General features: G+C 61.2%; 49 protein-coding genes, 1 tRNA gene and 1 pseudogene (1 of these 51 running past the window's edge). 31 read left to right on the plus strand and 20 right to left on the minus strand.

The features are described from left to right. Positions 1–455 (plus strand): annotated as a pseudogene (locus Q7S58_RS12065) (alcohol dehydrogenase); the annotation flags it as partial. A 47-nt stretch (positions 456–502) separates the two neighbouring features. On the opposite strand, the gene Q7S58_RS12070 reads toward Q7S58_RS12065, so the two are convergent. From Q7S58_RS12070 to Q7S58_RS12080, 3 genes are all read right to left on the minus strand, one after another. Continuing rightward, positions 503–907 (minus strand): hypothetical protein, encoded by a 405-nt coding sequence (locus tag Q7S58_RS12070; RefSeq protein ID WP_304825605.1) that lies wholly within the window; start codon positions 905–907, stop codon positions 503–505. A 75-nt stretch (positions 908–982) separates the two neighbouring features. After that, positions 983–1,735: a hypothetical protein gene (locus Q7S58_RS12075; RefSeq protein ID WP_304825608.1), complete on the minus strand. Its 753-nt coding sequence runs from the start codon at positions 1,733–1,735 to the stop codon at positions 983–985. Positions 1,736–1,757: 22 nt separating this feature from the next. Continuing rightward, complete coding sequence (locus Q7S58_RS12080; RefSeq protein ID WP_304825611.1) at positions 1,758–2,408, minus strand: FecR family protein; 651 nt, start codon at positions 2,406–2,408, stop codon at positions 1,758–1,760. Positions 2,409–2,611: 203 nt separating this feature from the next. On the opposite strand from Q7S58_RS12080, the gene Q7S58_RS12085 reads away from it, so the two are divergent. The 7 genes from Q7S58_RS12085 to Q7S58_RS12115 all read left to right on the plus strand — a co-directional run bounded on the left by Q7S58_RS12085 (position 2,612) and on the right by Q7S58_RS12115 (position 10,938). Next, positions 2,612–3,148 (plus strand): NADH-quinone oxidoreductase subunit B, encoded by a 537-nt coding sequence (locus tag Q7S58_RS12085; RefSeq protein WP_304825614.1) that lies wholly within the window; start codon positions 2,612–2,614, stop codon positions 3,146–3,148. Positions 3,149–3,172: 24 nt separating this feature from the next. Beyond that, the gene (gene nuoF / locus Q7S58_RS12090; protein ID WP_370655510.1) at positions 3,173–4,471 is read left to right on the plus strand and encodes an NADH-quinone oxidoreductase subunit NuoF; all 1,299 of its coding nucleotides are present in this window, start codon (positions 3,173–3,175) and stop codon (positions 4,469–4,471) included. Between the two features lie 34 nt (positions 4,472–4,505). Next, positions 4,506–6,092: a 2Fe-2S iron-sulfur cluster-binding protein gene (locus Q7S58_RS12095; protein ID WP_304825620.1), complete on the plus strand. Its 1,587-nt coding sequence runs from the start codon at positions 4,506–4,508 to the stop codon at positions 6,090–6,092. 489 nt (positions 6,093–6,581) lie between these two features. Further along, a complete protein-coding gene (locus Q7S58_RS12100; protein WP_304825623.1) occupies positions 6,582–7,727 on the plus strand; it encodes an acyl-CoA dehydrogenase in 1,146 nt (381 codons plus the stop codon). An 8-nt stretch (positions 7,728–7,735) separates the two neighbouring features. Further along, entirely contained in the window at positions 7,736–9,367 is a 1,632-nt protein-coding gene (locus tag Q7S58_RS12105) for a methylmalonyl-CoA mutase (RefSeq protein WP_304825626.1), read from the plus strand. Next, positions 9,367–9,771: a cobalamin B12-binding domain-containing protein gene (locus Q7S58_RS12110; RefSeq protein ID WP_304825629.1), complete on the plus strand. Its 405-nt coding sequence runs from the start codon at positions 9,367–9,369 to the stop codon at positions 9,769–9,771. Before Q7S58_RS12105 ends, Q7S58_RS12110 begins: the two co-directional genes overlap by 1 nt. A 9-nt stretch (positions 9,772–9,780) precedes the next feature. After that, positions 9,781–10,938 carry an acyl-CoA dehydrogenase family protein gene (locus Q7S58_RS12115; protein WP_304825632.1) on the plus strand — a complete coding sequence of 386 codons (1,158 nt, stop codon included), beginning with the start codon at positions 9,781–9,783 and terminating at the stop codon, positions 10,936–10,938. 25 nt (positions 10,939–10,963) lie between these two features. On the opposite strand, the gene Q7S58_RS12120 is transcribed toward Q7S58_RS12115, so the two are convergent. Further along, on the minus strand, positions 10,964–11,683 hold the full coding sequence (locus Q7S58_RS12120; RefSeq protein WP_304825635.1) for a tyrosine-protein phosphatase: 720 nt from the start codon (positions 11,681–11,683) through the stop codon (positions 10,964–10,966). A 132-nt stretch (positions 11,684–11,815) separates the two neighbouring features. On the opposite strand from Q7S58_RS12120, the gene Q7S58_RS12125 reads away from it, so the two are divergent. Beyond that, the gene (locus tag Q7S58_RS12125; protein WP_304825637.1) at positions 11,816–12,463 is read left to right on the plus strand and encodes a TetR/AcrR family transcriptional regulator; all 648 of its coding nucleotides are present in this window, start codon (positions 11,816–11,818) and stop codon (positions 12,461–12,463) included. A gap of 20 nt (positions 12,464–12,483) precedes the next feature. After that, positions 12,484–13,899, plus strand: a complete 1,416-nt coding sequence (locus Q7S58_RS12130; protein ID WP_304825639.1) for an NAD(P)/FAD-dependent oxidoreductase — start codon at positions 12,484–12,486, stop codon at positions 13,897–13,899. 32 nt (positions 13,900–13,931) lie between these two features. Here the strand turns inward: Q7S58_RS12130 and Q7S58_RS12135 are convergent, their stop codons facing one another. Then, on the minus strand, positions 13,932–14,768 hold the full coding sequence (locus tag Q7S58_RS12135; protein WP_304825642.1) for a TIGR03619 family F420-dependent LLM class oxidoreductase: 837 nt from the start codon (positions 14,766–14,768) through the stop codon (positions 13,932–13,934). Positions 14,769–14,859: 91 nt separating this feature from the next. Here Q7S58_RS12135 and Q7S58_RS12140 point away from each other — a divergent pair, with 91 nt between their 5' ends. The 3 genes from Q7S58_RS12140 to Q7S58_RS12150 all read left to right on the plus strand — a co-directional run bounded on the left by Q7S58_RS12140 (position 14,860) and on the right by Q7S58_RS12150 (position 17,372). Continuing rightward, positions 14,860–15,447, plus strand: a complete 588-nt coding sequence (locus Q7S58_RS12140) for a TetR/AcrR family transcriptional regulator (RefSeq protein ID WP_304825645.1) — start codon at positions 14,860–14,862, stop codon at positions 15,445–15,447. 88 nt (positions 15,448–15,535) lie between these two features. Then, positions 15,536–16,558 carry a hypothetical protein gene (locus tag Q7S58_RS12145; protein ID WP_304825647.1) on the plus strand — a complete coding sequence of 341 codons (1,023 nt, stop codon included), beginning with the start codon at positions 15,536–15,538 and terminating at the stop codon, positions 16,556–16,558. A gap of 40 nt (positions 16,559–16,598) precedes the next feature. Continuing rightward, the gene (locus Q7S58_RS12150) at positions 16,599–17,372 is read left to right on the plus strand and encodes an enoyl-CoA hydratase/isomerase family protein (protein WP_304825649.1); all 774 of its coding nucleotides are present in this window, start codon (positions 16,599–16,601) and stop codon (positions 17,370–17,372) included. Here the strand turns inward: Q7S58_RS12150 and Q7S58_RS12155 are convergent, their stop codons facing one another. Genes Q7S58_RS12155 through Q7S58_RS12175 form a run of 5 tightly spaced genes read right to left on the minus strand, consistent with a single transcriptional unit; the run spans position 17,373 to position 25,684 of the window. Then, positions 17,373–18,224 (minus strand): S1/P1 nuclease, encoded by an 852-nt coding sequence (locus Q7S58_RS12155; protein ID WP_304825651.1) that lies wholly within the window; start codon positions 18,222–18,224, stop codon positions 17,373–17,375. Between the two features lie 24 nt (positions 18,225–18,248). After that, on the minus strand, positions 18,249–22,604 hold the full coding sequence (locus Q7S58_RS12160; protein WP_304825654.1) for an AMP-binding protein: 4,356 nt from the start codon (positions 22,602–22,604) through the stop codon (positions 18,249–18,251). Beyond that, entirely contained in the window at positions 22,594–24,234 is a 1,641-nt protein-coding gene (locus Q7S58_RS12165; RefSeq protein WP_304825657.1) for a lactate racemase domain-containing protein, read from the minus strand. The genes Q7S58_RS12160 and Q7S58_RS12165 overlap by 11 nt, the downstream gene beginning before the upstream one ends. After that, positions 24,221–25,027, minus strand: coding sequence for an HAD family phosphatase (locus Q7S58_RS12170; RefSeq protein WP_304825660.1), 807 nt, complete (start codon positions 25,025–25,027; stop codon positions 24,221–24,223). The genes Q7S58_RS12165 and Q7S58_RS12170 overlap by 14 nt, the downstream gene beginning before the upstream one ends. Positions 25,028–25,033: 6 nt before the next feature. After that, a complete protein-coding gene (locus Q7S58_RS12175) occupies positions 25,034–25,684 on the minus strand; it encodes a TetR/AcrR family transcriptional regulator (protein ID WP_304825664.1) in 651 nt (216 codons plus the stop codon). A 149-nt stretch (positions 25,685–25,833) separates the two neighbouring features. Here Q7S58_RS12175 and Q7S58_RS12180 point away from each other — a divergent pair, with 149 nt between their 5' ends. Continuing rightward, on the plus strand, positions 25,834–26,286 hold the full coding sequence (locus Q7S58_RS12180) for a pyridoxamine 5'-phosphate oxidase family protein (RefSeq protein ID WP_304825667.1): 453 nt from the start codon (positions 25,834–25,836) through the stop codon (positions 26,284–26,286). Between the two features lie 542 nt (positions 26,287–26,828). Here the strand turns inward: Q7S58_RS12180 and Q7S58_RS12185 are convergent. Both Q7S58_RS12185 and Q7S58_RS12190 read right to left on the minus strand, forming a co-directional pair. Continuing rightward, positions 26,829–27,329 (minus strand): 4Fe-4S dicluster domain-containing protein, encoded by a 501-nt coding sequence (locus Q7S58_RS12185; protein ID WP_304825670.1) that lies wholly within the window; start codon positions 27,327–27,329, stop codon positions 26,829–26,831. Positions 27,330–27,408: 79 nt separating this feature from the next. Beyond that, a complete protein-coding gene (locus Q7S58_RS12190; RefSeq protein ID WP_304825673.1) occupies positions 27,409–28,956 on the minus strand; it encodes a PQQ-binding-like beta-propeller repeat protein in 1,548 nt (515 codons plus the stop codon). Between the two features lie 413 nt (positions 28,957–29,369). Between Q7S58_RS12190 and Q7S58_RS12195 the strand changes: the two genes are divergently transcribed. Beyond that, on the plus strand, positions 29,370–30,377 hold the full coding sequence (locus tag Q7S58_RS12195) for an aldo/keto reductase (protein WP_304825675.1): 1,008 nt from the start codon (positions 29,370–29,372) through the stop codon (positions 30,375–30,377). Between the two features lie 208 nt (positions 30,378–30,585). On the opposite strand, the gene Q7S58_RS12200 is transcribed toward Q7S58_RS12195, so the two are convergent. Both Q7S58_RS12200 and Q7S58_RS12205 read right to left on the minus strand, forming a co-directional pair. Further along, entirely contained in the window at positions 30,586–31,428 is an 843-nt protein-coding gene (locus Q7S58_RS12200) for an SDR family NAD(P)-dependent oxidoreductase (protein ID WP_304825676.1), read from the minus strand. 78 nt (positions 31,429–31,506) lie between these two features. Further along, entirely contained in the window at positions 31,507–32,331 is an 825-nt protein-coding gene (locus Q7S58_RS12205; RefSeq protein WP_304825678.1) for an SDR family NAD(P)-dependent oxidoreductase, read from the minus strand. A gap of 153 nt (positions 32,332–32,484) precedes the next feature. Between Q7S58_RS12205 and uvrC the strand changes: the two genes are divergently transcribed. The 9 genes from uvrC to Q7S58_RS12250 all read left to right on the plus strand — a co-directional run bounded on the left by uvrC (position 32,485) and on the right by Q7S58_RS12250 (position 44,189). Beyond that, on the plus strand, positions 32,485–34,659 hold the full coding sequence (gene uvrC / locus Q7S58_RS12210) for an excinuclease ABC subunit UvrC (protein WP_304825682.1): 2,175 nt from the start codon (positions 32,485–32,487) through the stop codon (positions 34,657–34,659). A gap of 69 nt (positions 34,660–34,728) precedes the next feature. Then, positions 34,729–35,097 (plus strand): type II toxin-antitoxin system RelE/ParE family toxin, encoded by a 369-nt coding sequence (locus tag Q7S58_RS12215; RefSeq protein ID WP_304825685.1) that lies wholly within the window; start codon positions 34,729–34,731, stop codon positions 35,095–35,097. A gap of 14 nt (positions 35,098–35,111) precedes the next feature. Continuing rightward, a complete protein-coding gene (locus Q7S58_RS12220; protein WP_304825688.1) occupies positions 35,112–35,420 on the plus strand; it encodes a helix-turn-helix domain-containing protein in 309 nt (102 codons plus the stop codon). A gap of 290 nt (positions 35,421–35,710) precedes the next feature. Then, positions 35,711–38,212, plus strand: a complete 2,502-nt coding sequence (locus Q7S58_RS12225) for a DNA internalization-related competence protein ComEC/Rec2 (protein WP_304825691.1) — start codon at positions 35,711–35,713, stop codon at positions 38,210–38,212. A gap of 166 nt (positions 38,213–38,378) precedes the next feature. Further along, on the plus strand, positions 38,379–38,819 hold the full coding sequence (locus Q7S58_RS12230) for a Zn-ribbon domain-containing OB-fold protein (RefSeq protein WP_304825694.1): 441 nt from the start codon (positions 38,379–38,381) through the stop codon (positions 38,817–38,819). Positions 38,820–38,917: 98 nt separating this feature from the next. After that, positions 38,918–40,078, plus strand: a complete 1,161-nt coding sequence (locus tag Q7S58_RS12235) for a thiolase family protein (RefSeq protein WP_304825697.1) — start codon at positions 38,918–38,920, stop codon at positions 40,076–40,078. A gap of 155 nt (positions 40,079–40,233) precedes the next feature. Further along, positions 40,234–41,544 carry a histidine--tRNA ligase gene (gene hisS / locus Q7S58_RS12240; protein ID WP_304825700.1) on the plus strand — a complete coding sequence of 437 codons (1,311 nt, stop codon included), beginning with the start codon at positions 40,234–40,236 and terminating at the stop codon, positions 41,542–41,544. A 69-nt stretch (positions 41,545–41,613) separates the two neighbouring features. Continuing rightward, on the plus strand, positions 41,614–43,407 hold the full coding sequence (aspS, locus tag Q7S58_RS12245; protein WP_304825703.1) for an aspartate--tRNA ligase: 1,794 nt from the start codon (positions 41,614–41,616) through the stop codon (positions 43,405–43,407). Beyond that, on the plus strand, positions 43,404–44,189 hold the full coding sequence (locus tag Q7S58_RS12250; protein ID WP_304825706.1) for a GNA1162 family protein: 786 nt from the start codon (positions 43,404–43,406) through the stop codon (positions 44,187–44,189). The genes aspS and Q7S58_RS12250 overlap by 4 nt, the downstream gene beginning before the upstream one ends. 9 nt (positions 44,190–44,198) lie before the next feature. On the opposite strand, the gene ald is transcribed toward Q7S58_RS12250, so the two are convergent. Continuing rightward, a complete protein-coding gene (gene ald, locus Q7S58_RS12255) occupies positions 44,199–45,305 on the minus strand; it encodes an alanine dehydrogenase (RefSeq protein ID WP_304825709.1) in 1,107 nt (368 codons plus the stop codon). A 295-nt stretch (positions 45,306–45,600) separates the two neighbouring features. On the opposite strand from ald, the gene gcvH reads away from it, so the two are divergent. After that, the gene (gene gcvH / locus Q7S58_RS12260; RefSeq protein ID WP_304825712.1) at positions 45,601–45,990 is read left to right on the plus strand and encodes a glycine cleavage system protein GcvH; all 390 of its coding nucleotides are present in this window, start codon (positions 45,601–45,603) and stop codon (positions 45,988–45,990) included. A 3-nt stretch (positions 45,991–45,993) separates the two neighbouring features. Here gcvH and Q7S58_RS12265 read toward each other — a convergent pair whose 3' ends face one another. Beyond that, positions 45,994–47,283: a zinc-ribbon domain-containing protein gene (locus Q7S58_RS12265; protein ID WP_304825716.1), complete on the minus strand. Its 1,290-nt coding sequence runs from the start codon at positions 47,281–47,283 to the stop codon at positions 45,994–45,996. Between the two features lie 107 nt (positions 47,284–47,390). Here Q7S58_RS12265 and Q7S58_RS12270 point away from each other — a divergent pair, with 107 nt between their 5' ends. Beyond that, positions 47,391–48,518, plus strand: coding sequence for a glycosyltransferase family 4 protein (locus tag Q7S58_RS12270; RefSeq protein ID WP_304825719.1), 1,128 nt, complete (start codon positions 47,391–47,393; stop codon positions 48,516–48,518). A gap of 3 nt (positions 48,519–48,521) precedes the next feature. Here Q7S58_RS12270 and Q7S58_RS12275 read toward each other — a convergent pair whose 3' ends face one another. Further along, positions 48,522–49,376, minus strand: a complete 855-nt coding sequence (locus Q7S58_RS12275) for a glycosyltransferase family 2 protein (RefSeq protein WP_304825721.1) — start codon at positions 49,374–49,376, stop codon at positions 48,522–48,524. A 20-nt stretch (positions 49,377–49,396) separates the two neighbouring features. Then, entirely contained in the window at positions 49,397–50,119 is a 723-nt protein-coding gene (locus Q7S58_RS12280; RefSeq protein WP_304825723.1) for a class I SAM-dependent methyltransferase, read from the minus strand. Between the two features lie 117 nt (positions 50,120–50,236). On the opposite strand from Q7S58_RS12280, the gene Q7S58_RS12285 reads away from it, so the two are divergent. Beyond that, positions 50,237–50,322, plus strand: a tRNA-Leu gene (locus Q7S58_RS12285). 17 nt (positions 50,323–50,339) lie between these two features. Here Q7S58_RS12285 and Q7S58_RS12290 read toward each other — a convergent pair. Then, positions 50,340–50,597 carry a hypothetical protein gene (locus tag Q7S58_RS12290; RefSeq protein WP_304825726.1) on the minus strand — a complete coding sequence of 86 codons (258 nt, stop codon included), beginning with the start codon at positions 50,595–50,597 and terminating at the stop codon, positions 50,340–50,342. A 115-nt stretch (positions 50,598–50,712) separates the two neighbouring features. Continuing rightward, positions 50,713–52,092, minus strand: a complete 1,380-nt coding sequence (locus Q7S58_RS12295) for a tetratricopeptide repeat protein (RefSeq protein ID WP_304825729.1) — start codon at positions 52,090–52,092, stop codon at positions 50,713–50,715. 180 nt (positions 52,093–52,272) lie between these two features. Between Q7S58_RS12295 and Q7S58_RS12300 the strand changes: the two genes are divergently transcribed. The 4 genes from Q7S58_RS12300 to fusA all read left to right on the plus strand — a co-directional run. Beyond that, on the plus strand, positions 52,273–54,942 hold the full coding sequence (locus tag Q7S58_RS12300) for a valine--tRNA ligase (RefSeq protein WP_304825732.1): 2,670 nt from the start codon (positions 52,273–52,275) through the stop codon (positions 54,940–54,942). Between the two features lie 138 nt (positions 54,943–55,080). Further along, complete coding sequence (gene nadC / locus Q7S58_RS12305; protein ID WP_304825735.1) at positions 55,081–55,929, plus strand: carboxylating nicotinate-nucleotide diphosphorylase; 849 nt, start codon at positions 55,081–55,083, stop codon at positions 55,927–55,929. Positions 55,930–55,974: 45 nt separating this feature from the next. Beyond that, entirely contained in the window at positions 55,975–56,778 is an 804-nt protein-coding gene (locus Q7S58_RS12310; RefSeq protein ID WP_304825738.1) for a biotin--[acetyl-CoA-carboxylase] ligase, read from the plus strand. Positions 56,779–56,863: 85 nt separating this feature from the next. Continuing rightward, positions 56,864–57,671 carry the beginning of an elongation factor G gene (gene fusA, locus Q7S58_RS12315; protein WP_304825742.1) on the plus strand. It continues 1,304 nt past the right edge of the window, so only the first 808 of its 2,112 coding nucleotides appear in the window; it begins with the start codon at positions 56,864–56,866; the stop codon falls past the right edge of the window.

A 57,671-nucleotide genomic window follows, 5' to 3' on the forward strand; every position in this document is an offset into this window, starting at 1 on the left:
CGATGCAGGTGCTCAAATACTGGGGATGCCGCGTGTTCGTGATGAGTCGCGGCGGGGCGCACCAGGGACTCGCGCGCGAACTCGGCGCCGAATGGATCGGCAAGGCGGACGAGCGGCCGCCCGCGCCGCTCGACGCGGCGATACTGTTCGCACCGGCGGGCGAGTTGGTATTGCCGGCGCTCGAGGCGCTCGATCGCGGCGGCATCCTCGCCGTCGCCGGCATCTACTTAAGTCCGGTACCGACGCTCGATTACGAAAAGCATCTATTCTATGAGAAGGAACTTCGCAGCGTGACGGCGAACACGCGCGCCGACGGCGAGGAGTTCCTGAAGATCGCCGGCGAGATACCGATCCGCTCGAGCACGATAGCCTTCGGGCTCGGCGAGGCGAACGTCGCACTCCAGATGCTCAAGCACGACCAGATCAAAGGCGCCGCCGTGCTACGAATCTCGTGAGATTCGCTGCGCGGAAAAATTGCGAGGCTCGATGCGATTGCGATCTGCTAGGTCAAATCGGCTTTGCGGCGCGAGAGCAGGATCGCCGTTCCCCAAGTCAGAACCAACGCGAGGATCGAATAAACAATCCCGAAAATCTGTTCGCCGCGCGTCGGCGGCGTCGGATACTTCATCGTGTACAGCGCGAGGTTGATCGTGACGTAGATCGCATAGATGTACGCGATAGTGATCGCGGAGCGGCGCATCTGCCAGATCGACGATGCGTAGATCAGGAGAAAGACGCCGAGCAGCGGCCCCAGGATTGCGTTCGGCGTATCGCTGAGACGGGTGCCGAAAAAAACCAGGCCGGTGGTCGGACCTTCGAGCCGAAGCGGTTTCAGGATGTCCTCGATTCCGAGCAACACCAGCAGCACCGCCATCGTCGTCAGAATCGCGCCGCGCTTGGAGTTCATGCAACGTACCCCCGTGGGCACTGAACATCACGAAGCCGCGCTTGCGTCAATCTCAATCGCGCCGACGTCTGGCCGCTATTCGTCCCAGCCGAAGCGGCGCGTGACCGCGATCGTGCCGTAGCCGTGGCTGTTGCCGTAGCCCGCTTGAAAATCGACGCTGGTCTTCCATTCCCTGAACACCACGCCGAAGTCGGGACCGAACTCCTTCTGCACGCCTGGTACCGAGCCGCCGGCCCAGATCTGTCCACCCGCGCCGACTAGCCACATCAGTTCGCGCGAGGACGCCACCACGACGCGCAGATCGACCATGCCGCTGCTAAGGCCGTTGTTGTAAAAGTGATCGCCACTGAACGAAAAGTTGATTGGATGGCGGCTGTGCAAGAAAATCCAGCTCGAAAAATCGCCTTCGATTCGCGCGCCACTGCTATCGCCGACGTCCCGGCCGCCGAGAATCGTAAGCGAGGTACCCTGGAACGGCATCACGTCGATCCCGCCCATAAATACTCCGAAGTTGCGTGGCCGAGTGTTCGGCGTCGCAGTCAGCGGATTGTCCCATCCGCCGCCCTGATAGATCTGATAGCCCGCGACGCGCCCGACTACTCCGATGTAAGGATTCAACGTCTGCTCGAGTTGAAAGCCTTCGTGGCTGGCGGCGTAAAGGCTCTCCGCGCCGATGCCGCTCGCGAAGATCGTCAGGCTCAGATGCTGCGGATTCGCCGCGGTGAAAAAGTCGGAGTACGGCCACGCGGCGGCGAGCGAGGCGCTCGCGAGAATCAACGCCAGCAGCACAATCGATGCGAACAGCCGCCTGATGGAAGGCATATGCACGGCCGTCAATCCTCGCGGCCCGTCAGTGATATCCCGGCGATCCCATCTCGCCCATGCCGAGCGGCGCGGGCGGGGTGGCCGGCGATTCGCACGCGACCGTCGTTTCGTAGCCCTCGTTCACCTGAACCGTCGCCGCTGGATCTGCAGTGTTGGCGACGTTGACCAGGCCTTTGAATACTTCGACCGTCGTGTAGCGCATGCAGCTTCGATCCTCGGGGCAAGGGCGATCGGCGATGTACGCGGTTTCGAATTCAGTTCCTCGCACCGCTGCGACCGCATTAGGAGTGCGGACCTCGAAGTTCGGAGCACCGCCGAGTCCCACGTTAACGATCGCGCGCAGATGATTCGCCCAAAGACCAATCGACGCAGCGACCGACTTGCTCGGGTCTATCGTGTATTGATCGATCGTGAAGGAGCCGGATTCCGACAATTCCAGTTTGCTGCCGTCGCGGAACTGCATGGTCAATTGCGCTTTCGCCGCCGTGCGCAGTTTATCGTGGATCTCGACCGGCATCGCCGCGACGACGTCCATCTCTTTTCCCGCGCGCTCGAGCTTCGCCGTCCCGGTGACCTTCGTCACCTCGCCGACCGCGCCTTGTGCGAAGGCCGGAATGGGCACCGACGCTATGATCGAGATGCTCGCAATCAGTAATGACCGAAGTAGCTGGCGCATAGGTTCATTCCAGCAAATATCCTTTGCAGGTTGCTCGACCTATTGCACGGATTTCGCCGAGCCGCGGGTTGTCGGCGAATTGCAGTTTTGCTGAACTCGCGGGGCGCGTTTCATTGGGGTTCGTTGACCGCCTCCAACGATGCTTGCTAGCCTTTGATTCGACTCAATCAACGTATATAAAGCCGCAGAGGCATCAAAATTAGATGGCTGAAATTACAAACGGGAATCAGTTGTCCAAGGGCGACGAGATTCTGCTCGGCGATACCGCGGTGCTGACCCGCCTCGACAAGGCGATCGGCTGGGCGCGCAAGTTCTCGATTTTTCCATATCCGTTCGCGACTGCGTGCTGTGCGATGGAGTACATGGCGCTCTCGATGACGCCGTACGATATCGATCGATTCGGCGCGCTGCTGCCGCGATTTACACCGCGCCAGGCCGACCTGCTGATGGTGATCGGCACGGTGACGGTGCGGCAGGGTCCGATTCTGCGCCGCGTTTACGATCAGATGGCCGAGCCCAAGTGGGTGATGGCGTTCGGCGCGTGCGCTTCGACCGGCGGCTTCTACGACAACTACGCGACGCTGCCGGGAATCGATCGAATCGTGCCGGTTGATGTGTACGTGCCGGGATGCCCGCCGCGGCCCGAGGGCGTGCTCGACGCGCTGATGGCGTTGCAGCGGAAAATTCAGGGGCAGAAGCAGAAACTGATGGCGCTCGACGAGAAGCATCAGACGGCCTGACCGATCACGCCGAACTACTGAGACATCATGGAACGGATTCTCACGCGCTGGATGGATATCCCTGAGCTACGCAAGCTGGACGTGTACCTCGCCAACGGCGGTTACAAGGCCGTGCGCAAGGCCCTGTTCGAGATGAAGCCCGAGGAGATCATCAACGAGGTTAAGAGCTCGAATTTGCGCGGACGCGGCGGCGCGGCGTTTCCGACCGGCGTGAAGTGGAGCTTTATCCCGAAAGAATCGAAGAAGCCGGTTTACCTGTGCTGCAACGCGGACGAGAGCGAGCCGGGCACGTTTGCGAATCGCTACGAGCTCGAGAACGATCCGCACGGGATGCTCGAGGGCGTGATAATCGCGTGCCGGGCGGTCGGGGCGCATACCGCATACGTATATTTGCGCGGCGAATTTTCGATTCAGAAAAAAATCCTCGACGGCGCGATCGCGGAAGCCTACGCGAAGAATCTGCTTGGCAAGAACATCATTCGTTCGGGCTTCGACCTCGAGGTGTACACTCATCGCGGAGCTGGCGCTTATATCTGCGGCGAAGAAACCGGGCTGCTCGAATCGCTCGAGGGCAAGCGCGCGTATCCGCGCAATCGTCCGCCGTTCCCGGCAATCCAGGGTGCGTTCGCGTCGCCGACCGTAGTTAACAATGTCGAGACGCTGTCGAACGTCCCGCATATCATCAATCGCGGCGCGGACTGGTACAAAGCGATCGGGCCGGAGAAAAGTCCGGGACCGAAGCTGTTCTGCCTCTCGGGACACGTGAACAAGCCGGGACTGTACGAACTGCCGATGGGCTTTCCGCTGAAGGATCTCATCTATGATGTCGGCGGCGGCATCCTCGACGGCAAGGCGCTGAAGGGCGTTATCCCCGGCGGTTCGTCGTTCCCGATCTTCACCGCCGAGGAAGCGGTCAAGGTCAACATGGATTTTGATTCGGTGCGCGCGGCCGGATCGCTGATGGGCACCGCGGGCGTGATGGTCATGCACGAGGATACCTGCATGGTCGATGCGCTCAAGACGATCGCACATTTCTATCATCATGAATCATGCGGGCAGTGCACGCCGTGCCGCGAAGGATGCGGCTGGATCGAGAAACTGCTCATCGATCTCGAAGCGGGCCGCGGCAAGATGGACGACCTGAAAATCCTGATCGACGTCGCGGTCAACATGGAAGGCAACACGATCTGCGTGCTGGCGGACAGTCTCTCGATGCCAGTAAAAAGCTTTGTGCCGAAGTATCGCGACGAATTCGAAGCTCACGTGAAACTCGGGCGATGCCCGTTCAAGACTGGCGAGCAGAAACCCGCAGAGGCCGCCTGAGCGCGCCGCCGAATCATCGGGAAAATTCATCCAGATGCCCAAGCTTACGATTGACGGTAAGGAAGTCGAAGCGGCCGACGGTCTGAATCTGATCCAGGCGGCCGAGCACGTTGGAATCGAGATACCGCACTACTGCTATCATCCGGCGCTGACGATCGTCGGCAACTGCCGGATGTGTTTGGTCGAGATCGAGAAAGCACCCAAGCTGCAGATTGCCTGCAACACCAAAGTCGCGGAAGGGATGGTCGTTCACACCCGCAGCGACAAGGCGAAGGCCGCGCAGCGAGCGGTGCTCGAGTTTTTGCTAATCAATCATCCGATCGATTGTCCGATCTGCGATCAGGCGGGCGAATGCAAGCTGCAAGACTACTACATGGATTACGACCAGGCGCCGTCGCGCTTCCCGCTCGCCGAAAAAAATCGCAAGGGCAAGGCGCTCGATATCGGCTCCGATGTGATGCTCGATCAGGAGCGATGCATCCTGTGCGCGCGCTGCACGCGATTTTTCGATGAAGTGACAAAGACGTCGGAGTTGGCGATTTTCGAGCGCGGCGATCACAATCGTATCGACATCAATCCGGGACAGCCGATCAATAACAAGTACGCGGGCAACGTGATCGATATTTGCCCAGTCGGCGCGCTTACCGAAAAAGATTTTCGGTTCCGCATGCGCGTCTGGTATCTGCATCGGACGGCGTCAGTGTGCGCCGGCTGCGAGCGCGGATGCTCGATCGATATTCATCAGCAGCGCGGACGAATCTACCGCTACAAGCCGCGCTTCAACCCGGGCGTGAACGATTACTGGATGTGCGATGAGGGCCGCCACAGTTTCCTCGGTTTGCAGCATGAGACGCGGTTAACTACGCCGCTGGTGCAGTCCAAGGACGAGTTGATCGCCGAGACGTGGGGCGAGGCGATTCGGCGCGCGGCGACGATTATCGGAAATTTCAAGCATCAGAACGGCGCGCGCTCGATCGGCCTGGTGATCGATGCGCATGCGACCAATGAAGAAGCGTTCGCGCTCAAGCAACTGATGAACACGGCGATCGGATCGGATCGAATCGCGGGACTTAGCTGGTCGCCGCCGGGCGCGAGCGGCGATGACGATTTGCTGATTCGCGCGAACAAGAATCCGAACACGCGCGGGCTCGCGGCGCTGGGTATCGCCGCAGATGGCCTTGATTCGATGGCGCTAGCGGTCGCGGCGGGCGAACTCAAGATGCTGATCGCGTTTCGCGCCGATATTGTGCGCGCGCTCGGCGAAGCCGAGTTTATCAAGCGCTTCGGCGCGCTCGATTATCTCTTGGTGCTCTCGACCGATGCGAATGAGACCTGCCAGATGGCGAACCAGGTCTGGCCGCTCGCGGCTTATCCGGAAATCGACGGCAGCTTCACCAATTTCAAGGGCCGCGTGCAGCGGATTCGCGAGGCGTTCCCCCCGCCGGGCGATGCGCTTTCGGGACTCGAGGCAATCACGCGATTGGGACACGCACTCGACGGCGCCGAGCGGCCAAAAACGGCGGAGGCGGTGTTCGCTGAGATGGCAAATCAGGTGCCGGCGTTCAAAGGACTCAATTTCGACGGCTTGGGACTGCACGGCCTCGACCTGTCGAAAGGATAGGTCGCGCCAAGTTCTGCCTTGATGCCGATCCGCCTGACGCCTCGTTTCGAGTCATTTCGAACGGAGTTGAGAAATCCCGGATCCGGGTTCCCTCGTCGCAAGGCTCCATCGGGATGACACGGAACCCATGCCCGACCTGCCCAATTTGTCATTCTGAGCCGAAGGCTGCGCAGGCGAAGAATCCCGGATCTGTTTTCTGGCTTTTGTTTATGCGCCGACTGCACCCTCACCCGCCTCATCGCTAACGCGCTTCGTTGACCTCTCCCGTAACAAAGCGGGCGAGGTAAGGAATTCAGGCGACCGCATCGGAACGGCGGCTCTGAACGTCCGTTCAGAGCCGATCGTAAATTCGCCGCGCGTTTCTATCGACCCCATCGACGCTCTAAGCTACAAGTGGATCGTCGAGCATAATGGGTGGATCGGTTTGCTAATGAGGTACCGAAGCCTGCAATGACATCTGAGGGGGCCAGCTTAGGTATTTAGGTAAAGATGGATCTTGAATTGACTGAGGCGCAACGCAGCGCGCGCGATACCGCGCGCCGCTTTGCGCGCGAAAAGCTCGGGCCGATCGGCGTCGAAGCCGACCGAACCCATCGCTTTCCGCAGGCCGCCGTCGACGAACTCGCGAAACTCGGGATGCTCGGAATTTTTCTGCCCGAGCAGTATGGCGGCGCCGGCCTCGATCACGTCAGCTATTCGCTGGTGCTCGAGGAGCTGGCCGTCGAATGCGCTTCGACCGCGGTGATCATGTCGGCGCATTGTTCGCTCGCGTCGTGGCCGATTCTCGGCCTCGGCTCCGAGCATCAGAAGAATCATTTTCTGCCGAAGATGGCAACGGGTGAATGGCTCGGATGCTTTGCGTTGACGGAGCCGCAGGCGGGCTCCGACGCCGCCGGCCAGAAGACCCGCGCTGTGCTCGATGGCGACTCGTACGTGATCAACGGCACCAAGAATTTCATTACCAACGCGCCGCAATCTAAGGTTGCGATCGTGTTTGCGATGACTCAGCCCGAGAAGGGGCATCACGGGATCAGTGCGTTCGCGGTCGAGACCGATACGCCGGGATGGGCGGTTACGCGGGTCGAAGACAAGATGGGAATCCATGGCGCGCATTCGGCGCAACTGAGTTTCTCCGATATGCGCGTGCCGCGCGAGAACTTGTTGATGGGCGAAGGGCAGGGCTTCAAGGTTGCAATGAAAACGCTCGACGGCGGACGGATTGGGATCGCGTCGCAGGCGCTGGGAATCGCGCGCGCGTCGCTCGAGGCGTCGCTGAAGTACGCGCAGGATCGCACCACCTTCGGCAAGCCGATCGCGCAATACCAGGCGATTCAGTGGAAGCTCGCCGACATGGCGGTCGAGATCGATGCGGCGCGCCTGCTGACTCATCGCGCGGCCACGCTGAAGGATCGCGGTCTCGCGTGCACCAAGGAATCCGCGATGGCAAAATTGTTCGCCGCGGAAACCGCGATGAAATCCGCGACTGAAGCCGTGCAAATCCACGGCGGCTATGGTTATACGAAAGAGTTCAAAGTCGAGCGCTATTTTCGCGACGCGAAGATCACTGAAATTTACGAAGGCACTTCCGAGATTCAACGCCTGGTGATCGCGGGCAGCGTGCTCGAGAACCGTTGAGGTCAAACGTGGACAAAAAAAATTGGCTCGACACCACCTATAAGAAAGCCGCCGAACGGCCGATCCGATTTTCGACCGTGTCGGACATGGAGTTGGAGCCGCTTTACACGCCCGCCGATGTTAGCGGCTCGTACGACGAAGCGCTGGGGAATCCCGGCGAGTATCCGTACACCCGCGGAGTTTACGGCTCGATGTATCGCGGGCGGCTCTGGACGATGCGCCAGTTCGCGGGCTTCGGGCTCGCCGAGGACACCAACGCGCGATTTCATTTTCTCCTGGGCCAGGGCCAGGACGGACTTTCGACCGCGTTCGATATGCCGACCCTGATGGGCTACGACGCGGACCACGAGCGCGCGCTCGGCGAGGTTGGACGCGAGGGCGTTTCGGTCTCGACCGTGTACGACATGGCGACGCTGTTCGATCGAATCCCGCTCGATCGCGTTACCACGTCGATGACGGTGAACTGCTCGGCGTCGGTGTTGCTCGCGATGTATCTGATCGTCGCGGAGCGCAATGGAATTCCGTGGGAGCGCGTGGGCGGAACGATCCAGAACGATATGCTGAAGGAGTATATCGCGCAGAAGGAGTGGATTTGCCCGCCGCGGCCGGCGCTCAGAATCGTCACCGACATGATCGAATTTTGCGCGCGCAAGGTTCCGCGCTGGCATGCCGTTTCGATCTCCGGCTATCACATCCGCGAGGCCGGCTCGACCGCCGTGCAGGAATTGGCGTTCACGATCGCCGATGGCATTTGTTACGTCGAGGATGCGGTGAAGCGCGGTCTCAACGTCGATGAATTTGCGCCGCGCCTGTCGTTCTTCTGGAACCTGCACAACGATTTTCTCGAAGAGATCGCCAAACTTCGCGCGGCGCGCCGGATGTGGGCGCGCATCATGAAGGAGCGCTTCGGCGCAAAGGATCCGAAGTCGATGCTGCTGCGGACGCACGCGCAGACCGCCGGCGCGTCGCTCACAGCGCAGCAACCTATTAACAACGTGGTGCGGGTGGGAATCCAGGCGCTGGCCGGAGTGCTCGGCGGCGTGCAATCGCTGCATACTAATTCGATGGACGAGACGCTCGCGCTACCGACCGAGCAGGCCGTCATGGTGGCGCTGCGCACGCAGCAAATCATCGCGGAAGAAACCGGCGTCACCAATACGATCGATCCATTCGGCGGCAGCTACGCGGTAGAAGCGCTGACGGATCGGATGGAACGCGAGGCGATGGAGTATATCCGGCGCATCGACGAGATGGGCGGGATGATCAAGGCGATCGAGACCGGCTATCCGCAGCGCGAAATCGCGGAAGCGGCGTTCCATTTCCAGCGCCAACTCGAGCAGGGAATCAAGACGGTCGTCGGCGTGAACAAATATTCGATCCCCGAGGAAATTCCGATCCCGACGCTCAAGATCGACGCCGCAATCGAAGAGAAGCAGATTCAGCGCGTGCGCAAGGTGAAGCGCGAACGCAATTCGGTCGCGGTCAGGGAAGCGCTCACGCGAATTGGCGAGGCGTGCCGCTCGGGCGAGAATCTGATGGAGCCGATTTGCGAAGCGGTGCGCCGCGACGCGACCGTTGGCGAAGTCAGCGATATTTTCCGCGCCGAGTTCGGCGTGTATACGGATCCAGGCTGGCTCTAATGGCAGAAAAGAGACTTCGCATACTGGTGGCGAAACCGGGACTTGACGGGCACGATCGCGGCGCGAAGATAATCGCGCGGGCGTTGCGCGACGGCGGCTTCGAGGTGATCTACACCGGCTTGCATCAGACGCCCGAGATGATCGCTCAGGCCGCGGTGCAGGAAGACGCCGACGCGGTCGGACTCAGCGTGCTGTCGGGCGCGCACATGACGCTTTTTCCCGAGGTGATGCGGCTGCTGAAGGAGCGCGGCGCCGCCGATGTAGCGGTGTTTGGCGGCGGGATCATTCCCGACGACGACGTTGTCAAATTGAAGGAGATGGGGGTGCGGCAGATTTTTACGCCGGGCGCATCGACCGAAGACATTATCAAGTGGGTGCGCGAAAACGTCGCGCCGCGGCAATAGGTCCGGCCGATGGATTTCGATCTCACCGAAGAGCAGCGCAGTATTCGCGAGACGCTGACGGATTTTGCCGAGCGCGAGATCAAGCCGCACTCGACCAAGTGGGACAAGGAAGAGACTTTTCCGCGGCATATTATCGAGCAGTTGGGGCAGCTCGGTTTCCTCGGCGTCGCCTTTCCTGAAAAATACGGCGGCGGCGGCGCGGATACGCTCTCGCAGGTGCTGGTGGTCGAGGGCCTGTCGCGCTACGACGCATCGATCGGGCTCACTTGCGCCGCGCACATGTCACTTTCGACCGGGCATATCGCGGCGCACGCCAGCGAAGAGCATCGCCAGCATTACGTGCCGCCGATGCTGAAAGCGGAAAAAATCGGCGCGTGGTGCCTGACTGAGCCGAGTTCCGGATCGGACGCGGCGGCGATGCGCACGCGGGCAACGCGCGTCGGCGACAACTATTCGATCACCGGGTCGAAGATGTTTATCACCAACGGCAGCGTCGGCGACGTGTATGTAGTAATGGCGATCACCGACGCCGCGAAGGGACGCGACGGCGTCTCGGCGTTTATCGTCGATCGCGGGACGGCAGGATTATCGAACGGCAAGCGGATCGAAAAACTCGGACTGCGTGCATCTGACACCGCAGAGGTGATTTTCGACAACGTCACGGTGCCGGCGCGCAACCTGGTCGGCGAGATCGGCCACGGCTACGGGCAAACGCTGAAGGTGCTCGAAGCCGGGCGAATCGGGATCGCAGGATTTGCGGCGGGAATTGCGCGCGGAGCATTCGAGGAAGCGCGCTCATATGCGCTGGAGCGCGGGCAGTTCGGTAAGAAGATCGCGGAGTTCCAGGCAATCCAGTGGATGTTCGCGGACATGGCGACGCGGATCGAGGCGTCGTGGGTGTTGATTTGCCGGGCCGCGGCGCTGAAAGATGCGGGCAAGCCGTTTGCGCGCGAGGCAGCGATGGCAAAACTTTTCGCCTCGGAAACCGCGATGTGGTCCACGATCAAGGCCGTGCAGATTCACGGCGGCTACGGCTACGTCACCGATTTTCCGGTCGAGCGCTACATGCGCGACGCCAAGCTCTCGGAAATCGGCGAGGGCACCAGCGAAGTGCAGCGCATGATAATCGCGAAGTCGCTGCTCCGCGAAGGATACCTGCCCGCGTAGTTACGTTTCGAGCAAGTCGTCGTAGCTATGCTTCCAGCAGATCTTGGCGGATGATCGCGAGTTCGTCGGCCTTCGAGCCGATTACATCGCGCATGAAAGGTTCGATTCCGCCGCTCTCATCGATGATTTGAAACACTGGATCGAGTTGCTCGGCCGCCAGCAGCGCCTTGGTGAAGACGACGTTGCTTTTGAGGAAGTCGGCGACAATTCGTTCGCGGCTCACTCCCAGCAGCGAGAGCAGCATCGCAGCGCCGACGCCGGTGCGGTCGCGGCCCGCGGAGCAATGGAAGAGCAGCGGATAGACATCGCGCTCGGCGAGCAGTTTGAAGAACCGGCGCCAGTCCTCGCGGAAATGCATCACGAGCGCGAGATGCACCTTGGCGGGATCGTCGGAAATCCGCACGTAGCCCTTGCTGCTGAACCATTCGTCGCCCATCGGGATGTGTTCCCATCGGACGCCGGCGCGCGACGCGGGCTCGGGTTCGCCAAGATGCTTCACCTCGACGCGGCTCTGCAGCGTGACGAGAGTGCGAAGATGAAGCTGGCGGATTGGGCTTGCTGCCGGGACCGCGCCAAGATGCGACGATCGATACACCTTGCCGCTGCGGACGCGGCGGCCGTCGCTGCCCGGATGCCCGCCGAGGTCGCGAAAGTTCCGCGCCGAATATTCGCGCAGCAGATCGAAGTCGATTACGACCCGCTCCTGCTTGAGCAGTTTGTCCGGAGTGTCTTTCTTGCGTGCCAATCGAGTTGATTGCTGACTCTTCAGCGCCCGCTCTCCTTATACAAGGTCTTGCGATCCGGCGAAAGTATGGCGCCTCTCGGCGACCTGTTGCTTCGCGTACCGCAGTCAATTAATAGACTAGAGTCTATTTATATGGCCGAGTCCAGTATGCACACCGCGCACGGTTCTCCATCGGTCCCGATCACGCGCCGCGAGCGCAAGAAGGGACGCACCCGGGCCGATATATACGCCGCCGCGATCACGCTGTTCTTAAAGAAGGGTTTCGACGCGGTTACGATTGACGATATTTGCCGCGCGGCGGACGTCGCGCGCGCCACCTTTTTTCTGCATTTTCCCGCCAAGGAAGCGCTGCTGTTCGAATACGGCGAGCGCGCGAACGAGGAACTCGCCGCGGCGATCCTCGACTATCGAGGCGGCGCGGTGGCAACGCTCAAGATGGCGCTCAAGCTGCTCGCGGAGCGCGCCGCGCGCCATCCCGAGGTGGTGAGGATGGTGGTGCGCGAGGTGATCGCGCGGCCGCGAGTGCTGACCGAGCACGAAGAGCGCACCGCCGATCTGGTGCATCTGCTGAGCGGTGTGATTCGGCGAGGACAAGCGACTGGCGAATTTCGCAAACGCATTCATCCGACGGTTGCGGCGCTGACGATCTGCGCCGCGTGGTTCGCGCTGATTTATACGTGGACGCGGCGCGACGGCAAAATCGATATCGAGGCGGCGGTGGCCGAAACCTTGGACATCGTGCTGAACGGACTCAACGACAGGAAGACGAAACGAAGCTGAAATAAAGGGCGGCTCAAGAAATGTCGAATCGAAATGCGATCGTGATCGGCGGAAGTATGGCGGGACTGTGCGCCGCGCGCGTGCTGAGCGAGTTTTACGACCAGGTGACGGTGCTCGATCGCGACGCGTATCCGGCGGGCGCGCACGAGCGTCCCGGCGTTCCGCAGAGCCGGCATGTGCATGCGCTGTTGATGCGCGGGCGGCTCGAACTGGATCGGCTGTTTCCCGGTTTCGAAAAGATGATGCTCGAGCACGGCGCGCTCGAAATAAACTTCGGGCTCGATTTCGCCGCGCTCCGGCCCGACGGATGGTCGGAGCGGCGCCCCAATAAAATCACCACGCTGTTCGCGAGCCGGGTTCTGATCGAGGAGACCGTGCGCGGATTGCTGCGCCGAATTTCGAATGTTGAATTGATCGAACGCGTCGAGGCGGTCGGATTTGAAACCGTGCGCACCGATGCTCTCCGCGTGACTGGAATCAAGGCGAATCCGCGCGACGGTGCGAGCGCATTCACATTGAGCGGCGACTTGATCGTCGATGCGAGCGGGCGCACCACCAAATGTCCGGCGTGGATTCAGGCGCTCGGACTGCCGATGCCCGAGGAGACCGTCGTCGATTCGCACACCGGATATGCGTCGCGCTGGTACAACACGTTTCCGGAACGCCGGCCGAGCGATTGGTGGTGGAAGGGCGTCTGGATCGATCCGGTGGCCGACGGGTTTCCGCTTGCGGGAGTGCTGTTTCCGGTCGAGGGCAACCGGATGATCGTGACGATGGCCGGCGTCGGCGGCAATTATCCGCCGAGCGGCGAGGATGAATTTACCGCGGCGCTGGCAAAGCTGCGATCACCGATCATCGCGGACGAAGTTGCAATCGCGGAGCCGCTCTCGAAAGTCTATTCGAATAGGCAGATGGCGAATCGATGGCGCCATTACGACAAGTGGAGCACGCGGCTCGACGGCTTTATCGCGCTCGGCGATTCGTCGTGCGCGTTCAATCCGGTGTACGGACAGGGCATGACGTCGGGCGCGCTGTCGGCGCTGCTGCTGCGCGATTGCCTGACGAAAGTTGGCGTCGCGAATCCGGAATTGCCGCGTGAGTTCTTCAAGGCGCAGGCGCGGTTCCAGGCTGAGCCGTGGGGACTCGCGACCGGAGCAGATTTCAGGATCGCCGGCACCGAGGGTCATCGCCCGCTTATCAGCAGACTGCTCGATCCAATCATGGGCCGGATGTTCGAAGTGCAGACCGACGATCCGGAAATCGGCGAGCGCCTCGGCGAAGTGATCAACATGATGCGCCCGCCCTCGGCGCTGTTCGAGATGGCGCTGCTCGCGCGGATCGCGAAAGCGTGGGGACGTCGTCTCGTTATGGGCAAGCCGCAGATTGCCGAATCGGCGCCGATGCCGCCGCTCAACGTGATGCCGCTCGGCGCGTAGAGCGCCTTGCTGATTCAGGTCGTTCTCTTTCGTCAGATCTTCACCTTCGACATGAAAGTGTCGATCGAATTGCCGAAGGATTTTTCATCGGGGTAGCGGCCGAGATCGAGGATGAAGTAAGTCGCGCCGGCCTCCTGTTCGGCAATCAGGCGGTCGCGCGCGATCGCGAGCTTCTCTCTGTCATCGAGTCTTAGTCCGCGCCGCACGATAATTTCCGGTTCCGGTTTGCCGGATTCGCGCGCGCGCCGTTTCAAATCCTCAACTGATGCTTTAAGTTTATCGGCGGGGAGCATCGGATGCCATCCGTCGCCGTATTTCAGGACGCGCCGCGTCGCCGCCGCGCCATTGCCGCCGATCCAGAGCGGCGGACGCTTCGGACGCGGCAAAAATGCGAACGATGGAAACTGGATCAGCGGGCCGTTGAATGCGCCGGGTACGTCGGCGGAAAAGAGATGCTGGAATACGTCGAGAGTCTCGTCGCTCACGGCGCCACGCTGATGGACGTCAGCGCCGAGCGCATCGAACTCGGGCTTCATCCAGCCGACGCCAACACCGAGGATCATGCGCTCGCCGGAAAGTTCCTGGATGGTCGCGATTTGTTTCGCAGTCACCACCGCAGTGCGATAGGGCAGGACCAGCACCGAGATGCCGATACGAATGCGGTCGGTGATTCCCGCGACGTAGGCGACCGTGGCGAGCGCGTCGAGATAACGGCCGCCGCTGCCTTCGGTCTGGTCGGGCGGAATGCATAAATGATCGGAAAAAAAGATGGCGTCGAAGCCGGCTTGCTCCGCGAGGCGGGCGCAGGCGCGAATCGTGGCGGGGCTCGATTGCGGGCCCATGTTGCGAATTGCGATTCCGTATTTCATCGGGGTTCTCCGAAAAGGGCGGCTTCGGTTGCGAGACTGGCAAGCGCCGGCGCATCGAGTCAAACTATTCGCGCATCCGGAGGCGAACAGAGTGGGGCGTCCATCGGCCAAGCAGCGCAAACCCTATGACAGCGACGCGATTCTCGACGTGGCGGTGCGCGTTTTTCGCGAACGCGGCTACGACGGCAGTTCGCTTGAGAACGTCGCGCGCGCGGCGGGCATCACGAAGGCGAGCATCTACTATCACGTGCGCAGCAAGGAGGAATTGCTGGCGCGCGGAGTGGGGCGGGCGCTCGACGCGCTGTTCGCGGTGCTCGACGAGCCGCCGGCGAAAAGTGGCCGCGCCGCGGAGCGCCTGAAATACATCGTGCGGCGCACGATCGAAATCACAGTCGAGCAACTGGCGGAAGTCGCGCTGCTGCTGCGCGTGCGCGGCAATACCCGGGTCGAGCGGCGAGTGCTGGAACGGCGGCGGCAATTCGATCATCTGGTCGCCGAGATGACGGCGAAGGCGCAGCGCGAGGGGGACTTGCGCGGGGATATCGATCCGCGGCTCGCGACGCGCCTGCTGTTCGGGATGCTCAATTCAATCACGGAATGGTACCGGCCGGACGGCGCGCTGGGGGCGGCGGGAATCGCGGAGGCGGTGTTCCGGATCGCGTTCGAGGGTCTGGAATAAGCAAAGACCGGAGGCTTGGAGAGCGCGCTTGATAAATCAACCGAATAGTTGGTAGATTTAATGGAGTTCGACATTTAAGGAGATCGCGATGAGCGAACTTGAAATCCCGGCCGGCGGATTGATCGAGGCGCCGGCCGTTCCACAGCCAAATATTTTCCCGCTGGAGTGGCGCACCGAAACGCCCAAGCTCGCAGAGATTTACGAGCGCGCCAAGCGCGAAGGTTTCAACCCGTCGGACATCGAGTGGAGCGCGCTTTCGCCCGAAGCCTGGAGCGACGACGAGAAGGTCGCGATCATGTACTGGTGGGCGCTGCTGTCGAACTTCGATGCGTCGGGGCCGGCGGTGTTCGCGCGCGCGATGATCCACACGTTCGAGATGCACGAGGAAGATCCGGTCCGCAAATGCTTCTTTTCGATCACCCGCGACGAGACCAATCACGAAGAGGTCTGCGGGCGGGTCATTCAGCGGCTGGTGCCGAACGGCCCGCAGAATTTCACGGCGACCAGCGAACTGCAGCGCGTCGCGCTCAACAATATCGGCTGGCTCTATCATAACGGCGGCCGCTACTGGACCGGCTACAATCGCGCGATCGATCGCTACCCGCTGTCGGTCATTTTCACTTCATTCATGATGGGCGAAGTGGCCTCATCGACGCTGTTTCACGGGATGGCGCGCGCGACGACGCATCCGGTGTTCCGCGACATCTTCACCAAGATCGGCCGCGACGAGGCGCGTCATCTGCAGGTCTGCATCAACCTGCTCGAGAAGGAATGGCCGGGGCTGAGCGACGAGCATAAGACTTTCATCACCAAGCAGCTTCGCGCGGGATTCGTGTTTCTCTCGATGGTGCTGTGGGAGCCGCCGAACCAGTTCTGGGATCTGCCGGAATATTTTCTGCACAATCATCGGATCCTGCTGAGGATGGCGCGCGAAGCCGGGCTCGGAGTACTTACCTACGAGCAGCAGGCCGACAACTGGCGGCTCGCGATCGCGCGCGTGCGCAAGCTGGTCGAGCGCTGGGGAATCCAGTTTCCAGCGATTCCGGAACTCGATATCGAGGGCGTCGACGTCGGCGATATCAGCGCCGAGGACATCATCCCGGTGTTTTAGGGCCGGTGTTCCAGGAGATCGCTTTCGAGGAGTGAGCATCATGGGCGTGAAACTATCGATCGAAGGCGGGCTCGCGGAAATCGTGCTCGATCGCCCCGATAAGATGAACGCGCTGAATGATGCGATGATCGCGGAGCTGAACTCCTGCCTCGAGCGCGCCGAAGCGGCGGGCGTGCGCGCGATGTTGCTGCGCGGCGAGGGGCCGGCGTTTTCGGCCGGGCGCGACCTTGCCGATGCGGACGAAGGCAACGAGGACGCGGAAGCGATCATCGAGGCGCAGTTCAATCCGCTCGTGAAGCGTGTCGCGGGGTTCCCGGCGCCGACGTTCGCGAGCGTCCACGGCGCGTGCCTCGGTGCGGGGCTCGGACTCGCGCTCGCCTGCGACGTCGTTTATATCGCCGACGATGCGAAAATCGGCTCGCCGTTCGCGCGAATCGGCGCGGTGCTCGATTCTGGCGGCCATTCGTTCTTCGTGTCGCGCCTCGGAGCGCATCGCGCGCTCGAATTGATCTACATCGGCCGGCTGATCTCCGGAACTGAAGCGGCGTCGCTCGGACTGGTGAATCAAAGCATGCCCAGGGAAGCGGTGCTCGAGCACACGCGAAAGATCGCGGCGCAGGTGGCGCAAGGGCCGACCGCCGCTTTCATGCAATCGAAGCGGATCGTGCGGCGAATCGACGAGGAAGCGCTCGGCTTGCTCGCAGTGCTGAAGCTCGAAGCGCAAGCGCAAGGCGCCGCCGGACGTACCGCCGACTACAAGGAAGGGTTCGGCGCATTCAAGGCCAAGCGCACCCCGAAATTCCAAGGCAAGTAGTCAGTTCGCGGCGGCTTTGCATCGAACGGGGCTGTGGGATTGCTGCCACTCGAAGAGCCAGATTGAGGCGAGCAGAGATGCGGCGCGGGCGATCTCGCTGACGATCAGCGGCTTTTCGCGGCGGAGAAACGCGTCGTCGTATTGGCTGCGCGAGCCCGAATTGCGGGCGGCGCGATCGGCCTGGATGAACTCTTCGACGTGAGTATTGGCTTCGCGAATTTCCGCGATCGTCGGTGGCCAAACTGAATCGATCGAAATCAGTTTCGTCTCTCGGTTCGCCGCGGCGCCGAGTTCGTCGATACGATCATCAACCGCAAGCTCGACCCGCGCGTGCATTCCGCGGTCGCGGCGATAGCCATCGTAGAGAATCGTCGAATGGAGCGGTTGGCTCGCGTCGCCGACATAGTGCGCAAGGTAGCCGGCCGTTTGCAGGACCCGGGCGCAATCGCCGCGCGACCACGCGTCGCGTAGCACACTGGACAAGTCGTCGATGGTCCACGGCAGAGTGCCGGCATGCTTAATCGTCGCGGCGCCGAATTTTTTCTCCATCGCGTGCAGATCGGGCACGAGTGCGTCGAACGGATCGGAGCCGAAATACTCGATATTAATGTAGTGGCGAATCTGCTCGGCTTTGCCGTCGCGATGCTTCAAAATCGAGTCGGGCTCGACCGAAATCTGCCGCAAACGATCATCGTTAGCGAAGAAAAAATCCTTGAGCGGCGACGGCGGCAGATGCGCGATCGCGAGGTGCGTGATTTCGCGATGCGTCCGATTGTCCCACGCGAGCGCGGGCGGGGCATGACGAGCTAGAAGTGCGAGAATCGCGAGAGCAATCGCACCGGCGCGCTTCATTTTGTTTGCGATTGGGGACTCGGGTCAGGCTTTGGCGCGGCCGTCTGTCGATCGATGCGCCGGATGTGCCGGTCGGCGTTCCGGCTTGGCCGGATCGGAAACGACCGGCGCTTCGGCGATGCTCGGCGACTCGATACCGCGCGTCAGTCGGCTCGAACCTGCGAGGCGGACGACCGATTCGCGCATCAGGTCGGCGAGTTTGCGATAAGCGCCCGCGCCCTCGGTGCTGGCGACGAGTTCGCGCATCGCGGCAGAAGCAATGCGCTCGCCGATGCGCACCTCGACCGGATGCCGGCGCGGCAGCAGGCTCCCCTTGCCAAGGACCTCGTAGGTGCCGCGAATCAGGACCGGCAGCACGTCGCATCCGCTGCGCATCGCGAGAAACCCGGCGCCGCTCTTGAACGGCTGTACTTCGCCGCCGACCGAGCGAGTGCCCTCGGGGAACATCAGGACGCTGCGGCCGCCGGCGAGTTCGGCGAGCGCGTCCTCGAGCGATTCGAGTTGCGCGCGTTCGCGATCGAACGGCATCAGCGAAGTGAAATTGCTCGCGAGAAATCGCCGCGCGGGCGTGTTGAAGAAATAATCCTTGGCGGCGAGCACGCGCAGATCGTCGCCGATCCGTCCGAGCGCGTAGCCGACCAGGCCGAAGTCGAGATGGCTCGCGTGATTGGCGACTACAATGAAATTGCTATTGGCGGGGATGTTACCGCGGCCGAGAATCTTTGGCTTGAGCCATCCTTCGAACAGCGCTCGTTGTGCGGAGCGCAAGGCGGAGCGGCCGAACGTGCGAACCGGCGCCGGCAACTGGATCGTGTACGGTTCGGCGAATCGCGCGTAGGAGGGCAAGCGGGGACGTGTGTTGGCGCCCGGCTCCGACGCGAGGCGCTGCAAGTCGGCGACCGTGCGAAGGTCGGCGATTTCTTCGGGGCTGATATCGCGGCCGGCGTGCTCGCCGATAATTTCGCCGATCTCCGCCATCGCCAGCGAATCGAGGCCGAGGTCCTCGATCAGGCGTGTGTTAAGAGTAATGCTAATCGGCTCGGTGGTGACGCTCGCCAGCGCGTCGGCGAGCCATCGCTCGACTTCGGAATCGGAGACCTTTGCTTCTTCGAGGCGCGAGTCGAGCATCCGGCGCAGAATCGACACCACTTCGGGGCGTTTGATTTTGCGCGTGCGAGTGCGCGGCAATTCCGCGTCGATGAAGCGCACGATCCGGATGCGCTTGTGGGGGCTGAGTTCCTTGCCGACTTTTTCGAAGTCGCCGAGCAATCGATCCTCGACGGCGCGGCGGCTCTCGCCGCGAGAGTAGGCGGGCACGACCAGCGCGGCGACCTGCTCGCCGCGGGCGACCGTGAGCCCGACGACGGCCATCTCCTTCACATAGTGCGAACGGCCGTACGCCTCTTCGACTTCTTCGATATAGACGTTGTTGCCGCCGGAATCGACGATAACTTCCTTGGCGCGCCCGACGATGTAGAGGCGGCCATCTTCGTCGAAGCGGCCAAGATCGCCCGTATGCAGCCATCCATCTTTCAGAACTTCGGCGGTGGCGGCGTCGTTGCGATAGTAACCGGCCATCAGGTTAGAGCCGCGCGCGACGATTTCGCCGATCGCTTCGCCTTCGGGCTCGAGCCTGATCTCGACGCCGTTCAGCGGCTTGCCGACGGAGCCAACTTTGAGCGGCTCGTCGGGCCGGCCGACCGAGAGCACCGGCGCCGCTTCGGTCATGCCATAGCCTTCGAGCAGCGGGATTCCGATGTCGTTGAAAAAATCGGCGACGCGGCGGGGCAGGGCGGAGCCGCCGCTGACGGCGAGCTTCAAGCGGCCGCCGAGCGCCGCGTGCACCTGGCGAAAAACGATCGAGCCGAAGTTGAGGCCGTAGTCGGAATCGAAGCGGCGATTAAGATCGCGCAATCGATCGAAGGCGGCGTGAAAGAATGGCCCGCGCGCTTCGACGTCGTCCACGATGCGCCGATGAATCGCCTCCCACACGGCCGGCACGCCGACCAGCGCGGTGGGACGAATGTCGGCGAGAGTGCGCGACAGCGTCTTGGCGTCGACCTCGAGCGGATACGCGACGGTGGCGCCGCTGGCGAGCGGCAGCAGCAGCCCGCAGGTGAATTCAAACGTATGGTGCAGCGGCAGCAGCGACAGGACGACGTCGTCGGCGCCGAGGACGAACACGCGCGAGAGCATCGCGATCTCCGCGCCGAAATTTCCGTGCGTCAGCATCACGCCTTTGGGCGCGCCGGTGCTGCCGGAAGTAAACACGATCGACGCGAGCGCTTTTCGTTCAGGAGGCGCGGGACGCGCCTGCGTATCACCGCGCAGAATGAATGGGCGGCCCAGTTCGGCGAGATCGAGCTCGGTAATTTTCGGGACGGTATCTTTGATCGCGCTGCCCAGTCTGCGATGCACCGCGGCGGAGCGCAGGGCGGCAGACGGTTCAGCGATTTTGCAGATCGGCGCGAGTTCCTCGGCCGACATCAGATGATCGAGCGGAACGGCGATCGCGCCGGCGCATAGAATCGCAAAGTATCCGAGCACCCAGTCAGGCGAGTTCTCCGCAATCAACAGGACGCGATCGCCCGGCTTGATGCCGCGCGTCGCGAGCAGCATCGCAGCGCGCCGCGCCTTGTCGCGCAGTTCGCGATACGTGATTTGCGACTGCTCGCCCGACGGCCGCCGCGCGATCATCGCGACTTGCGCGCCGTATCGATCCGCCGCGCGATCGAGCAGGTCCACCAGGTTGCGATAACGTGGCAGCGACTTGTATCGCCCACGCGTGTGGATTTCGAGCTGTGGATAAATGTGACGGCGCAACCCGGGCATATGAATGTTGAGCCAGTAGTCGTGCCAATCGATCAGGTCGGGGCGATATGGATGATGCTCGACGTCGGCGGGGCGCATCGAGGCGTACAGATCGCGGGTATTTTTTCCGTGAAAAGTATAGACCAGTTTCTGGATATAGGGCTGATAGATATCGACCATGTCGCGGGCGAGATCCATCGTGTCCTTCATTTTGACGATCGCGCCGTGGAGTTTCTTGACCGGCTGATTTTCCTCGCCGAGAACGCTGCGCGCGAATTCTGCGCCCTGCGTGAGGATTCGCGGCATCGTGTCGCTCGCGAGATCGTAGGAGCGCTGCGAGACGACGACGGCCTCGAGATGCGGGGCCAGCCAGCCCATCACGCCGCCATCCTTGCGGAGCTGTTTGCGGCTCGCGAGGCCGGTCAATTCGACCAGTTGGCGCATCGAGAGCGGATTTCGATCCGAAGTGCAGAGCTGATAGATCGGCTTCTGCCTGCCCGCGATCAGTACGGCGAGAATCGGAATCATCGCGTGCGCGACGTAATCGACAGGAATCACGTCGAGCACCAGGTCGGCCGTCGCGGGATAGAAGCGGTAGCCGCGACCTGCCAGGTAGGTGAGCGGCGCGCTGGTATTGACGCCTTCGTTCCAGCCGGGAAATGGATCACGCATCGCGCTTTCGATCACGGCCGGCCGCACCACGGTGACTTTCATGGCGTCGCGCTCGGCGATCACCGACTGCTCGCCGAGACTCTTGGTGAAGCTGTAAGTGTTGGGCCATCCCCATTTTTGCGCGCGTTGTTTACCGATGTGCTTGAGGCGCAGGTCGACCCACGCCTTGCGCCGATTCTCGAGCGCGGCTTCGCGCGTGGTATCTATTTCGTCATCCTCGCCGAGAAATTCCGCGTGACGAAGCTGATCGCGCGATTCCGCTTCGACACGTTCGATCGCGGCGAGCGATTCGCGGATTTCGCGATCGAGCCGAAATGCCTTACGGCCGTTAGGGCACCAATTCTCGGGCAGGTCGTCCTCGTAGCGATGACCGTCCGCGGCGCCGGCCACGTAGCAGGTGGAGATGAGCATCATCGCCGCAGTGGTTTGGCGGCAGAATTCGATCACGTTGGCGACGCCGATCGTGTTGACCTCGAGCGCCTTCTCGAGCGACGCCTCGAAGTTGACGAGTCCCGCGCTGTGGACGACCGCGTCGAGCGAGCCCGGCTTGAATGGCTTCACGCCGTCGGCGAGCAGGCCGGGATTGGTGATGTCGCCGGCGACGACGGCCAGTCTTTCCTCGACGTAGCGATCGAATTTCGCGCCGAGAAATTCGCGCAGCGGACCCATCACCGGCGAATCGAGGATTTCATGGCGAAAGCGATTCAGGCTGCTGCGCGCGTCGCCGCGAATCAGCAGGTAAATTTTCTCGACCTCGGGATGCCATCGAAGCAGGAGCGCGATGAACACCTTGCCGAGAAAGCCGGTCGCGCCGGTCACCAGGATGCGACGGCCCTTGAGCATCTGCTCGAGCGGCGGCATCGACGCTCCGTTGCGTTTGCCGTTGCTACTCGACATCCGCGATCACCAGCGGCGGCAAATGCAGATACGTGATTGAGGCCGAGCGCCCGAGTTCCGAGGTCGCCATCGCGATTGCTTCGTCGAGCGTGTCGGCCGCGTCCCATCCCATCCGCGCCGCAATTGCCGGCTCCTCGCATCCCGCGGCGATCACGCGGCCAACGTGCTGCCGCGCCGGCTCGCCCCAATACCACATGTAGAACGGATGCACGCCGTGGTACGCATTGCCGTAGCGGTACATATGGATGTAGGTCGGGTTGTGCGCGAACTCCCGCTCGAATTGCGCTTCGAGTTCGGTGGCCTCGGTCGTCTCGGCGAGGCATCGATGAAAAAATTCGATGTAACTCGGATGATGCTCGGGATGAAATTCGTCGCGCAGCGGATGACAGATGATCATCGTGCCGCCTTCGCGCACCAGCGGCTTGTTCCGATACATGTTGAACAGGTAGCCGAGGCCGGTGCACTGCACGAGCACCGGGTTCATGATCGAATTGACGTTGTAAGGACAGATGTACGGCACGCCGACAATCAGGATGTCGGCCTGTCCTTTCACCGGCACGGCGTATTGCTGAAAAACTTTCGCGAGCGTCTTCTGATGCACCGCCCCGGTGTCGCCGGCCCACACGCCGATCATGCCGAACGGCGCGGCGTAGTTGTGCAGCGCGCGGCGGCGCAGATCGTTGGACATATTGCGCATCGTCCACTGAAATCCCTTGAGCCGCGTGTGATCCCAATCGTTGAAGGTGTCTTCGTTCTTCTGCAGGAAATCGAGCATCCCGCCGTACATCTGAGTGTTGACCGCGGTCTCGATCTGAAAGATGTTGAGCGACTTGTGAATCAGCTTGCCCATCCGATCGGACGATCGATGCAGCGCCGAGCGGGTCGGATCCATGTACGAATGCGAATCGCGCAGCGTCGCAGCGTTGTGGTGATGGCGCAGGCTCTGATACGGCGCGAGCCCGACGGCGACCGACTTGTGGCCGCCGTCCATCGGCACCAAGTTTACGTTGAGATAAATCACCAGATCGGATTCGGCGGCGCGCCGCGAGAGCCACACTTCCTCGTGATGCTCCGTCTCGCCCAGCATCGCGAGTTCGGCGCGATTTTCGGCGTCGAAATTGTAAAGCCGATCGGGCCAGTACTGCTTGAAGGCGCGCTCGCCCACCATGCGGCGGATTTCCGCCTCGGTCATGCGGCGATGCAGCGATGTCGCGATGATGAGGTGCACGTCATCGACGCCGTAATCGGCCAGCGTTTGCAGCACCTGGTTGAGCAGGCGCTCGCGGATGTCGGGACGGCGCATCTGCGGCAGCGGCAGGCTGATATCGTCGATCGCGATCGTGACGCGCATGTTCGGGTTGAGTTGCGCGAACAGCGGATCCTGATTTTCGGGATGGAGCAGGGCGTAGCGAATCGCCTGATCGGGATCGGCGAGCGGATCGAGCGGCGGCGGCGGATAGATCACGCGGGTGCCGACCGGCAATTTCTCGAACAGGAACTCCTCGCCATACGGAATCAGGCGCTTTTCGGAGCGTCGATTCAGCGTGACCACTAGGTCGCGGCGCGCGCCGATCTCATGCCGCAGTTCTGCGGGTTTGAGTTCCTTGAGCTTGCTTTCAGGTTGCGCCATCCGATTCCCTGGCCGGTTTGTCGAGTTCGTAACGATCGTAAAAGTCTCCATCGTTTTTCGACGACTGTTTCTTGAAGTGGATCACCGGCCATTGGCGGTTCATCGCGACCGCCTTGAGCTTGCGATCAGGATTAACCGCGACCGGATGCCCCAGCGCCGCGAGAAACGCCATGTCGTGATGGGAATCCGCGTAGCCCCAGCAATCCGCCAAATCGATCCCGCGTTGCGCTGCCCATTTTCCGCACCAGACCGCCTTCTCTTCGCCCGCCATGATCGGTTCCGAGAGTCGGCCGGTCGCGAGTCCGCGGCTGAAAACAAATTGATTCGCGGCGAACTGATCGATACCAAGATGCGCGGCGAGCGGCGCGACGATGAAATCGGGCGACCCGGTGACGAGCACCGGATCGATTCCGGCAGCGCGATTCGCTTCGATCATCTCGAGCGCGCGCGGATAAAGATGCGCGATCAGCACGCGCTCGCAATATTCCTCGCCGAGTGAAAACAGGCGATCGCGCGAGACACCCTTGAACGCCTCGAACAGCACGATATTGAGCAAGCGGCGATCGCGCCGCTCCGCGAGGTACATCCGCGGCAGGCGCGACGCGAAGGCGAACATGTAGGAGACGCGCCGGCCCCATTCGCCGATATTGGTGAAAGTGAACAGCGCCGCATGCACCAGGTTGAGATCCATCAAGGTGCCGTCGAGGTCATAGAAGGCGGCACGGCGACGCGGCGCGATTCCGCGGGCATTGCGCGGGCGGCTCAAGCGCTGATTGCGTTGATAAACTGACATGTCAGTCTAGTTGCGATCCAAAAAAGAAGGTTGCGGCGAAAGTGCCGAATCGCTAGCGCGAACCGCATCGAGCAACTCAGGCCGGGCGACCCCGCGCAGACCGAAATCGAGAATCTCTTCCACCAGCGCCGAGATATTCTTTTGGCGGCCGCGCGACAGCACCGCGATCGCCTCCTTGATACCGCCGAGGATGCAGTAGGCGACGACCTGGGTATCGGATTGGCGCACCAGGTTCATCTCGATCCCGAGATCGAGCGAGCGTTTAATCATCGCCGCGATGCGATCGTAAAAGTCCTGGATTTTTCCGTCGAGCTCGCGATCGAAACCAGTCGAATGATTCAGCAGGATATCCGCTAGTTCGCGTTCGGCGAGCACGTAACTCAAAACCCGGTTCAGATTCGCGCGCAATTGCTGCACCGGATCGGGCTCAGTCGGCCCGACGCGCAGGCGCTCGATTCGTCGTGTGAGCTCGGTTACCACTTGCTCGAGCAATTCCTCGAAGAGATCCTTCTTGTTCTGGAAGTAGAGATAGAACGTGCCGCGGGCGATACGCGCGCGAGCGATAATATCCGCGACGTTGGTCCGGTGATAGCCCTTGCGGGCAAAAATTCGTTTGGCGTGGCGCAACACCTGCGCGCGCCGAGCATGCCGTTCCATCCGGATGTCGTCCTCGGTAGCCCAACGGTAATAGCGGAGCGCGGCGAGTGTCAAATCTGCGGCCGCATATTTGTGCTAGTTAAATTGGAATTAGCGGCGAATTATGACAAAAACTTGTGGATAGTCGCGCATCATCCGGAGGTTTATCGATGGCTGATTCGGCATTTTGGGAAAAAGTTCATCAGACCGCGGCCAAGGCAACGTGGGCATACCTCGCAACCGCCGACGGCGATCAGCCGAAAGTCCGCGTCGTGCATCCGGCCTTCGAGGGCGAGCGCGCGTGGGTCGCGACCGGCCGCAATTCGCCGAAAGCCCGGCATATCGGCAAGAACGCGAAGGTCGAGTTGTTCTATCAAATCATGCCGCCCGAGATGATTCACCTGACGGTGACCGGCAAGGCGCAGTTCGTCGAAGATTTGAACGAGAAGAAGCGCATCTGGGACGGCAAGATCTTCGACTACGATCTCGCGCAGTTCTGGCCCGACGGCGCGGCTTCGAAAGACTTCGGCCTGATGCTGATCACGCCGGCGCGAATCGAGCTGACGTCGCTGCCGGATTTGAGCGTCGGCAAAAAGCCGGAAGTGTGGCGCCCCGCGAAGTAGCGCACACAGCGGAGCAGGAGAAGATCAAATCTCCGAAACCCCTCACGGGTGGAGTTTACCCTGAGCCTCGAAGGGGCCGCTTCCTGGGGTGACGCGAAGCCAACTTCGGGCCGCAGGGCCGAATCGCACTAGCAGGTTGCGGAAAAAGTGTTTTTAACCCCTGACAACATTGATCCAAGACGCACTCTCGCAATCGTAGTAATGCTTACTCTTCGCCGAAATCGTCTTTCGCCGGGTTTTTCCGCAACCTGCTAGGATTAAAGATGCGCGCTTCGCGCTGTTAGTAAAGGGGGAAAATTAGAAATGTGCGGCAGCTATCGCCGCGGTCGCTCCGTGTCATCCCGAGCGAGCCTTGCGACGAGGGAACCCGGATCCGGGATTTCGCGCTGCGCTCGAAATGACACGGGGAAAAACGCCTCGCGTTTCCGCACCTTTTTCTAACAGCGCGTAGCGCGCATCCGCTTGCCCCAGGAAGCTCGAAACCCGTGAGGGGTTTCGAAAGATCGGATCCTTCTTTGCTCCTTGAGGCGATGGCGCTGGTGCTAGCCGCGCACTTTTTCGCGGGCGAAGATTGCGCGCTCCTCGGCGGTCATCTTCTCACGGATGCGCGAGCCTTTGCCGATATGGCGATACAATCCGCCTTCGGAAAAATACTCTTCGTACGGCTGGGCGGGGATTGGTTCGTCGGGCGGCGTGTCGGTGATCTTAACGCCGAGCACATCCTCGACGAGGTTCGAATCGTACATCCTGACCGCGTCGTAATCGGTGAGCAGCGCGCATACTTCGACGCAGATATAGCATCCGATACATTCCTGGAAGCGATCCTGCACCGGCTGAACGCCGCGTCCCGGCACCGATCCCGGCTGCATGTACTCGATACATTGGACGGGGCAAAACTCAGGGCATTTGCCGCATGGGAAGCAAAGGTTCACGTCCATGAATGCGACTTCGCGCGGACGCTTGCGCTTGCGGCTGATTTCGTCGGGAGTCTCGGGGACGCGATCTTCCTTGAGACGGCGCTTGATGATGTCGATGGCGCTCATGGATCGATGATCGCATTTTACACGGCTGCTCGCATCTCCCCGCGCGCTTCATCCGACGAATCGCGAGAAGACTAGACCCCTATTTAACCGCAAAAATTCGTCCGTCCGCGTTGCCGACGTAGAGAATTCCATCCGGCGACGCGGCGATCGCGGCGATCTTGCCGAAGCTGCCCGACGACCACACGAAATTGCCGTCGCCGCCGATCATCGCGCCGATATCTGCGCTATCGACGCCGAACACGCCGTCGGTTCCGACTGCTGACATCGGGCTTGAACCGGGCTTTGACGCAGTCTGCGTCCATTTGGTCCGGCCGTCGGACGATACGCCGTAAACTGCGTCTGAGCCGAAGAACACGACGCCCGATGGGCTCACGGCCGGACCCGCTATCACCGGACGGCGCGTGCTGACCTGCCACGTTGTTTTGCCGGTGCGCGAATCGATTGCGTAGATCGCGCCCGACGCTGAGCCCGCATAGATGACGTCGTCTGCGAAGGCGATCGCGCCGGAGAATCCGCCGGCTGGCGCAAACGTCCACGCGACCGCGCCATCAGCGGCCATCGACGTGATCGGGCCATTCAGCACGCCGGTCACGACGCCATCGGGAGTTGCGACTGCACTCGCGACTTTGCCGACATTCACTTTCCAATTGATTGAGCCGTCGATGCTGAATGACAGCATATCGCTGCCTGACGACGCGTAAATCGCCGAATCATTCGACGCGATTGGCCCGTCGCCGGGGCCGACCTCGGTATGCCACTTAGCGCGGCCATCGGTACCGATCGCGGCTAGTTCGAGCGGCGAGGATTTCGCCACAACGGTTCCGTCGGCGAGCACCACGACTCCGCTGCCGGAAGCTGCCCGATGCAGGATTTCCTTGCCGGCCGAATCGAGCCCGTGGAGCTTGCCGTCGCTCGCGATGAAATAGATCGATCCGTTGCGCCCGAGCGCGATTCCGCCGCTGATTGGCGCGCCGGCATTAAAGGTCCACTTGAGGATGCCGGCGTTTTGAATCGAAGCTGTCGCGCCGGCCGAATCGAGGGCGCGCTCACTGCTAGATGCGGGCGCGCAGGCGGGGCAGGTGGCCACATCGACATACACGCCGACGCCGACGAACTGGCTGATGATTCCCGACGAACTCGAGCTGATACAGGCGCATCCGGGGGCGGCCGTGGTGTATGTACCCCCGTTGCCTAGCGTCGGAGGCACCAACGCGCTCTGGTTGCTCGAGCCCCAGAGCGTGTTCGGGTCGAGCGTGATGTCGAGAATGCGAAAAACATTATTGTCCTTGAGATAGGTCCCCTGGGCGTTGAACTGGACCGCGCCTCCGGTCGGAACCGAGGTCGGCACGCTGGTGCTGGTGGCGGCAGGACGCGGCGTCATCGTCGGCGTCGGACCCTTCGGCGTGCTGGTCGGCGAGGGCGTGGGCGAAGTCGGCGGACCGTCGGCGACGTTGATCGATTGAAGCACGAAACCCGGAGGAGGCTTTGGCGGCAGCGTGCTGGTCGAGCTGCCACCGCAACTGAGCATCATCGCTGCTGCAAGGAACAGAAGAACCGGCGAAATCACTAGCCATCGGAGCCACCACGACATCGTGATGACGTTGCCGATGCCGATGCGCGCTGTCAAGGCAGGGAAGCGAAACCGCAGATTTAAGGATCGCGCAGATGAAGGGTGAAGACGGAGCGGAAATCGGTCGAGTGATCTACGCTATTCGGAATCCGTGAATTCAGCGTAATCGGCGGTTCCTTGCGAACCGGGCTTTCACCACGCAGGCTGAGTCTCGAAGCGCCGCCAAAAAAGATGGCGGGCAGATGAAGAGGGGGGGAACCCTTCATTGCCCGCCTGTTCGTAGCTACCGTCCGAGTACGCGTCGGACGGTTTAACCTGGTTGGTGGGAGGAGCATCCAACCAGCGGGTGCCAGAGCCGTTTGCACCCATTTATTTCGACGACGCAATTCGAGAATTATTCAACTCGAACTATTTCGTTGCGCCGCCAATCGATCGGAATAGAATCGAACGCGGAGGATCTCGAAAAACCCATGGAATATCGTCGAATCGGCGCGACTGGACTTAAGGTTTCTGAACTTTGTCTCGGATGCATGACGTTTGGCCGCGAAACTGACGAGGCTGTCGCGGGCAAAATTCTTGATCGATACCTCGATGCGGGCGGCAACTTTCTCGACACCGCGAATGTGTATGCAGCGGGCGCGTCCGAAGAAATTCTCGGCAACATCCTGGGCAAGCGCCGAAATTCCCTGGTACTCGCGACCAAGGTTCGCTTCAACGCCAACGTTTTCATGGGCAAGCCGGTGCCGCCGAATCAAATCGGGCTGTCGCGCGGGCATATCATGTCGGAAGTCGAAAACAGTCTCAGACGCATGAAGACGGATTACATCGATCTGTACCAGGTGCATTCGTGGGACTTCGAGACGCCGATCGACGAGACGATGCGCGCGCTCGACGATTTGGTGCGCCAAGGCAAAGTACGCTACCTCGGAGCGTCGAATTTCACCGCGTGGCAGTTGATGAAGAGCCTGTGGGTCAGCGACAAACACAACTACGCGCGGTTTGATTGCTTGCAGCCGCAGTACAGCCTGATTTCGCGGGATATCGAGCGCGAGATCATGCCGGCGTGCATCGCGGAGGGCGTCGGTGTGATTCCGTGGAGCCCGCTCGGCGGTGGATTTCTGACCGGCAAGTATCGCTCGGGGCAGCGGCCGCCGGAGGATGGCAGGCTAACCAAACAGGATCTTTGGGGACGCCTTGCGAATGAGCGCAACTACCAGACGCTCGAGGCAGTCGAACAGATTGCGAAGGAGCGCGGGCGGCCGATATCGCAAGTCGCGCTCGCGTGGGTGAATCAGCAGCGCGGCGTGAGTTCAGTCATCTATGGCGCCCGCACCGAGGAGCAGAACGAACAGAATCTGGGTGCGATCGGCTTCAAGCTGGAAGCGGCGGAGATCGAGGCGCTGAGCGCCGCGAGCGCTCCGGCGCCCGAGTATCCGACCGCGATGCAATCGCGATTGCCGGGCTATCCGCGGCCATAGGCTTTTTCACCGCCAAGGCACAAAGGCGCCAAGTCAGCAAATTGCTTTTGAAAAAATTCTCTCCGACTTAGTGTCTTTGTGGCTTGGTGGTTATCTCATCCGCTGATGCTGGCGAAAGCCTTCGCAATCCGCATCGGCGCATGCGGCCGCGCGGCAATCCTGCTTCAGCGAGTCCTCGCGCCGACCTTCAAGCGATACTTTATTTATATCAACCCTCGAACGACGGACCCATGAAGCCCTGCGGCGCGAAGATCTGCTGCGCGCCTGCGGGTTGCTGACTCGCAAAGCCGCTCCCGACGGTCATGCCGCCGTCCACGACCATCGCCTGTCCGGTGACGAATTCCGAATCGTCGCTCGCGAGGAAGAGCGCCATCGCCGCGATATCCTCGGGATGACCCGCGCGCGGGTAGGGCTGGCCCTTGGCCAGAAATTCCTCCATCGCCTCCTTCAGGCCGGGTTGATTGCGATGCAGGATCGGCGTGTTGATTCCGCCGGGGCAGATGCAATTGACGCGGATTTTGTCCTTCGCGAATTCGAGCGACGCCGAGCGGGTCAGATTCACCACTCCGGCCTTGGCCGCGCAATAGGCGTGAAGGTTCGCGAAGCCGCGCAGGCCCGCGACCGACGCGGTCGAGATAATCGATCCGCCGCCGACTTTGCGCATCTCGGGCACCGAGTGCTTGATGCCGAGGAATACTCCGCGCAGCAGCACCGCCTGGCTCCGATCCCAGTCCTCGACGGAAATCTTTTCCAGCGGTCCGACCGCGCCGCCGATACCCGCGTTGTTGTACATGATATCGACGCGGCCGAATTCCTTGACCGCGCGCGCGACCAGCGCCTTGATTTCCGCTTCCGCCGACACGTCAGTCTTCTGAAAGACCGCGTTGCCGGCGTTTTCCTTGCACTGGCGGACGGTCGCTTCGCCGCCTTCCTGGTTCAGGTCCGCGACGACGATTGACGCGCCTTCGCCGGCGAACCTGATCGAGGTCGCCCGTCCCATCCCGCTCGCCGCGCCGGTGATGATTGCAACTTTGCCGCTTAGTCTGCCCATTTCAGGATCCTCTCTCGTTGATGCTTGTTGTGCCGATCGTTCAGTTCGATGTTGTTCGACTACTGCTCAGTTGGCGCCCTAAATTTCAAATGAGGGGCCTGAAAAACCGCTATCGGGCAGTCCGCGAGTGCGAAAGCGCGTATTGCCGGTGTTTACGCCGCCATCGACCACCATCGCGGTGCCGGTGATCCACTCGGCTTCGTCCGACGCGAGGAAGAGCGCCATGTTGGCGATATCGTCGGGGCGGCCGGCGCGCGGAATCGGTTGCATCTTCGCCATCCGCGCCTCGGCATGTTCGAAAGCGCCCGGCACGCCGCGATGAATCAGCGGAGTATTGACGCCGCCGGGGCAGATGCAATTTACGCGGATGCGATCATGCCCGACTTCGATCGCGACCGACTCGGTGAGATTTACCACCGCCGCCTTGGCCGCTGCGTACGCAGCGAGATAGCCGACGCCGCGCAGCGCCGCGACTGACGCGGTCGAGATGATCGAGCCGCCGCCGGCTTTGCGCATCTCGGGAATCGAGTACTTCATGCCGAGAAAAACCGCGCGCAGCAGCGTGGCGATCGTTTTGTCCCAGTCCGCCGACTCGACTTTCTCGATCGGACCGACCGCGCCGGCAATGCCCGCGTTGTTGAACATGATGTCGAGCCGCCCGTATTCCTTCACCGCGCGAGCGACTGCGCTCTGGATATCCGCCTCGCTCGTCACGTCAACGCGCTGGAAGACTGCGCGCGCGCCCGCCGCGGCGCATTCCGCGACCGCGGTTTCGCCGCCCTGCGCGTTCAAATCGGCCAGCACGATCGACGCGCCTTCCTTGGCGAATCTAAGCGCCGTCGCGCGACCCATCCCGCTGGCCGCACCGGTGATCACCGCTACTTTTCCATCGATTTTGCCCATGACTCTTTTTCAGACCTCCTGCGTGCCCGCGAGGCGGGACGTTCCGGCTCGATTGCAGACTGTTTCAATAGCAATGATTCGGCAGTTTTGGGTAATGCTCGACTCGTCGAATCCACGGCGGGCCGAACGCGGCGATGCTATACTTTCGCAACGATGCCGGATGATGCGGAAAACAAAAGACCGGATGAGTTGGCGCCGGCGGAATCGAGTGGCGCGCCGATCAAACCGCTCGGACCGCAGTACAGCTCGCTGGTCGAGTATCCGAAGGAGTCGATCGTAGCGGATGCAGGGCAGGGCGTCGCCACGACTGCATCGAAGGATCGCGGCGACGACTCCGACGCGGACGTTGCGCCATCCTCAGATGAACAAGCCGATTCGGTAACTCGCAAGCTCGAAATCATCTCACCGGAAGCGGGCGTCTATCTGCTGCGCGATCGCGCCGGCAAAGTGCTCTACGTCGGCAAGGCGAAGTCGCTTCGACCGCGCGTGCGCTCGTATTTTCGCGAAGGCGGCGACGGTCGCTTCCAGGTGCGCTTCCTGATGCGCAAGGTGCGCGACTTCGACACGATCGTCACCGCCAACGAGAAAGAAGCGCTGATCCTCGAGAACAACCTGATCAAGCAATATCGGCCGCGCTACAACATCCGGCTGAAGGACGACAAATCCTACTTGAGCGCGAAGATCACCAATCACGCGTGGCCGCGAATCACGGTGACGCGCAAAATTGTGAAAGACGGCGGCCGCTACTTCGGGCCGTTCGGATCGGCGGACGGGCTCCGCGAAACGATCGACGTCATCCGCAAAGTATTTCCGCTACGCACCTGCACCGACACGGTGTTTCGAAATCGCTCGCGGCCGTGTCTCGAATACCAGATCAAGCGATGCCTCGGGCCGTGCTGCCTCGCCGTCGATCGCGACGAATACGGCGCCCATCTCCACGCCGCGCAGTTGCTGCTCGAGGGCAAGAATCTCGAACTGCTGCGCACGCTGCGCGATCAGATGAAGGAGCACGCCTCGCGGCTCGAGTTCGAGGAGGCGGCGCGACTGCGCGACCAGGTGCGCGCGATCGAAAAGACCGTCGAGCGGCAGACGGTGCTGCATCATTGGGGAATCGATCAGGACGTGTTCGGGATTTATCGCGAAGGCGGATTTATCGAGGCGATCGTGCTGATCGTGCGGAGCGGCAAGCTCACCAGTACGCAGGGCTGGAGCTTTCAGGATTTGGAATTTTCGATCGATGAGGTGCTGTCGGATTTGACGGTGCAATACTACTCGGGCGCGCGCACGATTCCCGACGAAGTGATCCTGCCGGTCGAACTCGAAGACGCGGGCGTGCGCGCGGAACTGCTGTCGGAGCGGCGCGGCAAGAAGTGCGAAGTATTCGTGCCGCAGCGCGGCGAAAAATTGCGGCTGCTCGAGATGGCGATGGAAAATGCGCGGCAGAGTTTCTTAAGCCGCCGCGACAACGAGAAGACGCGTGAGGCGATGCTCGAGGAACTGCGCATCAAGCTGCATCTGCGGAGCACGCCGAAGCGAATCGAATGCTACGACATCTCGAATCTGCAAGGCTCGATGGTGGTCGGGTCGCAGGTCACGTTCGACGAAGGCGAGCCGCAAAAAAATCTCTATCGCCGCTACCGCATCCGCAGTTTCGAGGGGCAGGACGACTTCGCGAGCATGTACGAAGTGCTGAAACGGCGTTTGGAGCGCGCGACGCGGGAGAACATTTTTCCCGATTTGTGGGTGATCGACGGCGGCAAGGGCCAGCTCAATGTCGCGCTCGAGGTGCTTGGTGAGTTCAACTTGCGCGAGCAGATCGATTGCGTATCGCTGGCCAAGCAGCACGTGCTCAACGACGGGCGCGAAATCGAAGTGACAAAATCCGAAGAGCGCGTATTTTTGCCGAATCGCAAGGACCCGATCGTGCTGCCGAAAAATTCGACCACGCTCTTTCTGCTGGTGCGGATTCGCGACGAGGCGCATCGCTTTGCGATCACCTACAATCGCGAACTGCGCCGGCGCGCGCGGCTCCGCTCGGTGCTCGACGATATCGAAGGAATTGGACCGACGCGGCGGCGCGCGATGCTGCGGCATTTCGGCAGTCTGCGGCGGATTCGCGCGGCGACGATCGAGGAAATCGCGGCGGTCAAGGGCATCAATCTGCCGCTTGCGGCGGAAATCAGGCGCCATCTCGATCAGATGACGGCGCTGCTCGACGACGTCGAGCAGGGTGAGCAATCGAGCGAGGAACTGGTGGCGGCAGTCGAGCCGGCTTCAGAATTTCCAACGCGCGGCGAGAGCATCCAATTGCATAAGAATCCTCTGTGATCTCCGGCCCGAAGATTCCTACGAATCCTGGGTAGTGACATGTCTATTCCAGATATGGGATAGTGTCCTGTGGGCGACCAGCCGAAACGGAAACCAGTACGTTTTGTCGGCAGTGCGAGGTCGGACCTTCGAGCGTTTCCGCGAGAAGTAAAACTTGTCTTTGCTAGTGCTCTGAGCGCAGCACAACTGGGCGGCAAGCATCGAGACTCGAAGGTGCTCAAAGGTTTCGGTGGCGCAAACGTACTTGAAATCGCGGACGACCACGACGGCGACACGTATCGCGGCGTTTATACGGTTCGCTTCGCAAGCATCATCTATGTGCTCCACGCATTTCAGAAGAAATCGAAGAGAGGGAGCGAAACTTCGAAGAGAGACATGGACCTAATCAGGCAAAGGCTCAAAAGCGCTGAACAGGATTACAAATCCGAACACAAGTAGGGACTGCTATTGTCATGAATCTTGTAATTAAAGGCAGCGGGAATGTCTTTCGCGATCTCGGACTACCTGACGCGGACATTCTACAAGCAAAGGCCGATCTGGTTTTCAAAATTGGAGCCCTGATCGAGAAACGGGGGCTCACTCAAAACCAGGCGGCGGAACTTCTTGGCATTACTCAGCCCAAGGTTTCCGCACTACTGCGCGGGCATCTTGATGGGTTCTCGATGGAGCGGATTGTGAAGTTCCTCGCCGCGCTGGATCAGAGAATCAGAATCAGCGTGAGACCGCGAACCAAAGCTGGCAGCGCAGTCGAGGTGGCTTGAGCATCATTTCGCAATTCAACAGCGCTGGCGCGGGGGAATGCGCGCGGGCATAGTCATGCAGTGAGCGGGGCCCATCTGATAGTCTAGCTGCGCAAAGGGGGTGCGTATTTATCGCCGCGACAGCACCTGCGCCACTGCACGTCGATTATGCTTCGGCACAGCCAGAAGCTGACGCCGAGCGCGACAGCTACGTTCGCGATGCGCTGACCGGATTCGAGCGGTACCCGCCGGTCTACGCGGTCGGGATCGCGATTCTGGCCGGTGACGCGCTCGGCAATCTGCACGTCGCGATGCCTCTATGGCCCGCGATCGTCCTCGCGCTGATCGCGCTGATGCTACTTTTCGCATCGCGGCCGATGATCGGCCTCGCGATCGCCTATCTCGCGATCTTCTTTTGCGCCGCCTCGAGCGTGACGCGCCTTTTCGATCCGCCGCGGCCGCCGCAAAGCATCCGCAATTTCGCCGACGGCTCTCATCTCACAATCGAGGGCCGGCTCTATCGCGAGCCGGAGCGCGAGACTTACGGCGTTCGCCTTTATGCAGCGGTGAATCGAGCTGGAGAGCGAATTGAGGCTTTGCGCGCATCGAGCGGAACGATTCGTATCGCGGTGCTCGGCGGCGGCAACTTCAATCTCGGCGACGAGATCCTGCTTACGGGCCGGATTCGGTTTCCGCGCAACGAAGGAAATCCCGGCGAGTTCGATTATGCCGGATTGATGGCGCGCGACGGTATCGACGCGACGATGAGTGCGCAAATCGACGCGCTGGGAACGGCGACCTTCCAAGTGATTGGTCATCGCGCGCGATTTCCGTCCGCGCAGATCGAAGACGTTCGCAAGCATATCGGCGAGTTTATCGATCGCAATCTGTCGTATCCGGAAAACGCCGAGATGCGCGCGCTGGTGATCGGCGATCGCGGCGAAATCCAGGAACCGCTCCGCCAGACTTTTGCGCGAACCGGGATGGCGCATCTGCTGGTTATTTCGGGGCTTCACTTGAGTATCGTCGGCGCGGCGATGTTCGCGGCAATCCGGCTCGCGATGATGCTGTTGCGCGGGCTCTCGAGCCGCGGCTACGCCAACAAGGTCGCGGCAATCGCCGCTGCGATCGCGGTGTGCGCGTATGCGTCGATCGCGGGGCATCATGTTTCGACGATACGCGCGCTGGTGATGGTGCTGGCGTACATGCTCGCGCTGGCGATCGATCGTCCGCGCGAGGCGATCGCGTCGCTCGCGCTGGCGGCGATCGTGATTTGTGTCGCGCTCCCGGGTTCCACCGCGGACATTGGCTTTCAGCTCTCGTTCGCCTCGGTGATCGCGATTGTGATTGGGATGCGTCGATTTGCCGCGTGGTTCACGCGCCGCAAACGCCTTGGTCTGTTGCCTGCCGAGCGGACGCCTCGATTCTGGCGATACGCCGAGCTGATTCTCGGATACTGTGCAGTGTCGTTCTGGGCGATGCTCGGAACGGCGCCGCTGACCGCGTTTCACTTCAATCAGTTTGCGATTGTGGGCTTGGTCGCAAATGCCGTGGTGGTGCCAATCATGGCATTCGGCGCGACCGTCAGCGGACTCGTCGCCGCCGCTATCAGTTTCGTTTCGGAGCCGCTCGCGCGGATAATTTTGCACATGGGCGGCAAGGCGCTCGAGCTTGGCAACTGGTTCGCCGCGTGGTTCGTCGATTGGCCGCTCGCATGGTTTCGAACTTTCACGCCGACGCCGCCGGAACTCGGAGTCGCGTACGGATTGCTGATTCTGTGGCTGCTGGCGCCGCTCGCAGCGCCGATTCGCGAGAATCGCGACGCAGAGCCCAGTCCCGAGTCGGCGACGGTGCCCGCTCGGCGATTCGGCTGGCGTCTCGGATGCGTAGCGGTGCTCCTGCTGGTGCTGCTGATCGATTCGGCGTGGTGGCTCCGCGAGCGATACTTCAATCCCGACCTGCGCGTGACATTTTTATCGGTGGGGGAGGGCGACGCCGCGGCGATCCAGTTCCCGGGCGCGCGCGTGATGCTGATCGACGGCGGCGGTTCGTATAGCGGCTTCGACGCGGGCGAACGAATCGTCGCGCCATTTCTGTGGTCGCGAAAAATCATGCGTGTTGATTACCTGGTGCTGAGTCATCCCGATCTCGACCATTTCGGCGGGCTGGATTTCATCGCGCTGAATTTCGCGCCGCGCGCATTTTGGACGACGCCAATCACCGGCGCCGCCAGCGCGAGCTTCGTCGAATTGCTCGCTGATCTGATTCGCGCGCAAATCCCGCTCGTGCAGGTGGGAGGACGCGCGCCCATCTCATCGATCGCCGGCGTAGCGATCGATTCCTTGAACAACGCCGTGATCATGGAGACGTCGCCGAGCAAGCGCGGGCGCAAGAACGCGACGCACAACAACGCCTCGATGGTGCTCCGCTTCAGTTTTGGGCCGACCTCGATTCTGTTCACTGGCGATATCGAAGCGGGCGCCGAGCGCGCGATGCTCAACAATTCCGCCGTGCTGCGCTCGACGATGCTCAAGGTGCCGCATCATGGCAGCGCAACGTCCTCGACACCGGCCTTTATCGCGGCGGTCCATCCACAGGCCGCGATTATTTCAGATGGATACCTGAACCGATTTCATTTCCCCTCCGCGACGGTGCTCGATCGCTACGCCGCAGCGGGTGCGCGCGTTTTCAGGACCGATCTCGACGGCGCGTTGATGCTCGACGCGACCCGTGACGCGGCGACGATTCGGACCTGGCGGGACAAGATCGCGCATCGCGTCGCCGCGCCTCCAAGTCCGTCGATTCATCACTAACGTGTCGCGATGCGATGGGCGCAAGCTGCTGCTAAACCACGCAGTATGGGAAGGGTTGACCGTCTGCCGACCCTGTGGGAAACTCCGGCCAAAGAAGAGAGACCGCGCCGCCGCAAGGGCTGCGTTCGTCGTTTCGTTAGCACCATCATTGGTTCCGGAGGAACGCATGGCTGAGCAGGCTCAAGCTACTGACACTGGACCGCGTCCAATTGTTCCCTGGTTGAAACTGGCGCCGAAACCGCATCTTGAGGGAATCAAATGCGCTTGCGGTGCGATTTATCTCGATCCGAAGCGCGTCGCATGCTCGAAGTGCGGCGAAGCCGGCAAGTTCTCGCCAATTACGCTTTCCGACAAGGGCAAAGTGTACGTTTTTTCGGTGGTGCATCAGTCGTTCCCGGGAGTCAAGACGCCGTACGTGACGGCGATCGTCGATCTGCCGGAGGGCATCAGCGTGCGCGCGAATCTAGTAGACGTCGATTTCGCCCAGGCGCAGAAGGAACCGAACAAGGTTTTCAATATGCCGGTCGAATTGGTGACCAGCGTCACGGCCAAGGATCGCGAAGGCCATGACGTGGTGGCATTTTCGTACCGCCCAAGCAAAAATTAGGCGTCGAGGCAGAGCTTATAATAACCGCGAACAATTTATCGACGGACTAAATTTATCGACGGACTTCGGTGCGGACCGGGCCGCCAGGAGGATTCAATATGCGTAATGTTTATGTTCTCGGAACCGGGATGATCAAGTTCGGACGCTATCCCGAGAAGACCGTTCCGGAACTGGGCGGCGCGGCCGTGCTGCTCGCACTCAAGGACGCCGGTGTCACGATCAAGGACGTCGAGATGTTCGCCTGCGGCAATCTCTACCAGTCCAACGCGATGGTCGGGCAGCGTATCCTCCAGCAGATCGGCCAGACCGGCATCCCGGTAATCAACGTGTCCAACGCGTGCGCCACCGGTTCGACGGCGTTTCGCGAAGCATACATGTCGATCGCGGCCGGGATGTACGATATCGCGATGGCGGTCGGCGTCGAGCAGATGGGCAAGCAGGGACTGCTCGGCGGCACTGGCGGCGGCGATCCGGCCTACTCGACCGAAGGCAAAGTAGGTTCGAGTTTGATGCCGGCGGTGTTCGGACAAGCGGGCGTCGAGCATATGCGCAAGTACGGCACCAAGATGGAGCACTTCGCGAAGATCTCGGTGAAATCGCACAAGCATGCGACCAAGAATCCGTACTCGCAGTATCGCAACGAAGTATCGCTCGAAGACGTGATGAACGCCCGCATGGTCGGCTATCCGAACACGCTTTATATGTGTTGCCCGACCGGCGACGGCGCGGCGGCGGCGATTCTCGTGTCGGAAGACAAACTCAAGCAGCTCGCGGGCGGACGCAAGCGGGCGAAGGTCGCGGCGTCGATACTCACGTCAGATCCGTGGACCGATCGCGATCTGACGCTGCCCGATGTCAACACGCTGACGCAGCGCGCGTCGAAGCTGGCCTACGAGACGGCGGGCCTCGGGCCTAAGGACATCGCATTGACCGAACTGCATGACTGCTTCGCGACGGCAGAACTGCTGCATTACGAGAACCTGGGTCTCTGCGGTGAGGGCGAAGCCGGCGCGTTTATCGATTCGGGCGGCGGCGTGCATCCGGACCTCGGCGGCAAGGCGCCGGTCAACGTATCGGGCGGGCTGCTCTCGAAGGGGCATCCTCTCGGCGCGACCGGAGTGGCGAACATCTGCGAGGTGGTGTGGCATATCACTCAGGACGATCGCGCCAAGGAACGGCTGGTGCCTAACGCCAAGGCGGGCCAGGCCCACGTGATCGGGCTAGGTTCCGCCTGTACGATTCATATCCTGACGGTATAATTCAGGATCGACGAAACGCCTCAATCGGCACTTCATCGAAGGGCCGCCCGAAAAGGCGGTCCTTTTTCTTTCCCGATTGGGCCGATAAATTTGCAGGATTATCCGTACGTCCTGACGCGGGCGCCGAAATTCTTAAACTTGCGGGTTTGTATTCAATGGATTTGCAACGGCTAAGAGGGTTTAACGATCTCTTTGGATCGAGTTCGCGACTCCTCACTATCATTGAGAATCATGCGCGAGAGCTGATGGAACGCTATTCCATCGGCGAGATTAGAATCCCGCTATTGGAGAGAATCGAACTTTACCAACGTTCAACCGGAGAGACATCAGACATAGTTGAAAAACAGATGTACGCCTTCGAGGACAAAGATGAACGGCAGTCGACTGTCGTCCTGCGTCCCGAGGGCACACCCGGTGTTGTCAGAGCCTACATAACAGCAGGCTTTGACCGAACCCAGCCCGAGCAGCGCTTCTACTATTCCGGACCTATGTTTCGTCGAGAGCGACCGCAGAAGGGCCGCTATCGCCAGTTTTTCCAGTTCGGAGTCGAGATTTTTGGCCGCGAAGATGCGGCTTGCGACGCGGAACTCTTAATTTTGATAGATGATTTCGTAAAGCAGCGACTCATTGACGCGACGATGGAAATAAATTCGATCGGATGCAAGGAATGCAGGCCGGCGTTTCGCGCCGCGCTGATCGCGTGGGGCAAATCGCACTGGGACAAACTTTGCGACGACTGCCACAATCGAATCGAGCGCAATCCGCTCCGCCTGCTCGATTGCAAGATCGACGCGAAGCTCGCCGAGACTGCGCCGAGCAGCCTCGACTATCTCTGCGAGGCGTGCCGCGCGCACTTCGGCGTCGTGCAGGAACTCGCCGCCGCCGCCGGCGTCACGTTCGTCGTCAATCCGCGCATGGTGCGCGGCCTTGATTACTACACGCGCACCGCCTTCGAAGTCAGAGCTCGTGGTCTCGGATCGCAGGATACAATCGTAGCTGGCGGTAGATACGACGGTCTCGTGGAGGTGCTTGGCGGCGCCTCGATTCCCGGAATCGGCTTCGCGATTGGCCTTGATCGAGTTGCTCTTGCAATCGAAGGGAATCCAAGGGCGCTACAAGCGCTTGGTAGTCGCCTCGACTTGCCACGCGAGGCAGCGACTCGACAAATTCATCGCGCGCCAGTCGCTGCGTTCGTCGTTCTCGGTGAGGCGGCCGCACGCGAATCTGTCAACCTCGCTCGGGTAGTTCGAGCCGCAGGCCTAAATGTTGAAATGCTCTCGCCGTACCGAAGTATCAAGTCCCAACTATCTCAAGCGAACTCAATGGGTGCTCGGTTCGCCGTGATTGTCGGAGATCGTGAGATCGAAGCAAAGGCAGCGCGTCTGCGTGATCTACGGCGACATGAAGAAGTTGAGGCTGGCTTCGCAAGTCTAGTACCGATGATAGAAGCGCGATTAACCAAGTGACTGTTTCGCGGCGCCGACCGCACAGGTAATCTTTCGATTCTGCAAGGTGTCGAACGACCAGGACGTGTGATGGCGAAAAGTGAACGATATTCTCCGCTGCCGCCGTGGCAACGGACCGATTACTGCGGCGCGCTTCGCGCCGCCGACGAGGGCCGCGAGGTTGCGCTCTGGGGATGGGTGCAGACGCGGCGCGATCATGGCAGGCTGATTTTCATCGATCTGCGCGATCGCGAAGGAATCGTTCAGTTGGTGATGAATCCCGAGCATAACGCCGCGGCGCATGCGGCGGCCGGCGATGCGCGCTCGGAGTACTACGTCGCGGTTCGCGGCAAAGTCGTGCGCCGCTCCGAGGGGAGCGTCAACGCTGAACTGCCGACCGGCGAGATCGAAATCCTCGCGAGCGATTTCGAAATTCTGAACGTCTCCGCGCCGCTGCCGTTCCAGGTGACCGACGCGTCTGCGACCGCCGAGGAAATCCGTCTCAAGTATCGCTATCTCGATCTGCGGCGGCCCGAGATGCAGCAAAATTTGCGCCGGCGGCATCAGGCGCTCAAAGCGGTCCGCGAATATCTCGATCAGAATGGCTTCGTCGATATCGAAACGCCGATCCTTTTCAAATCGACGCCCGAGGGCGCGCGCGATTACCTGGTGCCGAGCCGCGTCAATCCGGGCAAATTTTACGCGCTGCCGCAATCGCCGCAATTGCTGAAGCAGGTGCTGATGATCGGCGGCTTCGATCGCTACTATCAGATCGCGCGATGCTTTCGCGACGAGGACCTGCGCGCGAATCGACAACCCGAGTTCAGCCAGATCGATATCGAGATGACGTGTCCGCGGCCAGAGGATATACAGTCGATCGCGGAGGGCATGATCGCGTCGGTGTATCGCCACGTGCTCGGAATCGATGTGCAGCCCCCGTTTCCGCGGATGACGTATGCCGACGCGATGGATCGCTTCGGCGTGGACAAGCCGGATATGCGCTTCGGCCTCGAGCTTAAGAACCTGACCGCGGGCTTTGCCGGAACCGCGTTCAAGGTGTTCGCCGAAATTCTCGGCCGCGGCGAATCGATCTACGGGATTAATGTTCCGGGCGCTCATCAATTGACCCGCCGCGAACTCGACGAGCTTACCGAATCGGTGCGTGCGCGCTACTCGATGGGCCTCGCGTGGATCAAAGTGGGTGAGCAGGGATGGCAGGGTCCGATCGCGAAGTACATCAGCAACGCGGAAAAGCAGGCGGTGACAGCGTCAGCGAATCTTGCGCAGGGCGACACACTGATCATGGTCGCGGGATTGCCCGATAGAGTTCGCCCCGTGCTGGGCGATATCCGGCTTCAACTCGGCGCGAAGTTCGGACTCGACAAGTCCACCGAGTGGAAATTTTTGTGGGTCGTCGATTTTCCGCTGTTCGACTACAGCGATGAAGACCAGCGCATGGTCGCGGTGAATCATCCGTTCACCGCGCCGAATCCCGACGACCTCGCGATGCTCGAATCGGCGCCGCTGAAAGCGCGCGCGCTCGCCTACGACCTGGTGCTCAACGGCCAGGAACTCGCCGGCGGCTCGATTCGTATTCACAGCCGCGAGTTGCAACTCAAGGTGTTCGAGTTGCTCGGCCTTTCGCGCGCGGACGCCGCCGATCGATTCGGGTTCCTGCTCGACGCGCTTCGTTTCGGCGCGCCGCCGCACGGCGGAATCGCGTTCGGCGTCGATCGCATCTGCATGATGCTCTGCGGCACCGATTCGCTGCGCGACGTGATCGCATTTCCAAAAACGCAGAGGGCGGTCGATCCGATGAGCGGCGCGCCGTCTGAAGTCGATCCGCGCCAACTCAGGGAATTGTCGATCAAGGTGACGTCATGAGGGGACTTTCACTGGCGCAGTTCGCTGCGCTTGGCTTTCTTGCGTTGTACGCTCCCGGCTGTTCGGCGATCGCGGCCGACACCGTGATCGCAACCAAGGACACGTTGAAGGACATCACGCGTACCTCGAATCTCAAAGCGCACGCGGTTTCCTCGATCAAGACGATCCAGGTGAATCGCGTCGCCGTGATGCCGCTGATCGAGGAGCCGGTCGGCACGGGCGATCCGTTGGCTCCAGGAGCGGCCGAGGCCGTCACCGCGGAACTCTACAGCCAGGTCGCGATTGCCGGCGGATGGGAGACGGTTCCGCTCCAGGACGTCGAAGACGCGATGCAGAAGATGGCGCCGACGACGGCCGCCAACGAGGATCAGAACGCTCTCAAGCTCGGACACGACGTTTCCGCCGACGGCGTGATCTATGGCACCGTCGAGCGCTACAAGGAGCGCGTCGGGATGGACTACTCGGCGTCGAGTCCCGCGTCGGTGACGTTCTCGCTAAAATTCGTCGATCTGAAAACGCAACAGGTCGTGTGGACCGGCAAGTTCGCCAAATCACAGGCGGCGCTCTCCGAGAATATTTTCGATCTGGCCAACTTCGTCCAGCGTTCCGGCAGATGGGTGCGCGCACATGAGATCGCGCTCGAAGGAGTGAAGGCGGCGGTCGCCGATCTTCACGGCGATCTCAATCTGCAGCAGAACGTCAGGCGCTTCGAAACGGGTACCTACGGACAGCTCAAATCGGGCCAGCAGCGTTACACCGCAGGTCCCGGCGGAATCCAGTAGAGCGCCGATTCAATCCCACGGCGAGTGCGGCTTCATCTTGAGCGCGTGGGCCACCGCGGGATGCGCCACGTGGCCATCGTAGGTGTTGAGGCCGATCCGAATCGCGGGATTCAGATTGGCGGCCTCGAGAATTCCGTGATCCGCAATCTCGATCGCGTAGTTCAGAGTGGCGTTGGTCAGCGCGTAGGTCGAGGTATGCGGAACCATCGCGGGCATATTCGTCACGCAATAGTGCACGACGCCGTTGCGCACGAAAGTCGGTCGCGCATGCGTGGTCGGGTGCGACGTCTCCGCGATACCGCCCTGGTCGATCGATAGATCGACGATCGCTGCGCCGGGCCGCATCCGCGCCACCATCTTCGCGCTGATCAATCGCGGCGTCCGCGCGCCCGCGACCAGCACCGTGCCGATCACCAGATCGCAGTTGGTGACTTCCTCGTCGATCGTCGCGCGATTCGACATCACGGTCGTCACGCGTCCGCCGAGCAGATCGCCCAGATAGCGCAGCCGCGTCGGATTGATATCCATGATCGTTACTTCCGCGCCGACGCCGGCTGCGACCCGGCACGCGTTGAGTCCCGCGATTCCGCCGCCGAGCACTACCACCTTGCCCGGCCGCACGCCCGACGCACCGCTCAGCAGCACGCCGCGTCCGCCGCTGCGTGATTGCAGGCACCACGCGCCGGCCTGGATCGCGAGTCGTCCCGCGACTTCGCTCATCGGTGCGAGCAGCGGCAGACTCAAGTCCTCGAGCTGAATCGTTTCGTAACCCACCGCACTCACGCCGCGCGCGCACAACTCGAGCGTCAGGCGGCGGTCCGCGGCGAGATGAAGATAGGTAAACACGATCATGCCGGCGCGCATCAGCGGGTACTCCGCCACTTGCGGTTCCTTGACCTTGAGGATCATGTCGGCGCGCCGCCACAACTCGGCGGCGTCCTTGACGATCGTAGCGCCGGCGTCGCGATAGTCGCGATCGGCGAATCCGCTGCCGAGTCCCGCGCCCGCCTGCACGATCACTCGATGACTGTGTGCGCGCAACGCGGCGGCGCCGGCCGGCGTCAACGAGACACGCCGCTCGTCAGCCTTAATCTCGGTCGGAACTCCGACAAACATTCAGTTCGATCCTCCTCTCCCGCGAAAGCGATCGCGCGCGCTCCTGCAGTCGCGTTTCGCTCTTCGACGATACGGACGCATCGGCAGCATCGCAATCTTGCGCGCTGATGCGGCTAGCTGCATCGGATGGCTACAGTCAAGAGTCTCTGCGAAAATCGATTTCACGATGCGCGCGAAACGGAACTTGACAACACGATTTCCACCGCGCTTCATAAACGTTGATGCTGTCGCGGCGCTTGTATGCGCACGCGACCGATGGCGGAAGGAAGCCGTCGATAAGATTCGCGGAGGAGTCATGGAAATCCCGCAAGGGCTGAAATATTCCAAAGAGCACGAATGGGTGGCGACCGAGGATTCGGTCGCGACCGTGGGAATTACCGATCACGCGCAGGATCAGCTGGGCGAGATCGTGTTCATTGAGTTGCCGGCCGTCGGCGACAAGGTTAGCAAGGACGATCCGTTCGGCGTGGTGGAATCAGTGAAGGCCGTCTCCGATATTTACGCGCCGGTTACCGGCACCGTGATCGAAATCAACGAAGACCTGCCCGAGAGCCCGGAGACGGTGAACGAAGATCCCTACGGCGATGGATGGCTGATCAAGGTCAAGATCGCGGACATGGCCGATCTCGACGATCTGATGGACGAGAACGAATACGCTGAACTGATCGCACGCGAGAAGGAGTGATTCTCAACGCGTCGCGGCCGCGGAAATCGGCGACTCGGCCGCGACCGCCTTGGTCACCGACAATCTGAGCGCGCCGACCGGCTCGGGAGGATTGATGAACACCATCAGGAATGGAACGCCGGCTGTCGGCGGCATCGCAAACGACTTCTGCGGGCTCAAGCTCTGAGAAAATTCAATCTCACGCGGCGTCATCTGCCCCAGCATCTCCGCCGAGAGTTCATTGCCGGCGAACACCGTCTGATGCGCGACCGCGCGTTCAGCATCGCCGACGCCATCGAGTAGGTCGGCGTCGATTTGCACCAGATGCAACGGACGCTTGCCGACATTGCGCGCGGTGCCGGTGATCACCAGCGCGTGGTTGCCGCCTTTGAGCGCGTGATAGTCGCTCTGAACGTCGTGCAGCGAAACCAGCATCGCAGGCAGCACCGGACTGGTGAAGTATTCGCCGATTTTCGGCGCCTGGCTCAGCAGTCGCGCGCTCGCGACGGGATCGCCGCTGATGACGTAACTCGCAACCAGGAAAACGATCGCGACGGCGAGATACATCGCGAGAAAAAATCCCGACGAATGAGGCCGCGCGACGATCTCCGCCGCTTCGTCGGAAGAATATTCGATGGTACTGGGAATCGCGGTGCGATCGCCAAATTTCGAGCTGACGAACTGGGGCGACGGCGCCAGATTGTTGGATCGATCGGGCCTGGCGACGATTTCCTTTACGCGATCATCGCGCCTCGCGTCGAACTCGGGCGTCGCTTCGCCGATCTGCCATTGGTCGGCTTCAGGTTCAGTATGATCGTCGAGGTCGGCGGCCGATGGCTCGATTCGCCGATCTTCGCGGCTGAAGTCGAACTTGAGATTTTCGCCGGTGTCGGCTTTGTCGTGATCGCCAAAAGACCGGTCGAGCGGATGCTCGTCGAGATCGTGGGTCGGAGGATCGCCGAACGTGGCTTTGCCGAGATCGTCTGCGGCAGGATCCTCCACGGGGGCAGGCGGTTCCTGCTTGTCGAGCTCGCGCGATTGACGGCGCGGCGCGGCGGCGGGCGCGCTCTCAGGCTGCGATACCTGCTTCTCCGGCGAAACGGGCGCGTTCAGCCGGCTGCGCCCTGGACGCGGCGCGCGCGCTGGCCGCTCGGCATCCGATGCGCCGGCCGCGGATTTTTTCACCGCCGGAATCGGATCGGCATTGAAGACGTGGCCGCATCGCGAGCACTTGAACGTCGGCGTATCGTCGGGAAGAACGCGCTCGTCGATCCGGTAACGCGTATGACAACTGGTGCACTGAATTTCGGTCATCGCCCCGCCTCGTCACCCCCGCCGCAAGCTAGCATAGCGATCGCGGGCGCGCATCGGGGTACCGCGAGCGCGCGCACGGCGATTTCGGCGCATGGACGCGCCAAAATATGCGCATAGCACTCGTCGCGCGGCGCTTCGATACGGCAGGCGGCGGTACCGAGCGCGACCTGATCATCACTGCCGAAATTCTCCGCGCAGCCGGTCATGAGATCACGATTCTAGCCGACGAAGTTCGCAGCGCAACCGGCGATTGGCGAGTTCGCCGCGTCGGCGGCGCGCGCCTCGGACGCGCGTTGTCGTTGCTCAGATTCGCGTACGCCGCGGCGCCTGCGGCACGACGCGATCGCGCCGACTTGATCTTGAGTTTCGCGCGCGTGATCGGCGCCGACCTGATGCGCTCGGGCGGCGGCGCTCACGCGAGCTATCTGCGCGCGGCGCGGAAATGGCGCGGCAGAAGCGGCGCGCTCGCGATGCGCCTCAGCCCGTATCATCAGGTGCAGATGCTCGTCGAGCGGCGCGGGTTTCGCGCTTCGAGTCTGAAGCGCGCGCTCGCAGTCTCCGAGTTGGTGCGCAACGATCTGATCGATACGTTCCACCTGCCGCCTGAAAAAGCGCTCACGATCTACAACGGCGTCGATCTCGAACGCTTCCGGCCCGCGCGCGAGCAGTTTTCGGAGCGCGACGAAGTCCGCCGCCGGTTTGGAATCCCCGCGAGCGCGCGGCTCGTGATCTTCATTGGCAACGGATTCGCGCGCAAGGGTCTCGGCTTCCTGATTGAGGCGTGGCCGCTGCTCGGCGGCGGCACATTTTTGCTGGTCGTCGGCAGCGATCGCGATCGCAATTCGTACGCGCGCCGCGCCGATGAATTGAACGTGCTCGAACGCGTGATCTTCGCCGGCTCGCAGTCCAATGTCGAAGAATTGCTGCGCGCCGCCGACGCGTTCGCGCTGCCCTCGATGTTCGAACCGTTCGGCAACGTTGTGATGGAAGCGATGGCGAGCGGCCTGCCGGTGCTCACCAGCGCGTTCTGCGGCGTCGCCGAATTGACCCCGGCGTCGATGCGCGGCTTCATCGTCGAGGACCCCACCGATCCGGGCGAGATTGCGCTTCGGCTCGGCGCTCTGTTGGACTCGCCGTCGAGTCTCGCTTCGGAAGCGCGCGCCACCGCGGAGAAATTCACCTGGTCGCGCTACGGCAACGAGCTGAAAGCGCTGGTCGATTCGATCGCGAAGTAAAATTCAGCGAACCTTGACCGCGAGACCGTCGAACATCCCGCGCGCGATCGCGAGGCGCCGCTCTTCACGCGCGATGCGCGCCATGCTCGCGCCAATCAGATGCGCGAAGCGAAGACGCGCGATCGCGATCGCATTCTTGCTGATGACCTCGAACGCCGAATGATCCTCGTGAATCATGCGGCATCTGCCGCGCTCCCGCGCGACCGTGATGAAACGCTCGCGATCGGCGCGCGCGGGATCAACGTCATGATAGACCAGCGCGGCCGGCGCATAGCCGATTCGATATCCCGCGCGCCGCAGCCGCGCTGACATCTCGGTCTCCTCTTCATGACCGCACGCGCCGGGTCCAAGCCGTTCGTCGAAGGGCCCGACCGCGTTGAGCGCCGAGGCGCGAAACGCCATGTTGGCGCCTAGCACGCCGCGCACTTCGCAAACTTCGTCGCCGTGATCGACGATCGGCAAATCGAGGTACACTGACATCGGACCGACTATGCGCTCGGGATCTTCCGCCGCCAGGATGCGGCCCTTCATCGCCGCGAACTCGCGATGCGAATCGAAGAACGCCTCGACCGCGTCGAGATAGCCGGGCGCGACGATCAAATCGTCGTCGAGAAAAACTACGATGTCGCCCGCAGCCTCGCGAAGTGCGCGATTCTGGATGCGGCATTTGCCCGCGCGCGGCTCGTGCAGATGCCGATGCTCGACAATCCCCGGCCTGATTTGCGCCGGCTGCGCGGTGCCGTTCTCCGCGATGAAAACTTCGCGCCGGCTGGTATCGATTTGCGATGCGAGGCTCCCCAGCAGCCGCTTGAGCGAATCGGGACGCGCATGAGTCGCGATGATGATCGACGTTTTCAATTCACGCCCGGGCGCTTGCGTCAATCGGGAATCGAATCGGCGCCGCCGCCGACTTTACGAAAGCGCATCACGATATTCTCGTCCATCAGCAGACTCGAACTCGTCATGAAACCGAACAATTCGCGATTGATCGCGCGCTGCGCGGGATCCTTGACGCGTCGGCAATAGAGCATCCAGGAAAACCCCGCGATGAATGGATACAGCATCGGCGCGAGGATGCGCGCGCGCAGTTTGCGCTTGCTGCGCCCCAGCGCGTCCAGCCTGAGCCCAGCGCCCCACGCTATCCAGTGCAGATCGTTGAGACCCATCACGTGCCAGTTGCGCCCGTCCTCGACGCGATAGCGATAGGGCAGGGGCGCGCGCCGCCCCTTGTAGTAGCCGCTCAGCAGATAGTGAATTCGCGAAGATACGTTCAGCCGGTTGGGCGTGGTGACGATCGCAGTGCCGCCCGGCCGCAGCACTCGCCCGATTTCGCCGAGCGCATGCGGGATGTCCGCCAGATGCTCGATCACTTCGAGCATCAGCACGAGATCGAATCGACTATCGCGAAACGGCAGGTCGCGATCGAGATTGGCGGCGACCCAGCCGGGTTTTTTGGTGCGGTACTCGGTCGAGATTACGCGCCAGCCCCGCTCCGCGAGCATCCCGCTGGATAGCCCGTCGCCCGCGCTCAGATCCAGCGCGAGCGAAGATGACCCCGGCGCCGCGGCCAGCGCGATCGCGCCGCGCACGCGCTCACTCATCGTAACTGCGAATCGTGTTTCGTTTCACCGCGCCGCGCCGCTCAAGACGCCGCAATTAAATCGCCGCCGTCTTGAATTGGAATCTTCAGCCGGTTAAATCTCTTAGTTCGCCGTTGAGCGAGAGTGGCGGAATGGCAGACGCGCAAGGCTCAGGACCTTGTGAGCGCAAGCTCGTGGGGGTTCAAGTCCCCCCTCTCGCACCACTTTGATCGATCGAAGATTAGTAGCTGTCCGGCACTCCGCCCGACGATTTGTTGCCTGATTTTGCGGGTCCCGCGGCGCACGACGATACGTCCGAAACGCTCGCGCCGATCGCGGCTGCGATCTCCGAATCAGAGCGGCCGGACTGTTGCTGCAACTTCACTACGTTGCAATCCACGTGATTGCTCGACATCGAACCGCATCCGGCCACAGCGCCAGCCAGCACCATCGTTCCGATCGCGGCCGCTATTCCGAATTTTCGAAGTGCTTCAAACATTTATTCTCCCCTGCAAGCACGGATTAGTCAGGTCAATCCCCCAAGTCAGTGCATGCGCACGATATTATTAAGCGCCCCGCTTTTACAAGCCGCAATTTATGCGCCAACGACTCAACTATTTTTCGTGATACGCCAGCTTCTGTTTGAAAAGGTCGAGTCGTTCATGCCTGGGTGGTTGCGGTTCATCAGCCAGTGCGATGGCCTTTTGCTCCCACTTGACCGCATCATCAAAGTCGCCAGCTTCCGCATAGGAAGTAGCAAGGGCGTCGAGCACTCTTGCCTTCTTCCACTCCGTCAGATCCGCGGCTTTGCGAGCGTATTCGATCGCTCTTTTGCCGTCGCGGCGATCTGGCTGGGGGCAAGTGGCCAGCATCCAGGCGATCGCCTCGTGCGCCCTCGCATCGCGGGCGTTTGCGTGCAGAGCTTCGCTAGCGATGCGGATCGCATTCTGGAAGTCGGCGGCGGCGCGCTCCTGATCGCCCTTGGCGGAATACGTTATCCCTCTCAAGTAGTATGCCCACGCGTCATTGGGTTTCCGCCGAATCGCTTCATCGAGATCGCCGATCGCGTGATCGAACTCGCCAAGTCGAAAATAGCTCACTGCCCGGCTGCGATAGACGTCCATGCTCGGGTCCAGGCGGGTCGCGGTATCCAGGTCGTTGATGGCGCGTTGGTAATCGCCCCTGTCGAGGTACGCGATGCCGCGCCCCTTGTATGCAAACCCGGAGCTGGGATCGAGTCGTATTGCTTCGCTGAAATCTGCGATCGCACGACTTTGACGATCTTCGAGCAGCAACACGCTCCCGCGCCAGAGGTAGGCGTTTGCGTAGTCGGGGCTAAGACGTATCCCCGTGTCGAAGTCGGCGAGTGCGCGATCATTGCGACCAGCCAGATAGTAGGCTCGCCCGCGCTGCAGGAAGGAATCTGGATTATCGACTGGAGACAGCCAGATTTCTGCCGTCAAATACCTGATCGCGACGCCATATTGTTTCCGTTCAATGGCCTCCACGCCTTTCCGGCCAGGCAGAACCAGCGCGTAGAACATTCCAACCCCGAAGGTCGCCAGACTGACTACGAGGAGCACTACGCGCCATATCCGCGTTGGTGCGGGAGTTGGCCGGCCAAATATCAGGCAATAGCGAAGGAATTGCAGCAGTCCAAAGTATTCGCTCGCCACTATAACGAATGGCAGAATTCCGGCTAACTGGGGCTCCTCCCAAAGCAGAATCTTGCTCGCACCTGCGACGGCAAAGCTGATCGCGATCGAAATCCGTAGGCTCGCGCTGACGATGGTTTTAAAAGGCCACAGCGCAAGCAACGCGATGAAGACGTCGAAATAGAAATGTGGTGTGCTCGCTGCAAACGACGTTTCCCACTTTTGGACTGAACCCGAAAGGTAGATCGGGTAGGCGGTTCCTGCGGTGACGAGAACCAGCGCGGCGACGAACCAAACGCGCCTGGGTGGATCAATTCGATTTGCGGCGAGCGTCGCCATGCCCCGATAACGTATCAGAACAGTCAACGGGCCCGAATCGACTTCCTAAACTGAGCTTGAGAGGTGCGTGCGTGCTCAATATGATTCGACTCAAGGGCGAGTTGCGCCCTTTTTTCGACCGCGCGGATTAGCGCGCTAGACGACCTCGGCCAAGTTACCGGCCGCATCAGGAAATTGCCAGTGGATTTGCCCAAAACTTTCGACTCGAAAGCCGCCGAGGAGCGATGGTTCCAGCGCTGGATCGACCTCGGCTACTTCACCGCCGACCCCAATCGCGACGGCAAGGTTTTCTCCGTCGTCATACCGCCGCCCAACGTCACCGGCCAGCTCCATCTCGGCCACGCGCTCAACGTCTCGCTGCAGGACATCATCGTCCGCACGCGGCGGATGCAGGGTTACAACACGCTCTGGCTGCCTGGCACCGACCACGCCGGCATCGCAACGCAGAACGCGGTCGAAAAGGACCTGGCCAAGGAAAAAAAGAATCGGCATACGATGGGCCGCGACGCGTTCGTCAATCGCGTCTGGGAATGGCGCGAGATGTACGGCAGCAGAATCCTCAATCAGCTTCGACGGCTCGGCGCGTCGTGCGATTGGAGCCGCGAACGCTTCACGCTCGATCCGGGCCTGTCGCGCGCGGTGACGAAAGTCTTCGTCGATCTTTACCACAAGGGCCTCATTTACCGCGCCAAGCGGATGATCAACTGGTGCCCGCGATGCGAAACGGCGCTCTCCGATCTCGAAGTCGATCACAAGGATGCGCAGGCGCATCTTTGGTACATCAGGTATCCGCTGGCCGATGGCAGCGGCGCGATCACGATCGCGACCACGCGCCCCGAGACGATGCTCGGCGACACCGCGGTCGCCGTGAATCCCAATGATGAGCGCTACACCGCGCTCGTCGGCAAGACGGTCGCACTACCGCTGGTCGGTCGCGAGATCAAGATAATCGCGGACGCGGCGATCGATCGGGAATTCGGCACTGGCGCGCTGAAGGTCACGCCCGGCCACGATCCCGTGGACTTCGAGCTCGGCCAACGACACGGCCTCGAGCAAATTTCAATTCTCGACGGCCGCGCCAACATCAACGAGAACGGCGGCGTGTATCGCGGGATGTCGCGCGAAGAAGCGCGCAAGCAAATCGTCAAGGATCTCGAAGCCGCCGGCCTGCTCGAAAAAATCGAGCCGCATTCGCATTCGATCGGCGTGTGCTCGCGATGCGATACCGTCGTCGAGCCGATGCTCTCCGAGCAGTGGTTCTTGGCGATGCGCGAGATGGCCGATCGCGCGATCGAGGCGGTGCGCAACGGCGACACGACTTTCCATCCGAAGTTCTGGGAGAACACCTTTTTCAACTGGCTCGAAAACATCCACGACTGGTGCATCTCGCGGCAACTCTGGTGGGGCCATCGCATTCCCGCGTATCGATGCGCGCGATGCGATCACCTCGTCGTCGCGATGGAACGTCCGCAGCGATGCCCCGAGTGCGACGGCTCCGATATCATCCAGGATGACGACGTGCTCGACACCTGGTTCAGCTCGGGCCTGTGGCCAATTTCGACGCTCGGATGGCCCGACGACACGCCGGACCTTCGCCGCTACTATCCGACCAGCCTGCTGCTGACCGGCTTCGATATCATCTTTTTCTGGGTCGCGCGCATGATGATGTTCGGCCTCGAGTTCACCGGCAAGGTGCCGTTCAAGGACGTGTACATCACGCCGCTGGTGCGCGATGAACTCGGCAAGAAGATGACCAAGTCGAAGGGCAACGTCGTTGACCCGCTCGACCTGATGGAACAATACGGCGCCGACGCGGTGCGGTTCACGCTCGCGCAACTGGCGGCGCAGGGCCGCGACGTGATCCTGTCGCATGATCGGTTCGCCGCGGCGCGCGCATTCGCGAACAAAATCTGGAACGCCGCGCGCTTCGTGAAGATGAATCTCGACGGCGCGCCCGAGCCCCTGCCGAAAGTCGAAATCAGTCAGCTCGGCTTGGCGGAACGATGGATTCTGAGCCGCCTCGATTCCGCGATTCGCGAAGTGACGCGCTCGATCGATTCATACGAATTCAACGTCGCCGCGATGAAGCTCTATCAATTCATCTGGCACGAGTTCTGTGATTGGTATATCGAGCTGTCCAAAGAACCGCTCAAAGCGGGCGGTGAGTGCCAGGCCGCGGCGCGCTGGGTGCTGGTGAACGTGTTCGATCAGATGCTCCGATTGTTGCATCCGTTCATGCCGTTCGTCACCGAAGAAATCTGGCAGGTGATTCGCCCGTATCTCGATGAAGCGAATCTCGCGCCGCATCTGCCGATCGCGAAGTATCCCGAGCCGCTCGAGTCGAATCCGCTGTCGGACGCCGAGCAGATCGCGATGCAGCACTGTATCGAGGCGACCGAGGCGATCAACTCGCTGCGCTCGCTGCTCGGATGGCACCCCGGCCAGCGCGTCAACGCGGTGATTATTCACTCGGAGCCTTTAACTGACGAGAGATGGGAATGGGAAAAGTACGTGCGTGTGTTGGGCAAACTGGAAAGCGTTCGGCGATATTCGGGGGACAAGGCATCAGGGCCATTGCTCCGCTCCGTTTTGACGCACTTGGCTTGGGCTGACGTGGGAATTGAGGTACCACCAGAATTCGATTACCAGCGAACCAGACAAAAGCTTCACAAGGAGCTTGAGGAAGCACGAAAGCATGCAGGCCAGCATGAGGCACGGCTGAACGACGAAGGCTTTAGGCAGAAGGCGGACCCAGACACGATTGAGGACGTGAAGTCGCGATTCGACGAGTTACAATCTCTAACTCTTCGATTACAGCAACAAATCAAACAACTCGATTCAGTACAGTGAAGATCCGGGATTCTTCGGCGTCGCAGCCTTAGCCTCAGAATGACAAAGTTGGTCAAGTTCGCTCGGTACGAGAAATGTCTAAGCTTTGCGTGATGGAAGTGAGAGCGTCACGAGATCGCTAAATCTAACCCAACCTGAATGGAACTCCTTAGACAAATCGATCTGACCGATCTCATCAGACGCGCGCTGGCGGAAGACTTAGGCCAGGGCGATATCACGACTGCTTCGACGGTCGCGCCCGGCGCGCAGGGCCGCGCGACGATTCGCGTCAAGGAACCGCGCATTATTCTCGCCGGCGGCGTGCTGATCGAGCAGGTGATGCGACTCACCGGCACGAATCCGCGAATGACCTCACTCGCGCCCGAGGGCGCGCAACTGAAAGCTGGCGATACGCTCGCGGTGATCGAGGGCAATCTCGCAGGATTGCTGATCGGCGAGCGCACCGCGCTGAACTTCGTGCAACTGCTCTCCGGCGTCGCGACCACTACGCGCACCTACGTCGATGCGGTCGCGGGCACGCGCGCGAAAATTATCGACACGCGCAAAACGCACCCGGGGCTCCGCCTCGTCGAGAAATACGCGGTGCGCGTGGGCGGCGGCCACAATCATCGCGTGGGACTCGATAGCGGCGTGCTGATCAAGGAGAACCATATCGCGGCGGCGGGCTCGGTGACGAAAGCGATCCAGGGCGCGCACCGCCTCGCGCCGCACACGCTGAAAGTCGAAATCGAATGCGAGACGCTGGCGCAGGTCGAGGAGGCTCTGGGCGCAGGCGCCGACGCGATCCTGCTCGACAACATGCCGCTCGCCGATATCCACCTTGCGCGCGCGCTGGCGAAATCTAATGTTTTACTTGAAGTATCGGGCGGCGTCTCGCTCGATACCGTCCGTGGAATTGCCGAGACTGGCGTCGATCTGATCTCCGTCGGCGCGCTCACTCACTCGGCGCGCTTTCTCGATATCAGCATGAGAATCCAGGTTCTGTGATTACGAGAATCCAAATTCTCTGAATTGAAAATCCAGGTCCTCTGAATGGCGCAGAATCCTTACCTTCGAATCGAACGCGGCGCGCCCGGCACGATTGGCTGGCGAATTCATTACTTCGAGGAGATCGACTCGACGCAGAACTTCGCGCGCGAACTGGCTGCAAACGATGCGGCCGAGGGCACCGTCGTGATCGCCGAGAAGCAAAGCGCGGGGCGCGGCCGGATGGGCCGCACGTGGCATTCGCCGTCGGGCGTGAATCTCTACGCGACGATTATTTTGCGGCCGACGATTTCGCTGGCCGAGGTATCGAAACTCAGCCTGGTCGCGGGTGTCGCCGCGGCCGAGGCGCTGGAGCGCGAGGCAGTGGGAATCGTCGCCCTCAAGTGGCCCAATGACATATGGCTGCGCGGCCGTAAAGCTGGCGGCATTATCGCCGAAGCGCTTTCCGATTCGCATCAGCAACTATCGAGCGTGCTGCTCGGTATCGGCATCAATATAAATCTCACCGTCGACGACCTCCCGGCTGAACTGCGGGACAAGGCGACTTCGCTGCGCATCGCTACGGGCCATGCATGCGATCGAATTGCGATCGCCGAATCGCTTTTTTCTCTGCTCGACTCTCGCTATAGGGAAACTCTGAGCGGTGGGTTCGAGTCGGTGCGTGCTGCGTGGGAGCGCTACTCGGCGCTCACCGGCAAACGCGTGTCGATTCTCGACGGAGGGTTGCGCAAGACTGGCGTGGTGAAGGGTATCGACGTCGACGGCGCGCTGCTGCTGGACATCGGCGAAAATGTGGAGCGTATAGTTGCGGGAGAGGTGAGCGTCGAAGGCGCGTACGACGACATGTAACGAGTCCTAAATAAACTGCTTCGATCGGGGCTGGACGCCTTTTGATCGGCGTCGGTCCCGGCGGGCATGAAGAGAGGTACTCTTTATGGCTGTGGAGGAAATCGGACGTCTGAGGACTATCGCGATCGTGGGCCAGGGTGGAACCGGCAAGACCCAGCTCTGCGATGCGATGCTCTTCACCGCAGGCGCGACAACCCGGCTCGGCCGTCCCGACGATGGCAGCGCGGCGACGGATTTCGAGCCTGAAGAAATCAACCATCACATCTCGATCAACGCTGCCTTTCATCATTTCAACTGGAAAAAGACCGAAGTAATTTTCGCCGATACGCCCGGCTATAGCGCGTTTTTGCCGGAGACGATCACGACGCTGCGCGCCGTCGATAGCGTGGTGATGCTGGTCAGTCCGGGCGCCGACACCAAAGTCGAGTCGGAAAAAATCTGGGCTGCGGCCGAAGAGCTGAAACTCCCGCATATCGCGTTCGTGTCACGGCTCGATCGCGAACGGACCAGTTTCGATTCGGCGATGAAGGACCTTGAAAAGATTCTCGGTGCGCATCCGGTGGCATTGACGATCCCGATTGGCGAAGAGCTCAATTTCAAGGGCGTCATCGACGTGCTCGCGATGAAGGCGCTCACCTACAGCGATGCCAGCGGCAAAGCTAAAGAAGAAGAACTGTCCGGCGACTTGAAAGCGCAGGCGGAAGCCGCGCGCAGCGCAGTATTCGAAGCGGTCGCTGAGACCGACGACGCATTGCTCGAAAAATACCTCGAGGCCGGTACGCTCGAAGAGGCGGAAGTGCGAAGCGCCCTCCACGCCGCCGTCCTCGCTGGAAAAATAACGCCAGTGTTTTGCGGCTCCGGCGCGAAGAACGTCGGCGTGGGACCATTGCTCG

Origin of the sequence: Candidatus Binatus sp. (assembly GCF_030646925.1) — a bacterium.
In the GTDB taxonomy this organism is placed as follows: Bacteria; Desulfobacterota; Binatia; order Binatales; family Binataceae; genus Binatus.

Bases quoted from the DNA above. Each gene is read 5' to 3' on its own strand.
- Q7S58_RS12070 (WP_304825605.1), bottom strand. From the start codon at position 907: ATGAACTCCAAGCGCGGCGCGATTCTGACGACGATGGCGGTGCTGCTG.
- Q7S58_RS12080 (WP_304825611.1), bottom strand. From the start codon at position 2,408: ATGCGCCAGCTACTTCGGTCATTACTGATTGCGAGCATCTCGATCATA.
- Q7S58_RS12085 (WP_304825614.1), top strand. From the start codon at position 2,612: ATGGCTGAAATTACAAACGGGAATCAGTTGTCCAAGGGCGACGAGATT.
- Q7S58_RS12095 (WP_304825620.1), top strand. From the start codon at position 4,506: ATGCCCAAGCTTACGATTGACGGTAAGGAAGTCGAAGCGGCCGACGGT.
- Q7S58_RS12100 (WP_304825623.1), top strand. From the start codon at position 6,582: ATGGATCTTGAATTGACTGAGGCGCAACGCAGCGCGCGCGATACCGCG.
- Q7S58_RS12110 (WP_304825629.1), top strand. From the start codon at position 9,367: ATGGCAGAAAAGAGACTTCGCATACTGGTGGCGAAACCGGGACTTGAC.
- Q7S58_RS12115 (WP_304825632.1), top strand. From the start codon at position 9,781: ATGGATTTCGATCTCACCGAAGAGCAGCGCAGTATTCGCGAGACGCTG.
- Q7S58_RS12125 (WP_304825637.1), top strand. From the start codon at position 11,816: ATGGCCGAGTCCAGTATGCACACCGCGCACGGTTCTCCATCGGTCCCG.
- Q7S58_RS12130 (WP_304825639.1), top strand. From the start codon at position 12,484: ATGTCGAATCGAAATGCGATCGTGATCGGCGGAAGTATGGCGGGACTG.
- Q7S58_RS12135 (WP_304825642.1), bottom strand. From the start codon at position 14,768: ATGAAATACGGAATCGCAATTCGCAACATGGGCCCGCAATCGAGCCCC.
- Q7S58_RS12145 (WP_304825647.1), top strand. From the start codon at position 15,536: ATGAGCGAACTTGAAATCCCGGCCGGCGGATTGATCGAGGCGCCGGCC.
- Q7S58_RS12150 (WP_304825649.1), top strand. From the start codon at position 16,599: ATGGGCGTGAAACTATCGATCGAAGGCGGGCTCGCGGAAATCGTGCTC.
- Q7S58_RS12155 (WP_304825651.1), bottom strand. From the start codon at position 18,224: ATGAAGCGCGCCGGTGCGATTGCTCTCGCGATTCTCGCACTTCTAGCT.
- Q7S58_RS12160 (WP_304825654.1), bottom strand. From the start codon at position 22,604: ATGTCGAGTAGCAACGGCAAACGCAACGGAGCGTCGATGCCGCCGCTC.
- Q7S58_RS12165 (WP_304825657.1), bottom strand. From the start codon at position 24,234: ATGGCGCAACCTGAAAGCAAGCTCAAGGAACTCAAACCCGCAGAACTG.
- Q7S58_RS12170 (WP_304825660.1), bottom strand. From the start codon at position 25,027: ATGTCAGTTTATCAACGCAATCAGCGCTTGAGCCGCCCGCGCAATGCC.
- Q7S58_RS12175 (WP_304825664.1), bottom strand. From the start codon at position 25,684: ATGGAACGGCATGCTCGGCGCGCGCAGGTGTTGCGCCACGCCAAACGA.
- Q7S58_RS12180 (WP_304825667.1), top strand. From the start codon at position 25,834: ATGGCTGATTCGGCATTTTGGGAAAAAGTTCATCAGACCGCGGCCAAG.
- Q7S58_RS12185 (WP_304825670.1), bottom strand. From the start codon at position 27,329: ATGAGCGCCATCGACATCATCAAGCGCCGTCTCAAGGAAGATCGCGTC.
- Q7S58_RS12195 (WP_304825675.1), top strand. From the start codon at position 29,370: ATGGAATATCGTCGAATCGGCGCGACTGGACTTAAGGTTTCTGAACTT.
- Q7S58_RS12200 (WP_304825676.1), bottom strand. From the start codon at position 31,428: ATGGGCAGACTAAGCGGCAAAGTTGCAATCATCACCGGCGCGGCGAGC.
- Q7S58_RS12205 (WP_304825678.1), bottom strand. From the start codon at position 32,331: ATGGGCAAAATCGATGGAAAAGTAGCGGTGATCACCGGTGCGGCCAGC.
- uvrC (WP_304825682.1), top strand. From the start codon at position 32,485: ATGCCGGATGATGCGGAAAACAAAAGACCGGATGAGTTGGCGCCGGCG.
- Q7S58_RS12220 (WP_304825688.1), top strand. From the start codon at position 35,112: ATGAATCTTGTAATTAAAGGCAGCGGGAATGTCTTTCGCGATCTCGGA.
- Q7S58_RS12225 (WP_304825691.1), top strand. From the start codon at position 35,711: ATGCCTCTATGGCCCGCGATCGTCCTCGCGCTGATCGCGCTGATGCTA.
- Q7S58_RS12230 (WP_304825694.1), top strand. From the start codon at position 38,379: ATGGCTGAGCAGGCTCAAGCTACTGACACTGGACCGCGTCCAATTGTT.
- Q7S58_RS12235 (WP_304825697.1), top strand. From the start codon at position 38,918: ATGCGTAATGTTTATGTTCTCGGAACCGGGATGATCAAGTTCGGACGC.
- hisS (WP_304825700.1), top strand. From the start codon at position 40,234: ATGGATTTGCAACGGCTAAGAGGGTTTAACGATCTCTTTGGATCGAGT.
- aspS (WP_304825703.1), top strand. From the start codon at position 41,614: ATGGCGAAAAGTGAACGATATTCTCCGCTGCCGCCGTGGCAACGGACC.
- Q7S58_RS12250 (WP_304825706.1), top strand. From the start codon at position 43,404: ATGAGGGGACTTTCACTGGCGCAGTTCGCTGCGCTTGGCTTTCTTGCG.
- ald (WP_304825709.1), bottom strand. From the start codon at position 45,305: ATGTTTGTCGGAGTTCCGACCGAGATTAAGGCTGACGAGCGGCGTGTC.
- gcvH (WP_304825712.1), top strand. From the start codon at position 45,601: ATGGAAATCCCGCAAGGGCTGAAATATTCCAAAGAGCACGAATGGGTG.
- Q7S58_RS12265 (WP_304825716.1), bottom strand. From the start codon at position 47,283: ATGACCGAAATTCAGTGCACCAGTTGTCATACGCGTTACCGGATCGAC.
- Q7S58_RS12270 (WP_304825719.1), top strand. From the start codon at position 47,391: ATGCGCATAGCACTCGTCGCGCGGCGCTTCGATACGGCAGGCGGCGGT.
- Q7S58_RS12280 (WP_304825723.1), bottom strand. From the start codon at position 50,119: ATGAGTGAGCGCGTGCGCGGCGCGATCGCGCTGGCCGCGGCGCCGGGG.
- Q7S58_RS12290 (WP_304825726.1), bottom strand. From the start codon at position 50,597: ATGTTTGAAGCACTTCGAAAATTCGGAATAGCGGCCGCGATCGGAACG.
- Q7S58_RS12295 (WP_304825729.1), bottom strand. From the start codon at position 52,092: ATGGCGACGCTCGCCGCAAATCGAATTGATCCACCCAGGCGCGTTTGG.
- nadC (WP_304825735.1), top strand. From the start codon at position 55,081: ATGGAACTCCTTAGACAAATCGATCTGACCGATCTCATCAGACGCGCG.
- Q7S58_RS12310 (WP_304825738.1), top strand. From the start codon at position 55,975: ATGGCGCAGAATCCTTACCTTCGAATCGAACGCGGCGCGCCCGGCACG.